Below are 57,671 nucleotides of genomic sequence, written 5' to 3'. Positions count from 1 at the left end.
TATTACACTTGAAGAAGCAAGAGCGAATCGAGTTGAGATTGATTGGCAAGCTTATACACCGCCAGCACCTAAAAAACCGGGAGTCCATATTTTTGATGATGTGGACATTGCCACACTGAAAGATTACATCGACTGGACGCCATTTTTTATGACGTGGTCATTGATGGGGAAATATCCTGCAATTCTTGATCATGAAGAAGTTGGTGAAGAAGCGAAGCGCTTGTATCAAGACGCGAATGAGTTACTTGATCGGGTAGAACGAGAAGGATTGCTCAAAGTTCGTGGTATGTGTGCACTTTTCCCTGCAAATAGTGTTGATGATGACATTGAAGTGTATTCAGATGAATCACGCACTGAAGTCTTAGATATCTTGCATAACTTACGTCAACAGACGGCTAAACCGAAAGGGTTTAACTACTGCCTGTCAGATTACATTGCACCAAAATCGAGTGGTAAAGCGGATTGGATTGGTGGTTTTGCGGTGACTGGAGGGATTGGGGAGCGTGAATTGGCTGACGATTATAAAGCTAAAGGCGATGATTATAATGCCATTATGATTCAAGCTGTGGCTGACCGTTTAGCTGAAGCTTTCGCTGAATATTTGCATGAGAAAGTACGTAAGGATATTTGGGGTTATGCGGTTGATGAGAATTTATCAAATGATGAATTGATCCGTGAAAAATACCAAGGCATCCGACCTGCTCCTGGTTATCCAGCATGTCCTGAACATACAGAAAAAGGGACATTATGGACGTTGATGAATGTAGAAGAAGCGATTGGTATGTCATTGACGTCTAGCTATGCAATGTGGCCGGGCGCGTCGGTTTCGGGAATGTATTTCTCACATCCTGATTCTCGCTATTTTGCGATTGCGCAGATCCAACAAGATCAAGTGGAAAGCTATGCCGATCGTAAAGGGTGGGATAAGTTGGAAGCCGAAAAATGGCTTGGGCCTAATATCAATTAGAAAAGTGTCTTAATAAAATGCCCGCTGATCATCAGCGGGCATTTTTGTTCGTGGTCGTATTAATTATGACTCTTCGAATAACTCTTGATGGAGTTTTTGAATGGCGCTTTTGGCAACCGACTCGTGGAGTAAGAAGCAAAGATTATGCGGGCTGGCACCGTAACAAATCATGCGTAAATTAAAGTCTTCCAGCGTGCTGAATACCTGTTTCGCGTATCCTTTACTTTCACTCATGTTATTACCAATAAGGGCAACAAGGCAGAGGTTGTGCTCTACATCGACGGTGCACAGTGCTTCAAGTTCTTGTTTTACAATGCTTGGTAATTGAGGTGCTCCGCCTGCGGTATCGGTTTGATCAAGAGTGAGAGAGACACTTACTTCAGATGTGGTGATTAAATCAACAGAGATTTTATGCTTAGCTAGAATCTGGAAAACATCGGCCAGAAAGCCGTAAGCATGAAACATGTTTGGGCTGCGCAGTGTCACCATGGTTTGATTGCAGCGTAACGCGAGAGCCCTAAAAAGAGGTGCGCTGGCGACCTCTTGACGAATCCATGTCCCTCCTTTCTCTGGTTCTTTTGAGGATCCAACAAAAACGGGGATCTGGTGTCGCAATGCAGGTAATAAAGTTGAAGGGTGGAGGATCTTGGCCCCAAAATTGGCCATTTCAGAGGCTTCACTAAAACTAATTTCTGGAATTGGGGAGGCTTTTTGCGCAATACGAGGATCTGTAGTGTAGATACCTGGGACATCTGTCCAAATTTCTAAACCTGATGCTGAAACTGCTTCAGCAATAAGTGCGGCACTATAATCACTGCCTCCTCTTCCAAGTGTAGTAGTTTGGCCGTTTGAGTCAGATCCAATGAAGCCTTGAGTGACAACAACATGTTCTTGGCAAAGAGGAGAGAGCTTCTCACTTGCAAGTGAGGAAATGATGTCTAATTGAGGTTCTGCTTTTCCAAACGCACTATCAGTTTTTAGTATTTCGCGAATATCAAACCTTACCGCATGAATTCCACGCTCTCGCATTAGTTGAGTCAAAATGTGCGTCGACATTAACTCGCCACAAGCGACAAGATTATCGGTGAGTCTCGCGGAAGGCTGAGATGCCGATTCTTCAGCCAAACTTGCAACATCATTCAATATGGTATCGATTGATGGTTTAATCGACTGAGCGTCAGTTAATTGATTAAGTATTGCTTTGTGAATCTTATCAATCTTATTAATCAACTCTTGGCGACGTGTTGATTCGGTAACGCCATTCGCTAATTCAACTAATAGATTCGTCACGCCAGAACACGCACTGCTGACGATGAGTTTAGTGTTTGGGTTGTTTTCTACAACTGCAGCACAACGGCTCATTGCTTCAAAGTTAGCGACACTTGTCCCGCCAAATTTTGCAACGTTAAAAGAACCAGCTACATTCAATGTGCTCACGATATATCTCCCACGACTTCCTGATAAATAATTACGGATTGGTAATCCAACATCCAATGTTTGAAGAGAGAATTGAGCAGAGGCAATAATAGAATAGAACACCTCAGAAGCTCCTCATCAGATAGAACTGATGACAGTCGAAGGGATTCAGCCCGTTCAACCGACAACTCAAAGCCACAACTTTGAATTACCTCGGCATTGCTCCCCATGAATGGTTTGTATTGGAGTTGAGGCTCCACAAAACATCTGCCTGGGCAATGCTCCTCTTCTGCTAGATAGCTTAGACATTGAACGTTTTTAGGGAAGAAAAGTCAATTACTATGCATAAAATAAATTTAACATTTTTGTGACACTGGTTTGACCTCATACTTGAGTCGAATTGTTGTTCGCTGAAAATTCGATTAACCTATTCACTCATATAGCCATTCGCAAGGAGCGTTTATGCCAATTCAAAGTTTTTTTCCACCACATCGAACATTGATGGGGCCGGGACCATCGGATATCTCACCGCAGGTCTTACAAGCGCTTAGTCGTCCAACTGTTGGTCATCTTGACCCACTTTTTATTCAAATGATGGATGAACTTAAACAACTACTAAAGTATGCCTTTCAGACTGAAAATGAGTTCACTATTGCTGTTTCAGCTCCAGGCAGTGCGGGCATGGAAGCTTGCTTTGTTAACCTCATTGAGCCAGGCGATAAAGTGATTGTTTGCCGCAATGGAGTGTTTGGCGAACGAATGCGTGAAAATGTGATCCGTTGTGGTGGTGAAGTAGTCCTAGTGGACGATGAATGGGGTAAACCCGTCTCCATTGGTAAAGTTGAGCAGGCATTAGTTGAAAACCCGGATACGAAGATCCTCGCTTTTGTCCATGCAGAAACGTCCACAGGAGCATTGAGTGATGCTCAAGCGTTAGGTAAGTTAGCAAAAGATTACGGTGCTTTAACGATTGTCGATGCTGTTACCTCTTTAGGTGGCGTGCCTTTGCTGGTGGATGAATGGCAGTTAGACGCGGTTTATTCAGGAAGCCAAAAGTGTCTGTCTTGTGTTCCTGGCCTATCCCCTCTGACTTTCTCTGCTAAAGCCATTGAAAAAATTGAATCGAGATCAACGCCGATTCAGAGTTGGTTTCTTGATCAAAGTTTAGTGTTGGGCTATTGGAGCGGAGAAGGAAAACGTAGCTATCACCACACTGCACCTGTCAATAGTTTGTATGCACTGCATGAAGCGTTAGTGTTACTCCAAAATGAAGGGCTTGAACAGGCTTGGAAGCGTCATAAACAGATGCATGAAAAACTGAAAAGTGGCCTTGAGCGACTGGGTTTCACCTTTGTGGTTGATGAAGCGAGCAGATTACCTCAGCTTAATGCCGTGTTTATCCCAGAAGGTATTGATGAAGCGGCGGTTCGAGGGCATTTATTGAATGAGTATAACCTTGAGATTGGTGCTGGCCTTGGCGCTTTGGCGGGTAAAGCTTGGCGAATTGGTTTGATGGGTTATGCAGCACGCAATGAAAATGTGTCGTTATGCTTACGAGCGTTAGAAGAGTCGCTGACTTAAGCTGTATTGAGTTAGTGCGATTTAAAATGGCGAGCTATTAACTCGCCATTTTTGTGTCTATTGTTTCGCTGCAGGAGATTGAGAGACGGCTGACGATGGCGGAGTGTATTGAACCTTCGAGAAGTCTTTATTTGGAAACAAGAAACGAGCTTCGGCCCTGACTTGCTCAGCTCTACTTGGGTCGCTAAGCCCCTGATAAGCCAAAATAAGATTGCTGTAGAAAGCTGGACGCGGCTTGGTTTTAATAATATCTAAAGACCAAGATACATATGGTTTTATCAAAGCTGAATCTTCTGTGTATAACCCAATATTGAGATAAGTGCTGTAAACATCCCAATCAAAACGGTCCTTCCAAACTACGGGGTTTGTGACTTGCTTTAAAATATCAGGATCTTTGGGAGCTGAACGTTCAAATTGAGTCAGTATGTAGTTAGTGTGCAAAGCACTGAGCATATAAAAACTGGTCAGAATTGGGATAACCAAGCTCAAGACTCTGAATAATGTTTTACTGATTACTGAAAAGGACTGAGTTTTATATTTGGATACGCGTTGATCAACCCAAAAAATGAGAATAATGAAAATCAGCCAATGCGCGGCTGAATGGTAAAACGGATATTCGAGCTGGGAGTGCAATACAATGGGAATAAATAGTGCGAACAGTGCCAGCCTTGTGCCTCGTTTTGCCGTATAAATTCGTGACAACACAAGCATTGCGGCAAGTAAAATACCAATAACTGGAACAACGCCACCTTCGACACCCCATAATAATAGTTCATTATGAGGGTGATCCATCGCTGGCAGACCAGGAGTATAACCTTTATTTAATTGATGCTGCCTTGCGGTATACAAAATATATTGAGATTCAAACTTACCATAGCCGTAACCAGTGAATGGCTTCTCTATCACCATATCGAGTGCTTGTGGAAACGTATAAGTTCTTGGTGTTTCTAAATCTGCTTTCGCGGTGACAAAATCGTCCGTGCCTTCCGATTGAATGAGCATTACACCGAGAGCGAGACCAATCAATACGGATATGCACCAACCAACGCAGCGTTTTAATGTGGAGAAGCGGTAAAGGTAGGGCAGAATACATATCGTTCCGAAAATTGCGCCTAACCAACCAGTTCTTGACGCCAGCGCAATGAGTAGAGGAACGGTTAAAGCAGGAACAATATAAAGCAGAGCGACTTCATTCAGTTTTTTGTTGTACTTGTGCGGCTGCGTAGTAATAAGGTAACCAGATAGAATCAGCCCTGTAGCCAGAAAACTGGCCATAACATTAGGTTGTTGGAAAATACCATATGGACGATTCGATAGAGTGTTATAACCAAAGATATTCCCCGGTTCTAACAGAAGGTATTGGTATAACCCAAAAATAGATTGGATCACGATAGCAAGAACGATAAGCCAGAGCAGTCGCTGTTTATGACGATTACTAAACATGAATTGCTGTAAGATCACAAAAAATATGAAGCCAGCCCAAAGGCCAAGTAAGCGATTACTAACACTTTCAATATTCGCATTGAGATAAAAGATAGGCACGGTTAGCAGAATGCAGCAAACAAACAAGCCAATGGTTAGCTTTGAATACCTTAGGACTCGATTGGTCGCAAGTTGATAGAGCCCAATAGCGACGCTGAAACTAAACGCCATCCATGTAGTCGGGTTGAAAGAGAGTGCTAACCCCGAACCGCCAGGATTTGGCATGAAAAAGTGCATTGCCAATAAGAAAACGACACCTAGGGAGAGTGTGAAGATACGGTTCAAAGGAGCATTGACCATTTTCGTTTCTAATTGTGTTCCGCCTACATGCAATGTGGCCATAATGCTTTTATTCCAATCAATAAGAAGAAACCAACCGTCGCTTACTTATTATTAAGATAAGCGACTATTGCTCTTACTTTACCGTTTTTTTCTATTTCAACATAGGCTTAAGAAAGCGTGCAGTGTGTGAACCTTCGACTAGGGCGACATTTTCAGGCGTGCCTTCTGCAACAATTTCTCCACCGCCTTGGCCGCCTTCAGGTCCAAGATCGACAACCCAGTCAGCAGTTTTTACCACATCTAAGTTATGCTCAATGACAACTACCGTATTACCTCGATCTCTAAGGCGATGTAAAACGGTCAATAGTTGTTGAATATCATGAAAATGAAGGCCTGTTGTTGGCTCATCAAGAATATAGAGTGTTTTGCCTGTATCTCGTTTAGAAAGTTCACGAGCTAGCTTGATACGCTGTGCTTCACCGCCAGACAGTGTCGTTGCCGCTTGGCCTAATCGAATGTAAGACAAACCAACATCCATCAGTGTTTGCAGTTTACGAGCAATAACGGGTACGGGTTCAAAGAACTCGCGTGAATCTTCAACAGTCATATTGAGCACTTCATCGATGCTCTTTCCTTTATATCTAACTTCTAGAGTTTCTCGGTTGTAGCGTTTACCACTGCATATATCACAAGGAACATAGACATCAGGTAAAAAGTGCATCTCGACTTTGATAACACCATCGCCCTGACATGCTTCGCAGCGACCGCCTCGGACATTAAAACTGAATCGTCCGGGCTTATATCCTCGGGAACGTGATTCTTGAGTCCCTGCAAACAGTTCTCGAATTGGGGTAAAGATCCCCGTATAAGTCGCAGGATTAGATCGAGGTGTTCTTCCTATCGGGCTTTGATCAATATCGATGACTTTGTCGAAGTGTTCCAGCCCTACTATTTTCTTATAAGGCGATGGAACCGCCGTTGTTGCGCCATTTAATTGCGTGTGAGCGATTTTAAAGAAAGTATCATTGATTAGCGTTGATTTACCTGATCCTGAAACACCAGTAATACAAGTGAATAAGCCAACTGGGATGGAGAGATCTACAGATTTTAGATTGTTCCCCGTAGCCCCTAAAAGTTGAACGGTTTTCTTAGGATCCATTGGTGTTCTTTCTACTGGTATAGGGATCTCTTTAACACCGCTGAGATATTGGCCTGTGAGAGAATTTGGGTTGGCAATGATCTCATCCATCGTGCCTTCTGCAACCACTTGTCCACCATGAACACCAGCTCCAGGGCCGATATCAATGACATGATCAGCGCATCTAATTGCATCTTCATCATGCTCAACCACAATCACGGTATTACCTAGATCTCGTAAGTGAACCAGAGTTTTTAACAGACGTTCATTGTCTCGTTGATGTAGTCCAATAGAAGGCTCATCGAGAACATACATGACGCCCATTAATCCGGCACCAATTTGACTTGCAAGACGAATACGCTGTGCTTCACCACCAGATAATGTTTCAGAGCTACGAGAAAGGTTCAGATAATTTAAACCGACATTGACTAAGAAATGCAGGCGGTCGTTGATCTCTTTCATCACCTTATCTGCAATTTGAGCTCGTTGACCAGTGAGTGAAAGGTTTTGGAAAAAGTCCATCGCTTCGCTGATACTCATCTCAACGATTTCTGGCAGGGGAGTATCATTTAAGAATACATTACGCGCTTCAACTCTTAAGCGAGTGCCATGACAGCTTGAGCATGACTTGGTGGAGATGTATTTCGCGAGATCTTCACGAACCGAGTTGGATTCAGTATCGCGATATCGGCGCTCAAGTGTATTGAGTATGCCTTCAAAAGGATGGCGTTTTACTCGAATATCGCCTCGATCGTTGATGTACTTAAACTCGACTTCAGTGCGACCGGAACCTGACAAAATAATATCGCGAGTTTTCTTTGGCAGGCTTTTAAATGGAGCAAAGAGATCAAAGCCAAAGTGTTCTGCGAGAGAGTTCAGCATTTGGAAGTAGTAATAGTTTTTCTGATCCCAACCTTTTATCGCACCTTCGGCAATACTTAAGCTGTCATCTAAGATCACCCTGCTAGGATCAAAATATTGTTGTACGCCTAATCCGTCACAAGTCGCACATGCCCCTGCGGGGTTATTAAAAGAGAATAAGCGGGGTTCAAGCTCTTGCATGCTATAACCGCATTGAGAACAGGCAAAGTTAGCAGAGAAAACAATATCTTCTTGAGTATCGTCATCCATCCAAGACACGGCAACAATACCGCCAGAAAGCTCCAATGCTGTTTCGAAAGATTCCGCTAAACGTTGCTTAAGATCATCACGAACTTTAAAGCGATCAACGACCACTTCAATGGTGTGCTTTTTATGGAGTTCCAGCGTTGGAGGATCGGTAAGATCACAAGTTTCACCATCGATACGAGCACGAATAAATCCTTGAGCAGCTAAGTTTTCCAATGTTTTTACATGCTCGCCTTTTCGCTCCTTTATGATAGGTGCAAGCAGCATCATTTTTGAACCTGATGGAAGCTCCAATACTTTGTCGACCATTTGACTGATGGTCTGTGCCGCTAGTGGTGTTTTATGTTCAGGGCAGCGAGGCTCACCCACACGAGCGTATAGAAGACGTAAGTAATCATAAACTTCGGTAATGGTACCGACAGTTGAACGAGGATTATGGCTGGTGGATTTTTGCTCGATAGAGATGGCTGGAGATAAACCCTCAATATGATCGACATCCGGCTTCTCCATCAAAGAGAGAAACTGGCGAGCATACGCAGACAAAGATTCTACATAGCGCCGCTGGCCTTCCGCATACAAGGTATCAAAAGCGAGTGACGATTTACCCGATCCTGATAACCCAGTAATTACGATTAACTTATCTCGCGGAATAGTAAGATTAATATCTTTAAGGTTATGAGTGCGGGCGCCTCGAATTTCAATTTTGTCCATCTTGAATGCTCATGTAATACCAAGTGAAGCAAGTATTACATAGTGTGAGATTTGTGCAAAGTTTTACTGGATAAAAAAACAGTATCTAAAAACAAATAATGCGGCATAAAAGCCGCATTATTTAGAATCAAATGGAGAGGTTAATCTTCTTTTTTCGTCGAGTGTTTATCTAGCTCTACTTTTTGAATGTCTTTCTTATATTGATGTTCAAAACAGTAGTTGGTTGCTTCAATATAGCCTTCTACACTACCGCAATCAAATCGTTTACCTTTGAATTTGTAGGCAAGTACGCATCCAGCTTTCGCTTGCTTAAGTAGAGCGTCGGTGATTTGAATTTCACCGCCTTTACCTGGTTCGGTTTGCTCAATCAATTCGAAAATATCTGGAGTTAAGATGTAGCGGCCAATAATTGCTAGGTTGCTTGGTGCGGTGCCTTGTTCTGGTTTTTCAACCATATCATCAACACGGAAAAGATCATCTTTGATCATTTCACCTGAGATCACACCATACTTGTGTGTTTCATCTTCTAGCACTTCTTGGACGGCAACGATAGAGCAACGGAACTGCTTATATAGCGCAACCATTTGAGCTAGAACACCTTGATCTTCATTTACACATAGGTCATCAGCAAGCACGACAGCAAAAGGTTCATCGCCGACTAACTCACGGCCAGTCAGAATTGCATGTCCTAAGCCTTTCATTTCACGCTGACGGATGTAAGTGAAGTTTGCAGATTCGATCGTCTCACGAATATTAATTAACAGCTCTTCTTTGTTAGTGCCGCTAATCTGATGCTCTAATTCATAGTTTTTATCAAAATGATCCATGATCGAGTGCTTGCCACGTCCTGTAACAATACACATCCCCGTCATTCCTGCTTGTATTGCTTCTTCAACGCCATACTCAATGAGTGGTTTATTGACCACTGGCATCATCTCTTTAGGCATTGATTTTGTTGCAGGTAAAAAACGAGTGCCGTAACCCGCTGCCGGAAATAGGCATTTCTTGATCATGGTAAAACCCTTTATCTGTAAGATTATATATTTTGGCCAACTGTAGCATGAATTGATATCTGAAATATGACGCTATCTAGAATTTGCTAACTCATAAGTGAGAATCTTTAGCATGATAAAAGATTTTGGTTGGCCCAGGCTATAGCTTGGACTCTATTTCTAACCGAGAGCTTTTTAAATATTTGATAAACGTGTGACTTTACGGTGTATTCACTAATAAAAAGGTCATCTGCAATTTGAGTATTTGATGAACCAGACTGTAAGCAACGTAGAATTTGAAGCTCTCTTAACGTTAGATCGACAGAGACTGGAGTGGTGTGAGAATGAACCATATGGCGATAGTAGTGTAGAAGTTGACTGCTCACTTTTCTTGGTAACCAATTTTGACCATTGATAATTTCGCCAAGACCTTGGGCTATTATTTTAGGGTCATCATTTTTATAGAATACGCCCTTAAGGCTGCCAAAAGTGAGCAGTTCATCGGTTGTTAAGCGTTTCTCAACATTAATCAAAATAGTTTCGAAATTCTTGTTGGTTAGTGGTAAACCCTGAACTTGTTGGGTAATTTGACGATGGGTTTGATAATCCAATAATAGAATCTTATGTTTATGGCTTTGAAAAGCTTCCATAAGCTCAATGGGGGAGATTCGTGGGATCGTCAACCTCAACTTCTGTGCTATGAGGTCAACATCTGGATGAATAAGTGTTGGCTCAAGGCATAGGAAGTAGATCGTTCTGGTGTAGCTGGTATTTTTCATAGGGAGCCTCCTGTTGACTTGTTTAAACAGTGGCACTTTTGATTTATGTGTTCTATTGCTTATATTCTGGTTTGCGTTAGGCTTCAAATTGATAAGTAACTAAGCGATTTGTTAGCAGGCAAAAAAGTAAGATTGCTCCGAAACTCAGCGACTTGATGGAGGCAAAATCAAATCAAACCGGGAAGTTTAAGCTTTGAGATTTGTCCTAGGGGTAAAGCGTGTTATTCTTGTGGGCTGAATTTTTAATACGTATGAATCTAGACGGAGCAAAACATGGCCAGCCGTGGAGTAAACAAAGTAATCTTAGTGGGCAACCTAGGTAATGACCCTGAAATTCGTTATATGCCAAATGGTAGTGCAGTAGCGAATATCACCATTGCAACGTCTGAATCATGGCGTGATAAAGCAACAGGCGAGCCGCGTGAAAAAACAGAATGGCACCGTGTTGCATTATTTGGAAAGCTTGCGGAAGTAGCAGGTGAGTACTTACGTAAAGGCTCACAGGTTTACATTGAAGGTCAATTACAGACTCGTAAATGGCAAGATCAAAGTGGACAAGACCGCTACACAACAGAAGTAGTTGTACAGGGCTTTAACGGCGTAATGCAAATGCTTGGTGGCCGTGGTCAAGGTGGCGCTCCTGCACAAGGTGGTCAGCAACAACAAGGTGGATGGGGACAGCCTCAGCAACCTCAACAACAGGCACCGCAGCAGCAAGCTCCACAAGCACAACAGCAACGTGCACCGCAGCAAGCACCACAACAAGCTCAGCCTCAGTACAATGAGCCACCAATGGATTTCGATGACGACATTCCGTTCTAAACAGAACGGACGCTAAATCGTATTAGATAAAGTGGGTTCACCTGCATTTATGAAATAAAAAACCGCGCATGTCGCGGTTTTTTTCATTTTCTAGAGAGTTAGCGAATTCTGTTTCTAATTCATCGTTTACAATATTATTAAGATAATTATTTGTGTGGATTGATAATAAGTGAATAAAACAGGGATTCTGTATTCATGAGGTATACCCCTACTCTCAAGTTAAGTACTCGCTTAGTTGCTTTTGTGACGGTCATTGTGATCAGCGCAATGTTCATCCTGTTTATTGGTGGCACATTATCATTTAAACGTATTGGTCAAGATTATCTTAATCACTACCTTGAAGGTATTGTTGAGGTTGTAGATAAAGAGATGGAATCACCCGATGCTGCATATTCAATGCAGGGGTGGATGCCCAAAATGTTACAAGCATCTAATATTGTCGAGATGCAACTCTCCTCTTCTGCTGGTGTTGTTTACCGCTTTCGGGATACCTCCCCACAAGTCGCCGCCGATCGCCTCCATGAGCGTACATTTCAGTTGAAACGAAGCCCCGGTTATAGCATTACCTTTAAAGCGCTTCCTCCGTATCTTGGTCATAGTTATTCATTTGAAGCGATGTGGTCGATTACCTTAGCGGTGGGATTAGTTATATTTTGTCTGATCCGTGGCGTTCATTGGCTGAAAGCGCAGTTAGTAGGATCAGAGTTATTAGAAGAGAGAGGGCGAATGATCCTTGCAGGTCGTGTTGAAGAGCACGCAAAAGGTGATCATAAAGAGTGGCCTTATACTGCAAGCGAGGCTCTGGATGTTTTAATTGAAGAGTTGCAAGATGCTCGGCAAGAGCGCAGTCGTTTTGATACCTTTATTCGAACTCAAACCTTCTTAGACAAACTAACTGGAACGGCAAATAGAGTACTTTTTGACAGTAAGTTAGAATCAGCACTGCACGAGAGTGGCGCTCGTGGCGGGGTGCTACTCATTCGCATCGAGGAGTGGGAGCAGGTACTTGAAGAGAACGAAAAAGAGGTATGTGATAATTTTATTATTGACGTCGGTAACGTACTTTCAAATATTGTCCAGCGTTTCCCTGATGTTATATTTTCTCGTTATTACGATGCTGATTTTGCCATATTAATTCCGCAAAAAGGTCTGAAAGAGATCTCCGTTGTCGCATCGCAGTGTATTCGTCAGCTAGAAAAAATCACACCACCAGAGCCATTAGAAACTGAAAACTGGTGCCATATTGGCGTGTCTATGTACGTCGACGGTGAGCGACATAGCCAGATTATGGATGAAGCGGAAACCGCATTAAAAGGTGCTCAACTGCAACGAATTAATAACTGGAGTCGCTTTAAAAAGCAAACTCAGGTTGAAGAAGAGAGAGGAAGTGTTCGTTGGAGAACCCTGTTTGACAAAGCTTTGTTGCCTGAAAATCTTCATTTATTTAAGCAAGCTTGCTTTTTAAAATCAGATTCCGGTAAGCAGGAGTTGCTGCATCATGAAATTTATTCCCGTATCACCGATCCTGAAAAAGGGATAATTAAGACCTCTCGTTTTATTGCTGCAATCGAATTAGTGGGCTATGAACAGCAAATGGATCAAGCAGTTATTACCTCAATAGTCAATTTTTTGAAAGCGTCAAAGGACCCAGTATGCTACTCTATTAACCTGAATGTAGTTCCATTTTCAAATAAACAGTATTTCAAGTGGTTTAGATATGAGCTATTACAACTCCCGACAGAGTTACGAAGTTCATTGAGTTTTGAGTTTGCAGAAGGTCGGCTCGTAAAGCATTTAGATTATATGAGACCAGTTGTTAAAATGTTATCTGGTTTAGGGTGTAAAATCATCGTCGGCCAAGCGGGTCGAACGATTGTAAGCACTCACTATATTAAAGATCTCAATGTCGATTACCTTAAACTACATCGAAGCCTTATCAAGAAAATAGATCAAAGACATGAAAACCAACTCTTCGTTAGAAGTATGATTGGCGCTTGTGCTGACACCAATGCTCAAGTTATTGCCGTTGGCGTCGAAAATAAACAAGAGTGGCAAACATTAGGTGAGCTAGGTGTGCATGGATTACAAGGACGCTATGTTGGTGTTGAAGAGTCTTTAATGCCCGCTAAAAGCGTTAAAAATGACACGACAGTTAAACCTGGTAGACGAAATCGTTGGCGACAGAAGTAACAGTATTCGATATGAAATTAAAGTCCCTATTAGAAAAATTTAGACCTGCTGCAGTTAATGAAAATCAGCTCTTTGCTGTCATTCAACCTGATGCAATTTATTTCTCAGCAGGCTCAAGCTCTGCCGCATCAGCGATCATCCCAATTGAAGGTTCAAATTGGGAAGGGGCATTTGAAAAAGCGCTTAAGCAAGTTGAGTTATCTGATGCCCCATTGAATGTGGTACTTAATGCGAATCACTATCAAACCTATCAAATAGAAAAACCAGAACTTCCTAAAGAAGAATGGCCTGTTGCACTGCCATTTTTATTGAAAGAGCTTATCACTGAGCGAGTTACCGATATTGTAACGGATGCCATTGCTCTACCGACTGGCAACAAAGTGCAAGCTTATGTGTTGTCTAAAAAGTTACTGGACCGCTTGCTTGCATTGATTAACGCAGCAGGAGGAACACTCAATGCAGTACTCCCTGAAGATGAATTATGGGGACACTCTGCGGGTGAGCTAGAAAACTTCATGCTTTTGCAGCGAAGTAAAAAAGGCAACTTTAAGATAGGTGCTTTTGTTAATCAGACGGTCTGTTTCCAGCGAACGATTCGAAGTGTGGCTCCGCCATTAACGGGAGCGGCTTCTAGCTCACTTCAGCTTGACGGTTTAGCTTTAGAGTTACAGCGTTCGATTGACTACTTGTCATCACAGCTGAAAGGTACTCAGCTCCATCAGTTAAAAGTATGTTGTGATGATGAAGATGAGGAGGAGCTTGCTCGAGAACTTAATGATCGTTTAAGTGCTAAGGTTTCTCGCCTTATTGAGGGAGAACAAGAGCTATCTGGCCAAATCATTGAGCGCATTGCAACTCAGCTAAAAGGGTTCTCTGTAAACCTTTATCCAACTCACCTCAAGCCGAAAAAAGAGTATTTCAGCCTTGCTAACGTTGTCGGAACTTGGTGTGTTATCTCCGCTATTATGCTTGGAACATATGGCTACTATCGCTATGAAATCTCAACGTTGGAAGTTGAACTCGCTCAACAGCAGCAGCAAGCCGCGCAACTCAATCAACAAACCACTGAGCTTAAGAAAAAGCTTGAGCGTCATGTGCCGACACCCGAAAAAATCGCGGCTATTAATCGTTTAAAAGCTGAAATTTCTGCGAAACAAAGTTCTCTATCTGCGGTTGGAGAGTATGACCAATCGCAACAAGTTGGATACTCAGGAGTGATGAGCGCACTGGCAACATTAGGTCGCCGAGATATATCACTAAGTCATATTACCATTAATGCTAACACCTTAGATTTAAAAGGTGTCGCGAGAAATGCCAGCGTGATTCCAAACTGGATCAGTCAGTTCAAACATGAATTGAATTTGGTTGGACGTACCTTTGATAAACTTAAAATTGGTAGAAACGAACAAGATATTGTGACATTTGAATTGCATACTCGTGGAGGCACTAAATAGTGAAGCAACAATGGCTACTCCTAAACGATAAATTCATGGCGTTAAGCTCGCGTGAAAAGTGGTTGATTTTACTGTGTGGCGCGGTGGGTTTCTTCTTTGTGTTTCTGACTTTCCTAGTGGAACCTAGCCTCCAAGATTATAATAATTCAAAAAATCAGCTACGCCAGATAAAGCAAAACAATCAACTTGCTGAGAGTGAGTTAATGGTTTTAACCGCGAAATTAAGTAAAGATCCGGATCAAGAGATTGATAAAGAATATCAAAGCTTAATTGTTCAAAGTCAGGAGCTCTCTCTTCAATTATCTGAAATTATAGAAAGCTTAGTTGCGCCAACCCAAATGTCTCATTTATTGGAAAGTGTTTTAGTGAGTGGTAAAGATCTTAAGCTAATCTCGCTGGAATCACTAAATGCTGAACCAATTGTCAAAAATAACGATCAAAGTGAAGGCCATTACTCTGGCTACTTTGTACATCCTGTTCGGATAGAACTGACAGGAAACTATTTTGCGATAGAAAAGTATCTAAATGCTCTAGAAAACTTACCCGTAAAATATTACTGGAGACACTTTAACTACTCTGTAGAGAAGTACCCAGAAGCTCGTTTGATCTTAGAAGTTTACACATTGGGGACTAGGCAGGAGTTTATCGGTGGTTAAATCTATCATTGTATGTCTTATGGGCATTTCATTATCTGCTTTTGCTGCTCAAGATCCAACGGCTCCACTTGGTTGGATGGCACCAGCAGATAAGGTTGTTAAGAAAAAGAGGGTGCTCACATATCGTTTACCGACACTTCAAAGTATTGTGTGTAAAGATGAGGCTCCATGCTATGCCATCCTTAATGATCAAGTGGTCACTCAAGGAAATACAATTCGTGGTTACCGAGTGAAGCAGGTAAATGCAGAAGATGTCACTCTTCAACGTGGTAGCAAAACTTGGAAGTTAGAACTTTTCTCTCTAAATATTAAGCACTAAATATGAATCAGAACAAAAAAGGTTTGAGTGAGAATATGCGAAAAATCGTATTAGGAATTGTAGTGGCATCATTGGCTGGCTGTTCAATGGGGCATAGAGATCCTGTTGAAGTGAAACAAGCGCTGAATGAAGCGATTAATGAATCTAATAGTCGCAATTTGCAAGAGTTGCCTGATTCTGTTCAAGATGACCTCATGCCTGATCTGAATAACTCAGTGTTAGCGATTGGCGGACCAGTAAAACGTTTCCGAATTCAAGCTGATAATGTTGATGCCAAGGCCTTTTTTACTAGTTTAGTTAAGGGTACAGAGTTTAGTGCTGCTATTCACCCTAGCGTTAATGGCCGAATTACGGTAAACCTGACCGATGTCACACTGGATGAAGTGTTAAACGTTGTTCGCGATATGTATGGCTATGATGTTGAAAAGCAAGGCAAGGTACTTCAAGTATTTCCTGCAGGCCTGCGTTCAGTGACGATCCCTGTGGATTACTTGCAAATGAAACGTGCGGGTAGTTCATTAACTTCAATAAAAACAGGTTCAATTACTGAGAATGGCTCAAGTTCTTCTGGCAGTTCTTCTGATTCATCAAGCTCAGATTCATCAAATTCAAGCTCAACAACAAGTGGTGGAACTGAAATTGAAACCACAAGTGAAAGCGATTTCTGGCCTCAGTTGGAAAAAGCCGTAGCTCAATTAATCGGTTCAGGTGACGGGCAAAGCGTGGTTGTTACACCGCAAGCCAGTGTGATCACCGTTCGCGCTTACCCTGATGAAATTCGAGAAGTAAGACAGTTCCTAAATATTTCACAACAGCGTTTGCACCGTCAGGTTATTCTGGAAACTAAAGTTCTAGAAGTCACGTTAAGTGATGGATATCAGCAAGGTATCAATTGGAATAAGATGTTCTCTTCAAACGGGACAAATTACAGTATTGGTACCGGAACGATTACTAAGAATGCGGCCGGTTCAATTGTTCCTGGTGCTTTACCTGGTTTAGATTCTATTGGTTCTTTGTTAGGTGGGCAGTCAAACATTGTCGTTTCTAGCGGTAGCTTCGAAGCTGTATTGAGCTTTATGGACACTCAGGGTGATTTGAATGTGCTTTCTAGCCCGCGAGTCACGGCGGCTAATAATCAAAAAGCGGTGATCAAAGTCGGTACCGATCAATACTATGTGACCGAACTTTCGAGTAATGCGGGCAGTGGTGAGAACTCTCAGGCAGTACCTGAAGTCACGTTGACGCCATTCTTTTCTGGCATATCTTTAGATGTAACGCCGCAGATTGATGATAAAGGCAATGTGCTACTGCATGTACACCCCGCGGTTATAGATGTGGAAGAGGAAAATAAAGTGCTTAACCTCGGTGGCGACTTTAACGATATTCTTCTGCCGCTAGCAAAAAGTTCAATTCGTGAGTCAGATTCAGTGATCCGTGCTCGTGATGGTGATGTTGTGGTTATCGGCGGTTTAATGAAATCAGCCACTGTCGATCAAGTCTCGCAAGTTCCATTCTTAGGTGATATTCCAGCTCTTGGTCACCTATTTCGCAACACATCAAAAATTTCTAGAAAAACAGAGTTAGTGATCTTATTGAAACCGACAGTCGTCGGTGTTAATTCTTGGCAGAAAGAGCTAGAGCGTTCACGCGATTTACTTCAAGAATGGTTCCCTGACGAAGAATAACCTCTGTGTGGAGATATTATGTATCAGGCGCACTTTGGTTTTAGTTGTCAGCCATTTAGCCTAACCCCAAATACTGACCTGTTTTATGGTTTAGCGCCTCACTATGAGGCGATTCAAACTGTAATATCGGCAGTCCAGATGGGGGAAGGTGTCATTAAGGTGACAGGTGAAGTCGGAACGGGAAAAACCATGGTTTGCCGCATGCTAGTCAATCATTTGCAAGAGCATGTGGCATTAATTTATTTACCTAATCCTATTCTGACTGGTAGTGAATTGCGTCAAGCGGTCGCAAAAGAGTTAGGGCTAGAGAAAGTGCCTGATGCCACTATCGTTGATGAAATCCAAACTAAATTGATAGATATTCACTCCAGCGGTCGTCGCGCGGTTGCGATTATAGATGAAGCTCAAGCACTGACTGATGAAACTCTTGAAACATTACGTTTGTTTGGCAATTTAGAAACCGAACAGAAAAAGCTACTGCAGTTGATCTTACTTGGACAACCTGAATTCGATGACCGATTATCTCAACACCACCTGAGGCAGTTTAGGCAGCGAATTTCGTTCAGTGCAAAACTTCGACCTCTTTCGCTTGATGAAACGGTCGCTTATATCGATCATCGTTTAGAAAAGTCATCAGGCAGTACATCGCTATTTAGCTTAAATCAAAAAAAAGCGGTTTGGCACTCTACTGGTGGTATTCCAAGATTAATTAATCAAATCTGCCATAAAGCGCTCATCTTGGCTTGTTGCGATCAAAGTAGTTCAACACAGAACCACCACCTATTTTCGGCGATGCATGACACCTTCGATGTGCTTAAGCCTAAGTTTAAAAACCCATTGATTTGGGGCTGGAGTAAATCATGAGTGCAATGAACAATGCGCTGTCAGAGTTAGCGAATAAAGACCAATCACTATCGGCTCCTATTGAGAAGGCTCAAGTCAATAAAGTGAAGTCGAGATCGCCTGTTGTTTGGGTTGCGTTAGGCTTCTCTCTAAGCTTAGCGGTCGGTGGATGGGCGGTATCTCAGCAATCCGATATGATTGTGACTTCCGAAAATACGGTTAATCTGCGTGACGACTCTAAATCAGGGAAAGAGAGTGATATTCGCACATTAGCTGAAAAAAAAGTGGCTGATAAAAAAGAGTCTGATTTCACGCCTGTGACGCCAGAAAAAACGATTCAAGCTGTGACCATTTTCGAACCCGTCAATGACGAGAAAAAGAAATCGGTGAGCGTTTCATCTCAAAAGCCTATTCATGTCGCAAAAATTAATCAGCCTCAATCAGTAGAGAGTCAGTCGGCAAAGGTTCAGCTGGTAAATAGCCAAATAGCTGAGCGTAAGTCATCTCAACCGACTCGTGCTGTTAAAGCTAATGAGTCAACGAAAGAAACCAATGTGAAAACCGCCCCAACATCGGCAATGGTAGTGGAGCAAGTTGAGCTTACTCCTGAAGCTTTGGCTCAAAATGCGCTGAGTCGTGCTAAAAAATCGCTAGACAGTAACGATATGAATGGGGCTTTGAGTAACTATTCCGAAGTATTGCGCTATACGCCAAAAAATGAAGTTGCTCGTCAAAAATTAGCGGCCTTATATTACGGTAAAGGTGATGCGCGTAAAGCGTATGATACACTTCAGTATGGGATAAAATTGTCACCGGATAGCGAAGATCTACGTCTAGGGCTGAGTAAGTTGCTGATTAAAGAGAAACAGCCTGACGTGGCATTAAGCCCGCTGATTCATTTACCACCAAACCCTAGTATTCGCTATCTTGCAATGCGCGCAGCGTTAGGGCAAAAGTCTAAGCAAAGTGAAGTTACTTTAGAAAGCTATCAACAGCTTGTCGGCCTTGACCCTGAAAATGGTCGCTGGTGGTTAGGCTTGGCGATTCAACAAGAGCGCAATATGGATTTTGACTCAGCGTTTAATTCATATCAACAAGCATTATCCCTTATTGGAATTTCAAAACAGTCTCAAAATTTTGTTCGTGATCGCATGAAAGTTCTGCGCACAATACAGGAGTCAACAAGTGCAAATTAAGTTAAGAAAAAGACTCGGTGACTTACTCGTTGAAGAGGGGATCATTACCGAGCAACAAGTTGAGCAAGCTCTGTCAGCGCAGCGAAGCACAGGTCAAAAGCTGGGTGATACATTAATCGAACTTGGTTTCTTATCTGAACAGCAGATGTTGATGTTCCTATCGCAGCAGCTTGATTTACCGCTCATTGATTTGAGTCGAGCCGCGGTTGATATTGATGCAGTTCAACTGCTACCAGAAGTGCATGCCCGACGATTACGTGCACTTGTTATTGGCCGAAACCAAGATACTTTACGGATTGCGATGAGTGATCCTGCGGATTTGTTTGCCCAAGAATCACTATTAGACCAACTTGGTCAGTATGGGCTGGAATTTGTCATAGCACCTGAAAGGCAGTTAGTAGAAGGCTTTGATCGCTACTATCGCCGAACAAAAGATATCGCATCCTTTGCCGAACAACTTCAAGCTGAGCACCAAGTTAATGAAGCCTTTGATTTTGATATCGGAGATGAAGACAGTGATGAAGTTACGGTTGTTAAACTAATTAACTCGCTGTTTGAAGATGCGATTCAAGTTGGGGCGTCAGATATACACATTGAGCCAGACTCTAACGTACTGCGCCTGCGTCAACGTATTGATGGTGTGCTCCATGAAACTTTATTAAATGAAGTGAATATCGCATCAGCGTTGGTGCTTCGTTTAAAACTGATGGCGAACTTAGATATTTCGGAGAAACGATTACCACAAGATGGCCGTTTTAATATCCGAGTGAAAGGCCAATCGGTAGATATCCGTATGTCGACGATGCCCGTTCAGTATGGTGAATCAGTGGTAATGCGTTTGCTTAACCAAACCTCTGGTTTACGTAAGTTAGAGGAGTCTGGTTTACCGGCCGATCTTCTGGCTCGTTTGCGGGATCAACTGCGTCGGCCACATGGCATGATTTTAGTAACAGGCCCTACGGGTTCAGGTAAAACGACAACGTTATATGGCGCACTGTCTGAGCTGAATGTTCCAGGCAAGAAAATCATTACAGCTGAAGACCCGGTTGAATATCGTCTTCCGAGAATCAACCAAGTTCAAGTGAACAGTAAGATCAATTTGAACTTCTCTACCGTACTTCGAACTTTTTTACGTCAAGATCCCGATATCATTCTAATTGGTGAGATGCGTGACCACGAGACGGTTGAAATTGGTCTGCGAGCGGCTTTAACAGGTCACTTAGTGCTGAGTACGCTCCATACCAATGATGCGATTGATAGCGCCTTACGTATGATGGATATGGGGGCTCCGGGTTACCTTGTTGCCAGTGCGGTTCGTGCTGTTGTTGCACAACGTTTGATCAGAAAAGTGTGCCCAGACTGCAAAGTAGACGACCAAATTGATGAGGCAAGAAAGCAGTGGCTCAGTGTCCGTTTTCCTAACCAAGTTGAACAAACGTTTACCAAAGGTCGTGGCTGTCAAAACTGTAACCTAACAGGCTACCGTGGTCGTATTGGTGTTTTTGAAATGCTTGAGTTAGAGCAACATATGATGGATAGCTTACGCTCAAGCGATGCGGTTGCTTTCTCTAAAGCGGCACGAGCTTCTAAAAACTATAAACCTTTACTCGCCTCTGCAATGGAGTTGGCGATAGAAGGTACAGTCAGCCTTGATGAAGTCATGAACCTTGGTGAAGGTGACGCATCAGGTATGGCTGATGCTATCTTGATTTAGGAAAAAATATGGCTACATATCGTTATCAAGGTCGAAACTTAGATGGTAGTAAAGCCTCAGGTAAAGTTGACGCATCAACAGAAGAGCTTGCGGCGGATGTTTTGATGAATAAAGGGGTCATCCCTACATCGATCCAACCAGCTAAAGAGGGGGGCGGCTCCCTTAATGTTGATCTCTCTGTGCTTATGGGAAAACCGGTTCCATTAGAAGTTTTAGTGATCTTTTGTCGTCAGCTGTATAGCTTAACCAAAGCAGGGGTTCCACTCCTACGTTCCATGAAGGGGCTAAGCCAAAACTGTTCCAATAAACAGTTACAAGATGCGCTTGAAGAGGTGACCGCAGAACTGACCAATGGGCGTGGTTTATCGGCTTCAATGCAGATGCACCCGAAAGTGTTTAGTTCACTGTTTGTCTCTATGGTTAACGTTGGTGAGAATACCGGTCGTTTAGACCAAGCTTTGCTTCAACTTGCGGGCTATTACGAGCAAGAAGTAGAGACTCGGAAAAGAATTAAAACAGCGATGCGTTATCCAACGTTTGTTATTAGTTTCATTATGGTAGCGCTGTTTATATTGAACGTGAAAGTGATCCCACAATTTACCAGCATGTTCAGTAAATTCGGTGTTGAACTGCCTTTGCCGACGCGAATTCTTATCGGCATGTCCGACTTTTTTGTGAACTATTGGGGGGCGATGATTGGTCTGCTGCTTGGAATGATCTTTGCTTTTAAAACTTGGGTGAATACCGATAGTGGCCGAGAGCGATGGGACCGAATGCGCTTAAAAACCCCTGTCGTTGGTGGTGTGATTAATCGGGCACAACTGTCTCGTTTTTCACGTACCTTCGCCTTGATGTTGCAAGCAGGTGTGCCTCTAAATCAATCTTTAGCCTTAGCGGCAGAAGCCTTGGGTAATAGGTATTTAGAGCTCAGAATTCTAGAAATGAAAGCAGCAATTGAAGCGGGTAGTACCATCTCTTCGACAGCCATTAATTCCGGGATTTTTACACCACTGGTTATTCAAATGGTGAGCGTAGGCGAAGAAACGGGTCGTATTGATGAGCTATTGTTAGAAGTAGCAGATTTTTATGATCGCGAAGTTGATTATGATTTAAAAACATTAACCGCCAGAATCGAACCTATTCTCTTAGTGGTTGTTGCTGGCATGGTGTTAGTGCTTGCTCTTGGTATCTTCCTGCCAATGTGGGGAATGCTTGACGTGGTGAAAGGTTAGCATGACCAATAATGAACAACGGTCTCGATTTGTGATTTGGCTACTGGCCATTATCATTATCGTGATGAGTTTTTTGATTGCTTGGAAGCCTGTAGAAGAAGAAGCAGAAAATACCGCTCTATTTTTGGCAAGTAAACGAATACTCGAAAGGGCGAATTATTATAAACAAGAGTGGCTACTAAAAGGGCAACTCGAAAGGTTAACCATTAATCGTCATGAGCTTACGTTTAGCGAGTCTGGTTGGGTATTGCCTATTCAGAATGGAAAACTTGATTGTGCTTATTGGTTAGACTTGCTTTATCCGGAACAACAATTGCTTGGGATAGATGACGCAGAAAGTAATATTTATAAAGAACAGAATGGTTACCGCTGCCAATATCGCTATGTGAGTAACATGAGTATTATCCTACAGCTAAAAAATGAACGCTTTAGTGTGAATGTCGAATTTTTGTCATTATGATTTTTTGACTCCAAGCCGATGTTCATCCTTAATTGAACGATGTATAATATGCAATACCGATAACAGAAGTGAGTTAAAAATGTACAAGAAACAGACGGGTTTCTCTTTAGTTGAATTAGTGGTTGTTATTGTTGTTGTCGGTTTGCTAGCTGCCGCAGCTTTACCTCGTTTTCTCGATGTGACAGATGAAGCAAAAAAAGCCAGCATTGAGGGCATTGCGGGCGGCTTTGCCACTGGTGTCCTTTCTGCTCGTGCGCAATGGGAAGCGGAAGCTCGCCCATCTGCAACCATTGGCAATGAACGCTATAATACTGTTGATTATGACGGCGTTGATTTTTGGCTAACACGTTCAAAAAGCAACAGCGGAGTGAGTACCGATTTTCGTGATGGATACCCTTATGGTATTAACACTGATTCTAGTTCTTACCCAACAAGCGTGGATGATCAAGCTTGTGTCGATTTAATGGAAAATCTTTTGCAGAATCCGCCAAAGGTAGCGAAATCAAGCACCGCGGCTGATGATTCAAACAATAAATACTCAGCAAAGGCTGATAATACGAATTCGACGTGCACTTACACCCAATTAGAGGGCAGTACAGCGCACAATTTTATGTACGAAATTAAAACTGGTCGTGTGACCGTAACTTTGCAGTAGCCCTGCAACTTTAACCAACATAGAGAGAAGTAACTATGAAAAAACAAGGCGGTTTCACCCTAATTGAATTAGTGGTTGTAATTGTAATTCTAGGCATTTTAGCGGTAACCGCTGCGCCACGTTTCTTGAACCTACAAGATGATGCTCGTAACTCTTCTTTGGAAGGCTTAAAAGGTGCAATGGCTGGTGCTTCTGGTATTGTTTATGGTAAATCTGCAATTGAAGGTGAAGAGCGCATTGCTGATGCTGATATTGTCGAAAATGGAGTAACGATTCAGACTGTTTTTGGCTATCCTGAAGCGACAGCCGTTGGTATTGGCGCAGCCCTTGATTTTGATGGGTTCAATGTTTTGACCAACACTACACCTGTAGCGGACACTATTGATTATGGTTTTACAGGGTACACTGTTAGTTGTGTTCGTTATACTCAGGCTACATCATCAGCTCAAGCGACATCTCGAGTTATTGATGGTACATCAGGAACAGCCTGTGCAATGCCTTAAATAACTGATAGCTTTTATTATCGACCAGTCTAGAGCCTAGGCTGGTCTTTTTTTTTGCCCCCTCATAATTCGACACAAAGTGCTGTATAACGCTCACATCTTTATCGCTTTCCTATATACTAGTCAGTAAGTTACTTCAAAAGGCTGAGTTATGCGTGGGAATCGATTGGGGTTTACATTGATTGAACTTATCGTGGTGATTATTCTGATCGGGATAGTTTCCTCTTATGCCGCCAGTCGTTATATCGGGGTCGGCAGCTTTTCTACTTATGCCGCGCAAGAACAAGCCATTTCAATTATTCGTCAATTGCAGGTTTATCGCATGCAATCGAATATCAGCCCCGTAACCACGAGTTTTCAACTTACCGCCAGTGATGGCTGTATTGGCTCGACTGAAGGGTGCGCTGCTGCAAGCTCACCAGAAAAAGCCAATGAACGAGGTGACGTTATGCGTATTGATGGCGTTACTGTCACTTCAACCACTTCCCCTATTGATTTTGATCTGCTTGGAAATCCGTTAAATGCTGCAAGTGCAGGAGTCTCAATTAACCTAACAAACGGCAGTGAAACCACCTCCGTATGTATTAATAGCCAAGGTTATGTGAGAAGAGGGGCGTGTTTATGAGTGTTATGCTTAAGTCTCATCAACGCGGAATGACGCTCATTGAGAGCATTATTGCCATTGTGATCCTTGGCATTGCAATGGTGAGTTTAACCAGCCTGTTATTTCCTAACATTCGTGATTCAGCCGCCCCTCACTATCAAACTCGTGCGATTGCGTTAGGGCAAAGCTTTATGAGTCAAATCCTCGCCCGTAATTTTGATCATAATAGTGATTATGACGGGGGCGTTCGCCGTTGTGATGGTTTTGGTAGTGAAGGATTAACATGTACAACAACATTGGGGAGTGATACTGGCGAAACAAATGCTGGAAACTTCAATGATGTTGATGACTACATTGGATGCTGGTATACCGATAACACTCAAGCCGACTGTATCTCGTCTACAACACATCCATTAGCTGATGTTTTTGGTAGTTCAGTGAATAGTGATTACCCTAATTTTCGCGTTGAAGTCGATGTCTTCTATGACGCCAATATGGATGGTAATAACGATGGCGGTATTGGTGCTTTAAAACGAATAGAGATATCCGTAACCGCTGGGCAGTATGGCAGTTATCCACTCGTTGCCTATAAGGGGAACTACTGATGAAAAATCGTGGTTTTACTCTTATCGAAATGGTATTGACGATGGTGGTCGGTGGGATCATTGTACTTGGCATTGCTGGCTTTGTTGAGTTAGGCACCAAAGGTTATGCCGACTCGATTGATCGCCAAAGAATGCAAACTCAAGCTCAATTTGTGATTGAAAAGCTTTCTCGAGAATTTCGTCATGCAGTGCCAAACTCGTTTGAAGTTCCTGTCGCGGCAGCTGACCTAAAATGCCTCTCTTTTTACCCGATTAAATATTCAGGGTTTTATGCCAAAATTGGCGATGATATTCAGTTTCTAATTGGTAATTCTGACCTTGCAGCAAACCATACCTTAGCTGAAAATTTGCGTCTAGCAATCAACCCTACTCGTAGAGCGGACCTGTTTGGCGAAAATACGTCTATTGATGTCTCAGGCCAAACCGCGACAGAGAACATCTATACTCTAGCGGGTGCGACAGCTACATTGCACAGCTCTTCAATTAGTAATCGCTTCTATATTGTTGATACCAATGAGCGTGTAAATTACTGCATGTCACTCACCGGACGTTCTATTGTTCGTAATGGTGTTCAAGTGGCTGATAATGTCAATTTTTCTAGCGGATTTAAATATAAAGAGCCGACATTACAACGTGGCGGGTTAGTTTATATCGATTTATTGTTCGAACAAGATGGTGAGCAGAGTGCTTACAAACAAGATGTGCAGGTGCTCAATGTCCCATAAAAAATCAAGACAGTCAGGTAGCGTATTAGTGGTCGCTATTTTTGTGATCGTTGTGATGGGTTTTCTCGCCTCGTCACTGACGCGCGTGAATTGGTCCAACAGTGATAATCAAACCCGTGAGCATCTCGGCACCCAAGCGTGGTTGTTGGCTCATTCGGCTAATGAATGGGCGCTAACTCAGTTATATCCGATTCCAGAGATAGCTACCTCTTCTGCTTTTCAAGCAATGTGCACTACAACGGTTAGTGGCAGTTCACCTAGTTTGTCAGTAGATATGCCATGTTCCGCTCCTCGCTTAACTTGTGGGGGCAAAGGGGAGCTGGATGGTCAAACCTTTTATCGGGTAGAAGCGACGGCGGTGTGTGGTAGCGGAAAATTACAAGTTCAGCGTTCGCAAGAAGTTTGGGTTAAGGAGTAGCTATATGCGACAGTATTTGAAAACCTTATTTGCTGTTTCAGTCAGCCTATTTTCATCGAGTGTTTTTGCTGGGTTCACAGCAGAAAATTGCACTAACGGATCTTCTCAGTCTACAGGCGATTTTGGGATCTACGCGCAAATTGGTGGCAACAACCCTAGGGAGTTAATTACCGCTTCGAAACCTTCAGGTGCAACTCTATCCGTCTCCTTATGGAGTAATTTGTTATCAAATAGTGCTTTAATTACCGATGGTCTAACAATTGACTCTCCTGAGCTTAACCCGGAAAAACTACATAATATATGGCTAACTTATGATGCCAACCATCCTCGTGGTGGTAATAATAAGACGGGGGTGCTGACATATCATTATGAGGAGAGTGGGGTATGGAAGGTTGTTAGTTCTATTTATGCAAACCTCCAAGGTTTAAATGATACACACTTAAAAATAGAAGGTAGCGAGACTAAAAGTATTACTTGTTCTAATGATCTCACTGAGCCCGATATTCCAACTACGGGTCCAATCAACACTAGCCCGAAATTTGAATTTGGCACAATTGACTCATCAGCCTGTACGATCAACTCTTTGACTGGAACCGATCATGATCACAATGGCGATGGCAGCAATGACCACGATAATGCGACAGTGACCTGCGTACTGACATTTGATAAAACTTATACAGGTGAAACGCCATTGGTTTTTGTGATGCCAACGATTGATGCATCCTTGTCAAATAAAGGAACAGAAACCAAAAAGAAAACCACAGAGTATCCATCTACTCTTCGAGTGCATGATGTCACAAATTCTCAAGCTGTTATCTCTCAAAAAATAGCGCCCCATCGGAAAGCAAGTTCATCGGTCAATTTTGTCCCTGCGCCAATGCAGAGTATAGATTATTTTGTAATTGAGCCCGGGGTTCTCGATTTAAGTAATGGTTCGCGAATCGTTGCAGGTAGCGTCAATACGAATACGGCTTGTGGTAAAAAGAACGGTTGTAATAAACAGCTAATTAACTATACCGACTTTGGAGCCCCCAACCCTTTTTCGGGGAGCGCGTCAGAGGCCCCCGGAGTATTGGTTGAGATCCAAACTCAAAATAACAAATTAGCGGATGGTGAGCCTCGCTGGATAACTGGAGCTGCGGATAACGTTTCTAAAAATTCGTTTAATTTGTTTCTTGAGCGTTCGGAAGTTGGGGCAAATATTGATATTTCCAGTGATGAAAAAGTGGCGTTTGTTGCGGGTCTTGGTCAAGGCTATGTCTCAGGGTTAAAGTTTTGGTTAGGGAGTGCGACGACGTTAAATACCACAGGGTTTACTGAAAAAGTGGTGCAACCCATCGTTGATGGCTGTGCAATTTATACGAATTTTCCAGACACCACTTCTTTTGACTCGGTACCAACATTAGTGGGAACTAAAAACTCACGCGATGGTAATGACGGTGGGTGGTTACGCCGATGTGACGTAAAAAAAGATAAAGTTGCCTTTATTGTTGAAGAAGATATGGAAGATGTAGAACGAAGGCATAAGCAAGAAGTCGCTTCATTCTTCATGTTTGAGAAGCCACCAGCTCAAGCGGTATGTAATCTATTTCCTTCTCCAGCCCAAACATGGAATGGCAATTCATCGGCGTCTCTATTGCTAGATAATGCAACTAAAATTATCGGGTCTCCAGTAACGAGCGGTAACCGAAATGTTGGTTTTTATCAGGCGGATATTACCGGAACCAACCAGGGCATAGCTTGTGATGGAAAGGCCTGCGTTGGCTCATCAGGGCTTATGGTCGAAAAACCAGAGTTAGAGAGCTTTCAAATACCAACTGACCCCGCTTTGAATGATATTTCATTGTGGGATGAACCTTCACCTCGCGTCTTTGAAAATAATGAAGTCATTGGCTCACTCGCTGTTGGTCGTGGCTCAAAAGCCATTTTTAAATCCGGTGTCTATTGGGTTAAAAAAATCGATATCAATAATGGTGGGGTGATAGAAATACCGGATGGGGAAGAGGTACTTATTCATGTACAGCAACTCAATTTAAGTAGCCGAATTGAAAGGGATGCAAGTCCGAGTAAATTTGAAGAGACAGGTTCGGGCTCACTACAGGTATTTGTGCACTCATATACAGGTAGTCAGGTCGACTTTAACTCCCGCACTGAATTTACAGGGCTGCTATATAGTGAAGTTGCAGTATCATTAAGTAACGAAGCGACGGTGAATGGTGCGGTTACTGCACGGTCTATCGACATGCATAATGACGCTCAAATTATTGCCACGGACAATAAGTGCTTCAAACCGTTTGATGACTACAAAGTCACAATGACGCCAGAGACAGATATTGCGCTAATGTGTGATGATGTGCCCGTGTTTACCATTAACACGACCAACAATGATGAAACCGAAAGCCTCCCTGTCACCGTTGAGGTTGATCCAAATGCTAATCGATTTAATGTGACGGCAGAGCCTGGTTTTGGTTCTGGCAGATACCCAAACTTCACATCAAACAGTTCTGGCGTTCTTAAATTAAAAGTGACACCGAAAAATACGAGTAATATTAGCTTGTCGACGAATTATAACTTAAGCGTGACGATGGACGACGATACGAGTCAGAGCGTTAAAAGTCAGTTTAAGTTCGTACCATTTAAGTTTGAAGTACCAGACCAAACGGTTATCGCGGGTAAAGATAATGACGTGACTACGACAGTTCTTGCTTGCAGTGATACTGGTAAAACTAAAGTTGAAACGTATAGCGGGACACCAAGCATTAGCTATGAAGTCAAAAAACCGGATCCAACGTTAGCTAAGAAAGGTGTGTTGACTTATGCGCCAGTCTTTACTTCAGGAGATAAAGGGGCTCGGGAAGATACGCTTAAAATATCGGAATCTGGAGAGTTCTTGGTCACGCTGACAGATGATAAATTTGACTGTACCGGATTATCAGGTTGCCCAATCGATGGCGGTGGCAAATTGACGGGTAGCTTTACTATTAAATCGCGCCCTTGGAAGATTGCGATTTGTGATGTTAAAGCGTCTCTTGCTGGTGGAACTACAAAAAATAACCCAGGCGCGACAATTGAAGCGAACGGTGCATTTATTCCGTCTGGCGATCTATTTAATGCGTCTCTCAAGCCTGTCGTCTATTCCGATAGCAGCGGTGTTGATGAATGTACACTAGCGACAACATTTAACTATTTTACGGATACAAAAGGGCACTCCGCGCCATATGCGGCCTCTTTTGAGGTTGCCTATCCGAGTGGTGGAGTATTAGCTAACTTAGCGGCGCCTTTAATTGGCGAGTTTGCATCTACAGATAAAAATAGCACGAATGACCGAATGAAGACTCTGGAACTGCGTTGGAACGAAGTTGGCACATTGAAGATGAAGTCTAATGCACATTATCAGTCTACATCTTTAGTGGAAGACGAAGAGAGTATTGGCCGCTTCTATCCCGATTACTTCAATATCACTCAATCGACTTGGACTGCTCCTGATCAGCAAGGTGGGTCTACTTATATGGGGCAACCTTTCCAGTCAGTCGCTTTTGAGGTTAAAGCCTATAACAGTACTGGCGATGAAACGAAGAACTACGGTAGTTTCGATGAAGTATTGAAAGCCAGTTTTTACCTTCGAGGAGATAAATCTGATCGGGTGAGTATTTTAGACTCAGAGCTAGACGCCAGTCATTGGGGTAATAAAACAGGTATATGGAGTCGCTCATGGACTGATGCTAAGTGGAATCGAATTGGAGCGGGAGCCAAAATTACCACACCAGATGGTCCATACAATTCAACATGGGTAGGAGATGTGAAGACCATCACTGAACTTAGTCTGTCATTAGACAGCTCAGGAGATGGAAACAGCAATCATACAGATCCAACGTTATTTAAGGTTACAGGTACAGATGGGACGATATCTAAAGCGGCCAGTCAGTTGTTAGCAGCACAACCCGATGTGCGTTATGGCCGGATGAGATTGCAAGATGTAGGTGGAAATCAGGGTTACTCGGTAAGGGTTCCACTCAGCATTGAATATTGGCGAGCAGGGAGCTTTGTTCTCAATGCTAAAGATAGCAATAGTCGTTTCGATACGAGTAATAATATGCAGTGTAACCATATTGAATGGTCTGAGATTACCCCTGCAGTCAGTGATGCTAAGTTAGCGAATACACTAAACCCTGTTTCTGATGATGGTAGTGTAGATAAGGGGGAGTCATTAAGTATCTACGCGAGGCAAGCGACCAGTCGCCGAGAGCAAGTCCGTTTGTTCTTGCGTCAAGGTAATATAGCGAATCCTGATGGTGTAACTTGCAGTTGGTCTACGGGTATTCAACCTTGGTTAATTTACAATTGGCGAAATAAAGGTGATGAAGATCCATCTGCCGTTGTTACTTTCGGCATCAATCGTGGTAATGACCGGATTATTTTCCGCAATGAACCTGGGTTGACTAACTAATAAAGGGGGTTTAGGTAGGATAAAAGTTTAGATTTACCTATCTAAGTTAGGAATCTGTAAGAAAATGCGGGTTTCTGTCCATGTTTATACTTCAATGCCTTGCTGTGATGGCAAGGCATTGGTACATTTAGTGCAATTTTTGTCTTCTAATTCTTGCAGGATGAGCGAAGAATATGTTTAAAAAACTTCGTGGCATGTTTTCAAACGACCTATCTATCGATTTAGGTACTGCCAACACACTTATATACGTTAAAGGCCAAGGCATCGTTCTCGATGAACCTTCAGTAGTTGCAATTCGTCAAGACCGTTCAGGATCAGCAAAGAGTGTTGCAGCTGTCGGCCATGAAGCGAAGCAAATGCTAGGTCGTACACCCGGTAATATTTCAGCAATTCGTCCGATGAAAGATGGTGTGATCGCCGACTTCTACGTAACTGAAAAAATGCTACAACACTTCATTAAACAAGTTCACGATAATAGCGTGCTTAAACCAAGCCCACGCGTTTTGGTTTGTGTACCTTGTGGTTCTACTCAGGTTGAGCGTCGTGCTATTCGTGAGTCAGCACTTGGTGCGGGCGCTCGTGAGGTTTACCTGATTGATGAACCAATGGCCGCAGCGATTGGTGCTGGTCTTCGAGTATCTGAAGCAACAGGTTCGATGGTTATCGATATCGGTGGCGGTACAACAGAAGTCGCGGTAATTTCACTGAATGGTGTGGTGTACTCATCATCTGTTCGTATTGGTGGTGACCGTTTCGATGAAGCGATCATTAACTATGTTCGTCGTAACTACGGCAGCTTAATTGGTGAAGCAACGGCAGAACGCATCAAGCATGAAATTGGTTCAGCGTATCCTGGTGATGATGTTGAAGAGATTGAAGTGCGTGGTCGTAACCTTGCTGAAGGTGTTCCTCGTAGCTTTACACTTAACTCAAATGAAATCCTTGAAGCACTGCAAGAGCCACTATCCGGCATTGTTTCAGCTGTGATGGTTGCGTTAGAGCAATGCCCACCTGAGCTGGCTTCTGATATCTCTGAAAATGGCATGGTTCTAACAGGTGGCGGTGCGCTACTGAAAGACCTTGATCGCTTATTAACAGAAGAGACTGGGATCCCAGTTGTCGTTGCAGAAGAGCCATTAACATGTGTTGCTCTTGGTGGCGGTAAAGCTCTAGAAATGATCGACATGCATGGTGGCGATCTGTTCAGCGAAGAATAACGGTTTAGTGCTAGGTTCTAGAAATGTTCTAGTGCCTAGGACCTAGATTCTAGGACCAAATATAAATGAAGCCAATTTTTGGTAGAGGCCCATCTCTACAACTGCGCTTGTTTTTTGCTGTAATTCTATCAGCCAGCCTTATGCTGGCTGATAGTCGTTTAGACACATTCTCAAGTGTCCGCTACTTCCTCAATAGCCTTGTTGCCCCTATTCAATATACAGCTAACTTACCGCGTGTCATGTTTGATGGTTTCTATGAGCGTTTGAATACTCGTCAAGGTTTGATCGAGAATAGTTACGCAATGAAGCGAGAGGTTTTGCGCCTCAAAAGTGACTTGATCTTATTGGATCAATATAAAGAAGAAAATCAGCGATTACGGAAATTATTGGGTTCTCCTTTCGTTCGAGATGAGCGCAAGGTGGTAACCGAAGTGATGGCTGTTGATACGTCTCCTTACCGACATCAAGTCGTGATCGATAAAGGTCGGATTGATGGTGTATATGAAGGGCAACCTGTTCTGAATGAAAAAGGTGTTGTCGGTCAAGTGACGTTTGTTGCCGCTCATAATAGCCGTGTATTACTACTGACTGATGCAAATAATGCCATCCCTGTTCAAGTGGTACGTAATGACATCCGAGTGATCGCTTCTGGAAACGGGAAAGTAGACCAAATTCAGCTTGAATATATACCCACCAGTACTGACATTCAGAATGGTGATTTTCTGGTGACTTCAGGTTTAGGTGGTGTTTATCCTGAAGGGTATCCTGTTGCCTATGTGACATCTGTCGAACACGATATGCGTCGTGAGTTTGCGGCCATTACCGCCGAGCCTGTAGTTGAATTTGATCGCTTAAGGTATTTACTCTTGATTTGGCCGAATGAAGAGCGCCGTCTTCAAGTTCAGCAATCTGCCCCAGAAAGTATGGCAAAGGAGCTGGTTAAGCATCAAGATGAAGCCGCAATAGCGAAAGATGAAGCAAAGAAAGATGATGTAAAAGTAGAGGCTAAAAATGGCGAATAGTGTATTAAGAAGCAAAATCGTGATTGGTACCTCTTTCATCTTTGCGTTAGTGCTACAAACTATTCCATGGCCTGGGCTCCTCGATTTATTACGCCCATCTTGGTTATTACTCGTGACGTGTTATTGGGTGCTCGCATTGCCACATAGAGTCAATGTTGGTACCGCATTAGTTTTAGGGCTACTTTGGGACTTATTGATTGGATCAACTCTAGGTATCCGAGGGATGATGATGTCGCTCATCATCTACATCATTGCATTGAACTTTCTTGTCATTAGGAATATGGCATTGTGGCAACAGGCCATAATCATCGGTTTATTAACGATTCTAATGCAAGTATTGATCTTCTTTGGTGAATATTTGATCCAAGATGTCGTGTTTAACCCATTATCTCTGTGGGCAGGTATGATTAACTGTATACTTTGGCCATGGATGTTTTTACTAATGAGACGAATTCGTCGTCAGTGGCATGTGAGATAGTCTAATGCACAATGAAATAAACCTAGTACTGGCATCAGGCTCTCCAAGACGTAAAGAGCTACTTGAGCAACTTGGCTATCAGTTCAGCATTGTGAATGCGGACATAAAAGAAGAGAAGCAAGCTCATGAAAGCCCATACGAATATGTTCTTCGTTTGTCTCAAGATAAAGCTCGGGCAGGGTTAAGTTTATCTGCACCGGACTCAATCGTGATTGGTTCTGATACTGTGGTTGTTTGTAATAATCAAGTATTAGAAAAGCCAGTTGATTATTCTGATTCTAGATCCATGTTGCTAAAACTATCGGCTAATCGCCATCAAGTGATGACAGCGGTTAGCGTGGTAACAGACACTAAACAATCGTCAGTAGTGGTGACTACTGATGTATGGTTCAAGCCCCTAACTGAATACGAAATAGAACAATATTGGTTGTCAGGGGAACCATGCGATAAAGCTGGAAGTTACGGAATACAAGGTTTAGGGGGGCGATTTGTCACCCGTATAGAAGGAAGTTATTACGCCGTTGTCGGTTTACCTTTATTTGAAACAGACCAGCTCTTGCACGAATTCTTATAAATTACATTGAGGTGCGCTTCATGAGTGCTGAGTTGCTATTAAATGTGACCCCGAGTGAAACTCGAGTGGCCATGATAGAAGGTGGAGTTCTTCAAGAAGTCCATGTCGAACGCGATGCTCGTCGTGGGATTGTTGGAAACATATATAAAGGCAAAGTAAGCCGTGTTCTGCCAGGAATGCAGGCTGCTTTTGTTGATATCGGCCTTGAAAAGGCGGCGTTTTTGCACGCTTCAGATATTGTTCCGCATACTGAATGCGTCGCTGAAAATGAAAAAAAACAGTTCCAAGTTCGTGATATTTCTGAATTAGTTCGCCAAGGCCAAGATATCGTTGTTCAGGTGGTGAAAGACCCACTTGGTACTAAAGGTGCTCGTCTTACTACCGATATTACCTTACCTTCTCGTTACCTTGTCTTTATGCCGGGGGCGAGCCATGTTGGCGTATCTCAGCGTATTGAAAGTGAATCAGAGCGTGGTCGATTGAAAAAAGTCGTATCACGCTATTGTGATGAGCACGGTGGTTTCATTATCCGCACCGCTGCGGAAGGGGCTGATGCGAAAGAACTGTCTCAAGACGCTGCGTTTTTGAAACGTTTATGGCAGAAGATCATTGAACGTAAATCAAAATATAAAACTCGTACTACACTTTATGGAGAGCTTGGTTTAGCACAACGAATCTTACGTGATTTTGTTGGCACTGAACTGGACAAAATTCAAGTCGATTCTCGTCAAGAGTTTGAATACTTGAAAGAATTCACTTCTGAGTATGTGCCTGAACTAACATCGAAATTAGAGCTGTATGAAGGTGACAAGCCTATTTTTGATATGCATGACACTGAGAATGAAATTCAGCGTTCACTGGACCGAAAAGTGGAACTTAAATCCGGCGGTTATTTGATTATCGATCAAACTGAAGCGATGACTACCGTCGATATTAATACGGGGGCATTTGTTGGTCGTCGAAACTTAGAAGAAACGATTTTCAATACTAACGTTGAAGCGACTCAAGCTATTGCTCGTCAATTGCGTCTGCGTAACCTTGGTGGGATCATTATTATTGATTTTATCGATATGATGTCAGAAGAGCACCGTAAGCGAGTATTGAATTCATTAGAGTTGGCATTAAGTAAAGATCGCGTTAAAACCAATATAAACGGCTTTACTCAACTTGGTTTGGTTGAAATGACTCGTAAACGAACTCGAGAAAGCATTGAGCATATTCTTTGTTCGAGTTGTCCTACTTGTGAAGGTCGCGGTTCAGTGAAAACTGTCGAGACTGTCTGCTTTGAAATTTTACGTGAAATAACGCGAGTAAATCGTGCTTATGATGCAGATAAATTTGTGGTTTATGCTTCACCTGCCGTCGCAGAAACGTTGGAAGGTGACGAGTCACACGCTTTGGCTGAGTTGGAAGTCTTCATTGGTAAGCAAGTCCGCATTCAAGCTGAGTCACTGTATATTCAAGAACAATTCGATGTTGTTATGATGTAATGAGAGTTTTGTGAGTTCAACTTTTACACGCTTATGGCGAATTTTATTGTGGTTATTAGTAACAGTGTTAGTGGTTCTTGCTATCACTGTTACGGCCTTGCGCATTACGTTACCTCAGCTAAATCAGCATAAATCTGAGATAGAAGCTTGGGTGAGTAAAGGATCTGGTTTTGAATTCACCCTTTCTGGTGTTAGCGGCTTTTGGCGTAACACGCATCCCTCCATTTCCTTAAAAAATATAGATGCCAATTTAGCCGGGCAAGAGAATCATCTCTCTGTTGAGGAAGTCGAAATAGAATTCGATCTTATTCAATCGATGATTCACCTTAAACCAGTTATCGCCGATCTCACGTTGAATGGGTTGAACTTAGATATTCGCTCGATCAGTTTGGTTCAGCAAGAGGGTAACAATCTTCCTAGCGACTCGGCCAAAGCGCCGCAGTCCAATGTGATACAAAAACTGGATTCGTTGCTGCTACGCCAATTAGAAGATTTCACCGTGGCGAACTCTTTGGTGCAGTACCAAGCGGTTTCAGGTGAAGAGCGTCAGCTTGATATTAGTCACCTGAAATGGCGTAACCAAGGTAAAAACCACAAAGTGGAAGGCGAAGTGAGCCTCGCGGACTCAAGTCTTAACTCATTGTTGGTAAGTGCTAACTTTATTGATCATGGATCGCTGCAAGTTGTCTCAGGGGAGTTCTATGTCAGTGCTGAAAACGTATTAGTGACTCCATGGTTAACCCGTTATCTACAAACAGAAACGGGCATTGATCAAGGCAAAGTGAGCTTAAATAGTTGGATAACATTACATCGCAGTAAACCCGTAGATGCTTATGTTGAAGTACTTCCGTCAGAACTGTCATGGACGGAAGGTTCAAAGCACGAACTAATTATTGAATCTGGCATATTTAAATTGTCTCCGTTGAAAAAAGGTTGGCAAGTTAATGGGCACTCACTTCAACTTAGAACTGACGACACGCCATGGCCTGAACTGGATATTGCATTTGAGTGGCAACCCGAACAGTGGCGACTTAATGTTTCACAGCTTGATATTGCCACGCTAAGTCCTATGGCTAAATTGCTCCCTGATTCTACAGAAATGACGCAATTGCTAGATAAGCTTTCGCCACGCGGTCGAATTGAAGATATCCGTATTGCACAAGGGCAAGACGCCGACTCTTTAACCTATTCAGCTTCATTAGTTGATGGTGCGATTAAGCAGTGGGAACTTCTTCCTGGTGTTAACTATGCGAATGCCACCATTGCAGGTTCGAAAACTCAAGCGACAGCCAAACTACAAATTATCGATGATGAACTCCCTTATGGGGACGTATTTCAAGCGCCACTAGTGATCAAGCAAGGTGCGGTTGATGTGGTGTGGCAACGCCTAGATGACGGCTGGAGTTTATGGGCAGATAAAGTCACCGCAGCGACTCCGGATTTACAAGTACTAGGTGCTTTCCGTCTGGATTTTCCGAATAACGCTAGTCCATTTCTCTCTTTTTATGCGGAAGCAGATGTGTATAACGCAGGACAAACATGGCGTTATTTACCGACTCTTGCACTTGGACAAGACCTTACAGATTATCTCTCTGCTGCGGTTCAGGCAGGGAAAGCCCATACTGCGAAATTGTTGTGGTATGGAGAGTTGGGCAATTATCCATATCAAAAAAACGATGGCATCTTTCAAGCTTGGGTTGGTCTCGAAGATGCGAAGTTTAGTTTTGATACCGCTTGGCCGCTTGTGACTAATTTGCAGTTGGACCTTCTGTTTGAAAATGCGGCAATGCACTTAGATTCACGTTCTGCAAAATTGATGGGAGTCAACGCGCAACGTATTACAGGGCGTATCCCAAATTTAGGAGAAGGCGGGCATATCGAAATTGAAGCGAAAGTCAGTGCTTCAGGAAATGCAGTACGGGATTACATGACAGCCTCGCCATTGGTTGACTCTGTTGGTGCTGCTCTTACCGCGATTCAAGTGAGTGGTAAGGTATCGTCCGAATTTAAGCTAAATATTCCATTTGATGAAGGCAAAGATACACGAGCATGGGGCTTTGCTGATTTAAACAATAATCACGTAGAAATGGCTGCGCCACCAATGACTCTGGAAAAAGTCACGGGGCGAATTAAATTTGATGATGATGTAATTATGGCTTCTGGACTGGGCGGTGAGATCTTAGATCAACCGGTATCCATTGATTTTACCGGTGAGAATGCAGGCCAAGGCTATGCCGTAAAATTGGATGCGGTAGGGGATTGGGATGTGAAGCCACTGACGCCATACCTTGGACAACGATGGTTAAAGCGATTGAGTGGCCACGCACCTTGGGAGCTTGGGGTAGACCTTCAACTTAATGATGTTGGATTTACTTATCAGCTAGATTTGCAATCAAACCTAACTTCTTTAGAGAGCCAGTACCCATATCCGTTAGCAAAATCTGCCGGAGATAAGGGTAAAGCTAGTTTACAAGCGTCAGGTAACCAAGAGTCCATAACCGCTCGTTTGCAATTGCCTAATACTAAGTACCAAGCAGAAATCGATATCACTCATGATACACCAGTACTCACCGCCACTAACTTAGTGCTCGGGAATGGCGGCTTTAAAATTAGCCCTGTCGTTGGGCACCACGTTCTTGTTCGTACTGATACGTTTGATTTGGATGAGTGGATTTCTGTGGCTGATGAGCCTGTCGTCGGTGCAAAATCAGTGGTTGATACCATGAATACCCCGATTATTCCGTTGCCTAAACGTTTGAAAGTACAAAGCCAAGCTTTAACATTTGCAGGCCTTGAATGGCATGATGTGGACTTTAGTGCTCGTAAAAAAAACCTCGGTTGGCAGATGGATGTTGAGAGCCAAGAAATTGAAGGTCGAGTGAATTATCTTGAACCTTACGATCTGAGTGTATCCCTCGATAGACTGCACATCTATGTTCCTGCTATTGATAAAGTATTAGAAGAAAAAACGCCGGAAGAAGAAAAAGCAAAACAACTGAGGCCTTTAATCTCAGAGTTTGAACGGAAATTCCATAAAGCGATGCCGAACTTAACCTTAGTGATCAATGATTTTTGGCTGCAAGGTTATAACGTAGGTAAAGTAAACGTTGATCTCCAACGCCAAAATGATCGGCTTGAATGGAAAAAGGTTCAAGTGATCAGTGGAACGAATGAACTGAACATTGATGGCTGGTGGACACTCAAAGATGAGGTGAGTCACTCCAGTACAAATATCCATATTAAAGGCGAAAATAATAGCGATTTGATGGAGCGATTCGGTGTTGATACCGGGATTCAAAAAGCTCCATTTGATATCACCACTCAAGCGGAATGGGATGGTTCACCTTGGTCAATGCAAGTGAATACCTTGTCAGGCAATCTTGATCTGACCTTTGGCGAAGGGGTGATTTCTGATGTGGGTGGTGCTGCTCGCCTACTCGGTCTATTTAGCCTTGATTCAATCATCCGTAAGATGAAACTCGATTTTAGTGACGTATTTGATAAAGGAATGGCATTTACGAGCATCACTGGTAGCGGGAAAATCCAAGATGGTGTGTTTGTTACCAATGACATTAATATGGATGCGGTCGCGGGTGAGATGAATATTAAGGGCCTTGCGAATTTGAACACTCAGTTGGTTGATGCTGAAGTAGAATTCACGCCCGATATTACCTCAGGTATTCCGGTACTGACCGCTTTCGCTGTGACGCCCCAAACCGCGCTTTATGTACTTGCGATCACCACGGTAATCTCACCCGTTGTTGAGGTAATCACTCAAGTAAATTATGAAGTGAAGGGACCGCTTGATTCACCTGTGGTAAAAGAGCTTTCACGGAGCAAAGGCGAATTTAAGCTACCAGAGAAGCTGTTGGAAAAATTAAAATAGAGACTGAAATATAGGTTTGAATAGCAAAAGGAATCGCTATGAGTAACGTTGGAATCATTCAAATGACATCAGGGGCGGATCCTTGGGTTAACTTGCAGCATATAGAAGATCAGCTAAACAAGTTCGCTCAAGAGAAGGTTACTTGGGTCCTGACACCAGAAAATTCGATTATTTTTGGTAGCAAAGAGGATTACCATCGTTATGCTGAGCCACTGAATCAAGGACCGATTCAGGAGAAACTGCAATCACTAGCTCGACGATTTAAGCTATGGCTAGTGATTGGAAGCATGCCGATTCGAACGGAAAAAGGTATCACCACCACGACTTTAGTGTTCGATGATTTTGGTACGCTGGTGACACATTACGATAAACTGCATATGTTTGACGTGGATGTTGCCGATAAGCACCAATGTTATCGAGAATCTGAGACCTTTACTCCTGGTGATAGAGTGGTCACGCATGAGGCACCATTTGGGTGTTTAGGTTTGAGTATTTGTTATGATGTGCGTTTTTCACATCTATACTCAGAATTGAGGCGGAAAGGTGCTCAAATAATTGTCGTTCCTGCTGCATTCACAGCCGTGACGGGTAATGCCCACTGGGAGGTGTTACTTAGAAGCAGAGCGATTGAAAATCAGTGTTGGATAGTGGCTGCCGGGCAAGGTGGAGTTCATCCTTGCGGTCGAGAAACGTGGGGGCACTCTATGGTGATAGATCCGTGGGGTAGAGTCACTCGTCAACTCGACCAACATGCGCAGAACTTAGTGGTTGAGATCGATCTATCTCAAATAGAATCGATTAGGCAACGAATGCCAATCCTCCAACACTCGCGTTTTAGTAATCAATTTTATTAGGATAATAAGAACCAAATATGACCATTAATCGTCTTGAAGAAGCACTACTTAACCCTACTGGTTTAACTGAGCAAGATATTGCAGACACCCTTGCGAGTATTGCGACTCGTCAAATTGATTACGCAGATATTTACTTTCAATCAAGCTGGCATGAATCTCTAGTACTAGAAGACAGCATCATCAAAGATGGTTCTTTTAACATTGATTGTGGTGTAGGTGTTCGCGCAGTCTCTGGAGAAAAAACGGGTTTCGCATACTCGGACCAAATTCAGCTTGATGGCTTAAAGCAGAGTGCCATTGCGGCACGTGGTATTGCTCAACAAGGTCAAAATGGTCAGGTTCAAGCATTTAAGCGTAGCTCAAACCAAGCGTATTACGGCGCAACGAACCCATTAGAGTGTTGGCAGAAGCAGCAAAAAACAGAGCTATTACAAGCGTTAGATGCGTATATCCGTACTAAAGAACCGATGGTTCAAGAGGTTTCAATTAGTTTGAGTGGTGTGCACGAGCAGATGCTAGTTGCCGCAACGGATGGGACTTATGCGGGTGATATTCGCCCACTAGTTCGTTTGTCTATCAGCGTGTTGGCGCAAAAAGGTGATCGTCGCGAGCGTGGTAGCTCAGGCGGTGGTGGCCGCTTTGGTTATGATTTCTTCTTAGGTGATGAAAACGGAACTCAGATCGCTTATCAATATGCTGATGAAGCGATTCGTCAAGCGCTAGTGAACCTTGAAGCGATTGCCGCACCAGCAGGCGCAATGCCAGTGGTATTAGGTTCTGGTTGGCCAGGTGTCTTGTTACATGAAGCGGTGGGTCACGGACTAGAAGGTGACTTTAACCGTAAAGAATCATCGGTATTCTCTGGTAAAGTTGGCGAACAGGTCACGTCAAAGCTTTGCACGATTGTGGATGATGGCACGCTGAAAGATCTTCGTGGATCACTCAATGTGGATGATGAAGGTGTCAATGGCCAATACAATACACTGATTGAAAACGGCGTACTCAAAGGCTACATGCAAGATAAATTGAACGCTCGCTTAATGGGTGTTGCACCAACAGGTAACGGACGTCGTGAGTCTTATGCTCATCTACCAATGCCGCGCATGACAAACACATACATGTTGCCGGGTGAGCACAGCCCAGAAGAGATCATCTCGACAGTGAAGCGAGGCATTTACGCTCCGAACTTTGGTGGTGGTCAAGTGGATATCACTTCAGGTAAATTTGTTTTCTCTGCATCAGAAGCTTACATGATTGAAGACGGTAAAATTACTCACCCAGTCAAAGGTGCGACGCTTATTGGTTCTGGTATTGAAGCAATGCAGCAAGTCTCTATGGTTGGTAATGATCTGAGCTTAGATCGCGGTGTAGGTGTTTGTGGTAAAGCAGGTCAAAGTGTACCTGTCGGTGTCGGTCAGCCAACATTGAAACTGGATTCATTGACCGTTGGTGGTACCGAGTAAGATTTAGCTAAACAGTAAACACCATAAATGATGATAATGAGCGCCTAGGTAACTAGGCGCTCATTTTTGTAAATGCGTAAGAAAATAGACAGAAAAAGAGTCAAGATAATGAGTGTTTGGGCGTGACCTAAATCACAGCATCAAGTAAGATTAGCGACCTTTTTCTGTTCCTATAACATTCGTACTGAATTATTGAATGTTGCCTTTAAAATGGGCAACAGAAAGAAGATTTATAGCTAAAATTAATAGACCAAATTCCATTTAATAGATGAGGTAGTCAATTCATGACATTTGCTTTGGGGCAACGCTGGATTAGCGATACGGAAAGCGATTTAGGTTTAGGTACCGTCGTAGCATTGGATGCTCGTACAGTGACATTAATGTTTGCCGCTTCAGAAGAGAACCGTTTGTACGCACGAACTGAAGCACCCGTAACCCGAGTAACATTTAACGTTGGAGATGTTGTCGAAAGCCAAGAAGGTTGGTCTCTCAATGTTGAACAAGTCATCGAAGACAAAGGATTGTTTACCTATATCGGTAAGCGCGAAGATAATGGCGAAGAAGAGATCGCACTGCGCGAAATTTTCTTAAGTAACCAAATTCGCTTTAACAAGCCTCAAGATAAACTGTTTGCTGGTCAGATTGATCGTATGGATAACTTTGTTCTGCGCTACCGAGCGTTGAGCAATCAGTTTGAACAGCACAAGAGCCCAATGCGCGGCCTGTGTGGTATGCGTGCAGGTCTGATCCCTCATCAACTTTACATCGCACACGAAGTGGGTCGTCGTCATGCTCCTCGTGTATTGCTGGCTGATGAAGTGGGCTTAGGTAAAACCATCGAAGCGGGTATGATCATTCACCAACAAGTGTTGTCTGGTCGTGCTGAACGTATTCTTATTGTTGTTCCAGAAACATTGCAGCATCAGTGGCTCGTTGAAATGATGCGTCGTTTTAACCTGCACTTCTCTATCTTTGATGAAGAGCGCTGCATTGAAGCCTTTGCTGAATCAGACAACCCATTTGATACCCAGCAATATGTTCTTTGCTCATTAGACTTCCTACGTAAGAGTCGTAAGCGTTATGAGCAAGCATTAGAAGGTGAGTGGGATCTATTAGTCGTGGATGAAGCGCATCACTTAGAGTGGAGCGAAGACAAACCGAGTCGCCAATATCAAGTGGTTGAAGGGCTTGCTGATCGCACTCCAGGCGTACTGCTATTAACCGCGACGCCGGAACAACTCGGTCGAGAAAGCCATTTTGCTCGTCTACGCTTGCTTGATCCTGATCGTTTTTATGATTATCAAACCTTTGTCACCGAAGAAGATCAATACGCACCAGTTGCCGATTCAGTAACGGCACTGTTTTCGGGTATCAAATTAGAAAATAGCGCGAAGAATCAGATTACAGAACTGCTATCAGAGCAAGATGTAGAACCTCTGTTCCGTATTATCGAAAGTGACAGTGACGAAGAAGAGAAAGCCGCAGCACGCCAAGAGTTGATTGACAACTTAATGGATCGCCACGGTACGGGGCGAGTACTGTTCCGTAACACTCGTGCGGCAATTAAAGGCTTCCCAGAGCGTAATGTTCACTTGCTACCAATGGATATTCCATCTCAGTACACCACATCAATGCGCGTATCTGGCATGATCGGTGGCAAAATGCCTCCTGAAGCTCGTGCAATGAAAATGCTCTACCCTGAAGAGATCTTCCAAGAATTTGAAGGGGAAGATGCATCTTGGTGGCAGTTCGATTCTCGCGTTAACTGGTTATTAGAGAAAGTTAAAGAGAAGCGCAGTGAGAAGGTGTTAGTCATTGCTTCTCGTGCAAGTACGGCATTACAACTTGAGCAAGCACTACGCGAACGTGAAGGCATTAGAGCGACTGTTTTCCATGAAGGCATGTCAATCATCGAACGTGACAAAGCGGCTGCATATTTCGCTCAAGAAGAGGGTGGCGCCCAAGTTCTGATCTGTAGTGAAATCGGTTCTGAAGGTCGTAACTTCCAGTTTGCTAACCAATTGGTGATGTTTGATCTTCCATTTAATCCCGATCTGTTAGAGCAGCGCATTGGCCGTTTAGATCGTATTGGCCAGGAGCGCGATATCGATATTTATGTGCCTTACCTAAAAGGGACTTCTCAAGCGATTCTTGCGCGTTGGTTTGATGAAGGCCTTGGTGCATTTTCTGAAACGTGCCCGACAGGACGCGCGGTATACGACAAATACGCAGCGACATTGATCGATATGCTAGCGACAGGTAACACTGAGCAGTTAGATGAAATCATTGATGAGTCGGCGAAGATGAACAAAGAGTTGAAATCTCAGCTAGAACAAGGTCGTGACCGTCTACTTGAGATGCACTCGAATGGTGGCGAGAAAGCGCAAGAGATCGTCAATAAGATCGCGTCAACCGATGGCGATACTGGCTTGATCACTTTTGCTTTGAGCTTATTCGATACCATCGGCCTAAACCAAGATGATAAAGGTGAAAACGCACTGGTTGTGACGCCATCTGAACATATGATGGTGCCGAGCTACCCTGGGCTGCCTTATGAAGGCGCGACGATCACGTTTGATCGTGAAACCGCATTGTCTCGTGAAGATATGAACTTTATCAGCTGGGAACACCCAATGATTCAAGGTGGTATCGATCTATTGATGAGTGAAGGTGTCGGTACGTCAGCGGTCTCTTTACTGAAGAATAAAGCGTTGCCTGTTGGTACGATCTTGCTAGAGCTTATCTATCTTGTTGATGCTCAAGCACCAAAACGCAGTGGCATCAGTCGCTTCTTACCGCCAACGCCAATCCGTTTAATGATGGATGCACGTGGTAATGACCTGTCTGCACAAGTCGAATTTGAAAGCTTTAACCGTCAACTTAGCCCAGTAAACCGCCATTTAGGCAGCAAGCTGGTGGCATCGGTTCAAAATGATGTCTATAAGCTTATTTCATTAGGGGAAGCTCAAGTTGTAGAGCGTGTAGAAGCGATCCGTGAGCAGGCTCAGCAAGATATGCAGTCTAACCTTAATGGTGAGCTAGAGCGTTTACAGGCACTTAAAGCGGTAAACCCAAATATCCGAGATGAAGAGCTTGAAGCGATTGAAACGCAAATTCAAGAGTTAACGGGATACATTGGTAAAGCCCAAGTGCAGCTCGATTCATTACGCATGATAGTGGTAAGCCACAACTAATATTGTTTATTCTTGAGGGTGATATTGAGCGACCAATGAGCCTGATAAAGAGATAGCATGATAGAGCTCGATTTAGTTTTTAGACTAAATCGAGTTTTTCTTTTTTACTAAATGAGATGTCACAATGGCGATGATTGAATACACTCCCCCGACAGAACCTTGGATTGATATTGTGTATCAAGATAATGATATTCTGGTCGCCAATAAGCCATCGGGATTGCTTTCCGTACCCGGTAGGGCGCCTGAGCATTATGATAGTATGTGGAGCCGTTTAGTCGCTGAATACCCAGAGATACAGGTGGTGCATCGACTCGATATGTCGACATCGGGTTTAATGCTTTTCGCCATGCATAAAGAAGCTGAGCGTTCATTGAAGAAACAGTTTCAATACCGCTTAACTCACAAAATATATTACGCACGTGTATGGGGATTAGTCGAAGAGGAACAAGGCGAGATTGATCTTCCGCTCATCTGTGACTGGCCGAATAGACCAAGGCAGAAGGTTTGTTATGAGAATGGAAAGCCATCGAAAACGCGCTACCAAGTGGCCAAGCGCGAAGAGAAAACGACCTTATTGAGGTTACTTCCTATCACTGGTCGTTCACATCAATTACGTGTTCATGCGATGGAAATCGGGCATTCAATTGTCGGCGATGAGTTTTACTCGTCAGGTGAGGCGCTAACTTTCTCTGATAGATTAGCGCTGCATGCTTGTGAGCTGAGTTTTTATCATCCCGCCACCGAAAAATTGTTTACGGCGTTTGTGCCATGCGATTTCTATCCAGAGGTTGAGCCTCAAGTTCTGCAACATTTTGAAGCAAGTGAGTGCTTACCAGACTACAAAACCTTGCCTAAAAATTAAAAAAACGGCCATTCATTGAATGGCCGTTTTCTATAGAAATCTGAATCGATCTTATATCGATAGAGATCATGTTACGAGTTCTGCGGTTTTACCACTAACACATTGATAGGTGAGTTTTGCACGACTTTACTCGCCACCGATCCTAGTACGACTTTGTCCATTCTTGACCGTTTATGGCTTGGCATAATGATTAAGTCGGCACCAAGTTTTGCTGCATACTCAAGGATGGTTGAGTATGGTTTTCCTTCAGCAACATGAACTTTGTAGATAACTTCATCATCGATATGTTGATCAGCAAAAGCTTTCAGCTGGCTTTTAACATCTAGCTTCATCTTGTGAGCCGCATCTTTAGGGAAGTAAGTCGCGACCATAGACATATGAATGCCAGGTAAAACATTCAATAGGTGAACTTCAGCGTTAGAGTGTTTCGCATGCCAAACCGCTAACTCAACGGCTTTATCTGAAAAGCCTTTATCATTTAAATCGACAGGAACAAGGATTTGTTTATACATTATTTATTCTCTTTAAATTGTGCAGCTAACGCTAATCGCTAGCTGCCGCCAATATCCTTTCCAGTAAGAAAGCCGATAGTACCACTTTCTCTATTAAGCGCTTAGTACATCCTTACGAGCGCGTCTACGTTGGTTTAAGCCTAGTCCAATAAGAAGAAGTAGGGCTGGAACAAAAACCCACTCTTTCATCGGTCTATCTGCATCTTGAATAATGGATTTAATCTCCCAATCGAAATCAATACCAGAAGACTCCGCAGGGCTACCAAACTCAACCATATCAACAATCATTTTGCCATCAACCTGATTTAGCATTAGGCCCATGGACGAAATTCGCTCTTCTGCGCTTACCGCGTAATCATCAAATGGTAGGCGAACCGTTTTCTCAGAGTAGTCGCCTTCAAGGTTTTCACCAGCAACTCTCAGCTCAAGTGATTGTCCTACATTTAGTTTTTCAGTAATTTGAGCTATCTCAACTCCTGGCGAAAGAACTTTTGCAGGGTAAACCATGTCCCACCAAAAACCAGGACGGAAGAAGGTGAACGTTAGTGCTAATAATAGGACGGTTTCCCACCATTTATTACGTGTAAACCACCAACCTTGTGTTGCGGCCGAGAAAATCAACATTGCAACGACAGATGAGAAGATGGTTAACGCTAAATGCCACCATGTATCAATGCCCATCAAGAGGAGTTGCGTATTAAACACGAACATAAATGGAAGAATGGCCGTTCTAATATCGTAGGTAAAACCTTGAATACCGGTTCGAATTGGGTCTGATTTTGCAATCGCAGCAGCCGCGAACGCAGCTAAACCTACAGGTGGCGTATCATCGGCTAATATCCCGAAATAGAACACAAATAGGTGGACCGCAATGAGTGGAATGATCAGCCCGTGAGCGGCACCTAAAGTCACAATTACTGGCGCCATCAAAGTAGACACAACGATGTAGTTTGCCGTGGTAGGCAACCCCATGCCCAGCACTAAGCTAATAACCGCAGTAAATAGCAGCATTAAAATGATGCTTCCGCCAGAGATGAACTCAACAAAATCGGTCATGACTAAGCCGATACCAGTCAGCGTTACAACACCGACAACCGTACCCGCAGCGGCAGTTGCGACACCAATACCGATCATATTACGAGCACCAGAGACTAAGCTTTCGAGTAGATCGATGAATCCGGCTTTTACTTGCTCATTGATATCACCCGTTTTAGACATTAGAGCAATTAATGGACGTTGAGTGATCAAGATGAAAATCATGAACACGGTTGCCCAGAATGCAGATAACCCAGGAGAAAAACGCTCAACGGTTAAACACCAGACTAGAACAACAATAGGTAACAGAAAGTGCAAACCAGATTTCACAGTTGGGCCGGGATCGGGTACTTCAGTTAGCTCAGCATTAATATCCATGCCACCTTCCGCTGCATACTTTGCGGATACGCGGATCAGAGCCACATACGAGAGTAATAAAGCAACGGTCACAATCGGGGTTGCTGCCGCGCCAAATACATCTTTCGTCCAACCGACGCCGTAGTAAACCGCAGCACTTATTACACATAAACCAAGGATGGTTCCGGTGAAAGAGAGCAAGCTTTGGATAATTGTTGGTGTGTGGCGACGAGGTAACCCGGTCATGCCGGCTTTACAGGCTTCTAAGTGAACAATGTAGATAAGCGCAATGTAAGAAATTAGTGCTGGAAGTAGAGCTGCTTTGATCACTTCTACGTAAGAAATACCCACGTATTCCACCATTAAGAATGCTGCTGCACCCATGATTGGTGGTGTTAATTGCCCGTTTGTGGATGCGGCAACTTCAACTGCTCCCGCTTTCTCGCCAGAAAACCCGACACGTTTCATTAATGGGATCGTAAACGTACCAGTGGTGACTACGTTTGCAATTGAAGAGCCAGAAACAAGACCGGATAAACCAGAAGCGACAACGGCCGCTTTTGCTGGTCCGCCACGCATATGACCAAGCAGTGAGAAGGCCACTTTAATGAAGTATGCACCTGCACCCGCTCGCTCTAGCATCGCGCCAAAAAGAACGAATAGGAATACAAAAGAGGTTGAAACACCGAGCGCTACGCCAAATACACCTTCAGTGGTTAGCCATAGGTGAGACATTGCTTTATTCAAGCTTGCCCCTTTATGAGCGATAACATCTGGCATGTGAGGGCCGCCAAATGTGTACAGTAGGAATACAGCTGCTACCACCATTAACGGTGGACCTAAAGCTCGACGAGTGGCTTCTAAAAGTAGAACCATTCCTGTAACGGCAGCAACGATATCAAAAGTCGTCGGTGCGCCTGAACGGTCGGCTAATTCGCTATAAAAAAGGTAGATATAAGCCGCTGAAAAACTACCTGCTAGGGCTAGTAACCAATCGACCGCGGGAATGCTATCTCGCGGTGAATTTTTCATTGCAGGGTAGGCGGTGAACGCCAAGAAAATAGCAAAAGTGAGATGGATCGAGCGTGCTTGAGTGTCATTAAGCACGGCAAAATCAAAAATAAATGGCAGTGGCGATGCGTACCAAAGTTGGAATAGCGACCAACAGAGTGGTACAAACCATAAAATTCTCCCAGAAAGACCGCTCGGATTACGCGCTCCGGTGTCGGATTGGGCCACCATTTCTTGCACATCTGGAGACGGTGTGTTTGTCTGCGTCATGTACTTTATCCTTATTTCTTGATGGTCTAGACTCATCGTTCTTCGACTTAGAGTTCTATTGAGCACCTATCAGTGTAGTAAATAGATGAAAACTTGCTCTGAGTATCGACTTGTCTTGGGTTATTACGAAGGTTGGTTTTTCAAATTTAGAAAACCAAAAGTGGTTATGTTTTGCCGTTATAGTAATTGGGATTGAATTGGCAAAAACATCTCAGCATTCATCATGCGGAGTAAACAAATAAGGAGGCTGGAGCCTCCTTATATTAGACAATAGTTTGAAACAATTATTTCAAAAGACCGACTTCTTTGTAGTATTTAACTGCACCTGGGTGAAGAGGGATAGATAGACCTGCTTTAACCATATCTTCTTTCTTCAGGTTTGCAAACGCAGGGTGAAGGCGTTTGAAAGTGCTAAAGTTTTCAAATACTGCTTTTGCAACATTGTAAGCAACTTCATCAGGAACGTCCGTCGTTGTTACCATCGTAGCGGCAACACCAAAACTGTTTACGTCATCTTCTGTACCGCGATACATACCTGCAGGTACATTGCTGTAGGCGTAGTAAGGGTTGTCAGCAACAATCTTGTCAATTTGAGGACCCGTAGCTGGAACTAGCTTCGCATCACAAGATGTTGTTGCTTCTTTGATTGATCCGTTCGGGTGGCCAACCATGTAGATGAATGCGTCAATTTTATTATCACATAGAGCTTGTGAACGCTCAGAACCTTTAAGTTCAGACGCTAGTTTGAAGCTGTCGTTTGTCCAGCCCATCGCATCCATGACAACGCCCATTGTTGCGCGATCACCAGAACCTGGGTTACCGATGTTTACACGCTTACCTTTTAGATCAGCAACGCCTTCGATACCAGCATCTGAACGAGCAATGATGTTGAATGGTTCTGTGTGAAGAGAGAACATTGCACGCAGTTTTTTGTACGGACCTTGTTCTGCAAATTTACTTGTACCGTTGTAGCCGTGGAACTGCCAGTCAGACTGAACAACACCAAAATCAAGCTCACCCGCACGCATAGTGTTAACGTTGTAAATTGAGCCACCAGTAGATTCTACTGAACAACGAATGTTGTGCTCTTTACGACCTTTGTTCACTAATTTACAAATAGCACCGCCAGTAGGGTAGTAAACACCAGTTACTGAACCTGTACCAATTGTGATGAACTCTTGTGCGTTAACTGCACCAGCACCAATTACTGCAGCTGCAATAGCGCTGACTTTAACAAGTTTGTTAAATGCCATGAATTTTCCTTCCTTATTCATTGTTAGTCCTGAAACAAGTGTAGCTGCTTCTGGAGTTTCCTATCTAAAAACGGCACCTTTTTCAATCCATCGGTTGAAAAAGAGGCTGAATAATAGCAAAAAATTGGTAGATAATTACAAGAATGTTAAAAGTTATAGCTAAATAGTCTAAGTGTATAACAAGAAAATAGCAGAAATGCGATGTTGAAATTCGATGAAAATCAATAACTTGAATTTAGCATGAGACTAGGAGATGAATAGCGTAAGATGTGATCTAGGTCACAGCGAAAGAGTCTCACAGTGACCTATATAAGAATCAAATAGTTAGCCTGCGTAATCAAACAGATCGCATACTGAGTCGAATAATTGCTCAGTGGTAACGTTGAGAGTTGGAGTAATGAAAATAGTATCATCTCCAGCTACGACACCTAAAATGCCTTCTGACTTACCTAAAGAATCAAGTAAACGTGCGATAAGTTGAGCGGCACCTGGTCCGGTATGAATAACAACAATCGCATTGTTATGATCAATATCGAGAACAAGTTCACGTAAGGAGCTTGATACCGTAGGGACACCCAACTCAGCAGGTAAGCAGTACACCATTTCCATTTTGGCATTGCGTGTACGAACTGCTCCAAACTTGGTAAGCATCCGAGATACTTTCGATTGGTTGATACTCTCAAAACCTTCATGTTTTAGAGCGTCTACGATCTCACCTTGTGAGCCAAATTTCTCTTCTTTTAGTAAGGCTTTGAAAGCTCGAACTAAGTTATCTTGTTTTTCTGTATTGCGCATAGTTCTGTCTTATATCCCGCTGAGAAAACACATATATCCACAGCCGCGCATTCTGACATAGATATGAGGGATTAACCAAACTATCCCTGAAATCTGTTATTAATATCACTGTAAAACCTTTATAAAATGCTTCTTTCCGTTCGGTGGTATTCCGTTGTGACATTATTAATTTAAGTTCATAATCTCGTTCTTCTGTGTAGCACGTTTTTATTGCCTATATATTGGTTTGAGCGAGGTCGCAAAGCTGAAGTTAATTGATTGTAATCAGTATGTGATTACTATAATTTTCTATTCATCCAATATACAAAAAACCTACAAATATATTTATAAGAGATCCATTCTCAAGGAGAACTATAATGAAAGTTGCTGTTATTGGTGCCGCTGGTGGCATCGGTCAAGCTCTAGCCCTACTACTTAAGAACCGTCTTCCTGCTGGTTCAGATCTAGCCCTTTACGATATCGCTCCGGTTACACCTGGTGTTGCTGCTGATCTTAGTCATATTCCAACTCCTGTATCGATCAAAGGTTATGCTGGCGAAGATCCAACTCCTGCTCTTGAAGGGGCTGATGTTGTATTGATCTCTGCAGGTATCGCTCGTAAACCTGGGATGGATCGTGCGGATCTTTTTAATGTCAATGCCGGTATCGTTAAGTCTCTGACTGAAAAAATTGCACAAGTTTGTCCAAAAGCTTGTGTTGGTATCATTACAAACCCTGTAAACACTACGGTGCCTATTGCCGCTGAAGTGCTTAAAAAAGCGGGTGTTTATGATAAGCGCCGTTTATTTGGTATCACGACTCTTGATGTGATCCGTTCAGAAACTTTTGTTGCAGCACTGAAAGATAAAGATCCAGGCGATGTTCGTGTTCCTGTTATCGGTGGCCACTCTGGCGTAACGATCCTTCCTCTTCTTTCTCAAGTAGAAGGTGTGGAATTTAGCGATGAAGAAGTGGCTGCACTGACAAAACGTATCCAGAATGCGGGTACTGAAGTTGTGGAAGCTAAAGCGGGTGGTGGTAGTGCGACACTTTCAATGGGACAAGCGGCTTGTCGTTTTGGTCTTGCTCTTGTTAAAGGCTTGCAAGGTGAAGAGAATGTCATCGAATGCGCTTATGTTGAAGGTGAAGGCGAACATGCTCCATTCTTCGCACAACCCGTTAAGCTAGGTAAAGAGGGTGCAGAAGCAATCTTAAGCTACGGTGAGCTGAGTGAGTTTGAAAAAGCAGCACTAGACGGCATGCTAGAAACGTTAAATGGTGACATTGCGACAGGTGTTGAATTCGCTAAATAGCACCAAAAGACAGCTTTCTATACTTTCTATATTGGAAGGCAGTTATTGAATTGAAGTCGGCCTATGGTCGGCTTTTTTATTTTGTGTACGCTAAAAATAAAAAAGCCTATATGATCTCACTGGTGAGAGGTCATATAGGCTTTTTTGTATTTCGAATGACAAAGGAGCGTTTGGCTGTACCTCTTAACTGAACTTACTTGGTTCGATTCACGGCTAAATGAGCAAGGGTAATTAACGCCTGCTTATATTCAGACTCAGGTAGAATCGAGAGTTCAAGAATCGCTTTGTCTGCTTCTTCATGTGCTTTATCAGTGGTGTATTCCAAAGCGCCGGTTTGCTTCATTGTTTCTAGAATTGCATCTAGCTTATCTATGCCATTGGATTGCTCGATAGCTTCTTTAATCATTTCAGCTTGCTCTGGGTTTCCGTGGCGCATTGCGTAAAGCAAAGGAAGAGTAGGTTTGCCTTCTGCAAGGTCATCCCCCACATTTTTTCCCATATCTTCGCCATCAGAGGTGTAATCCATCACATCGTCAATCAGTTGGAATGCAGTGCCTAGGTATTTACCGTAGTTTTGCAAGGCGACTTCAATTTCAGTAGAAGAATCAGTCAAAATGGCCCCAATCTGAGTCGCGGCTTCAAAGAGGCGCGCGGTTTTAGAGTAGATGACCTGCATGTAACTCTCTTCAGTGGTATTGGGATCGTTACAGTTCATTAATTGCAGAACTTCACCTTCTGCAATGACATTCACCGCTTCACTCATGAGCCCAAGGATCTTTAATGATCCTAGCCCTGTCATCATCTGGAATGAACGGGTATAGATAAAGTCACCGACTAAAACACTAGCAGCATTACCAAAGGCGGCATTAGCGGTTGCTTTGCCACGTCGCATGTCAGATTCATCAACAACATCGTCATGCAGCAAGGTTGCTGTATGGATGAATTCAATAAATGCGGCCGCTGTCGTGTGCGCTTCTCCCTGATATCCCAAGGCTTTTGCCGATAGTATCGCAAGCAGTGGGCGTAGGCGTTTGCCACCGCCACTCACAATATAAAAGCCTAATTGGTTGATTAAACTTACATCAGAATTGAGTTGAGCTTGAATTGTTTCATTCACTTTTGCCATATCATCGGCAGTAAGCGTTTGGATAGCTTTAAAATCCATTATATACCCGGCTGAGGTTAGACCCTGTAAGGTTTATTTGTTCTATTTAATTTACGAATAGTACACTAAAAAACGTTGATTAATACATCACTAAAGGGCATGATTGCCGCACTTTTCTTTGGCGATTAGCTTTTCGCCAATTATTTTAAAATATGGCTTGTCATAGACGTATGGTTCACGTAGAATCTGCGCCCTATTGATTAGTTTAGCGCACACCCGAGTTGTTCAAATAACAACCATAGGCTGTGCGGAAAAAGCGGAGTAAAATATGTACGCTGTTTTCCAATCTGGTGGTAAACAACACCGAGTAAGCGAAGGTCAAACCCTTCGTTTAGAGAAATTAGACGTTGAAACTGGCGCAACAGTTGAATTTGATAAAGTTCTACTAATTGCAAACGGTGAAGAAATCTCAGTTGGCGCACCTCTAGTAGAGGGCGGTAAAATTACTGCTGAAGTAGTACAACACGGTCGTGGCGATAAAGTTAAAATCGTTAAGTTCCGTCGTCGTAAGCACTCTCGTAAGCAGCAAGGCCACCGTCAGTGGTTCACTGAAGTGAAAATCACTGGCATCAACGCTTAAGTATTAGGAGAGTTCTACAATGGCACACAAAAAAGCTGGCGGTTCTACTAATAACGGCCGCGATTCAGAAAGCAAACGTCTTGGTGTTAAGCGTTTTGGTGGTGAATCTGTTCTTGCAGGTAACATCATCGTTCGTCAACGTGGTACTAAGTTCCACGCTGGCACAAACGTTGGCATCGGTAAAGACCATACTCTTTTCGCTCTTACTGAAGGTAAAGTGAAATTTGAAGTTAAAGGTCCTAAAAACCGTAAATTCGTAAGCATCGATTCTGAGTAATTCTTAGTTTCAAGCTGAATTCAAAAGCCCTGCCTTTAGGCGGGGTTTTTTATTTATAGAGAGAACAAAAAGTAAGATCACTGTTCATAATGATGAGCTTATCTTCCTTTTTGTTCCTTTCGCAGGTGAACAATAGTTTTGAGGTGATCGATCTATTGATTCTCGGATCTGCTAGAATTTATATCATGCTTAGTTGGATGATATTGCAACGCACAAAATGCGGAGTAAAAGATGAAATTTGTTGATGAATCGACAGTAAAAGTAGAAGCGGGCGACGGCGGTAGCGGCGTTGTTAGTTTTTGGCGTGAAAAATTTGTTGCTAAAGGCGGCCCTGATGGCGGCGATGGCGGTGATGGCGGCGATGTTTATATCCAAGCTGACGAGAACCTAAATACTCTTGTTGACTACCGTTTCGAACGTTTCCATAAGGCTGAGCGTGGCACTAATGGTAGCGGCGGTAACTGTACTGGTAAGCGTGGTAAAGACAAAGTATTACGCGTACCTGTTGGTACTCGTGCTGTTGATATCCACACCAATGAAGTGGTGGGTGAAGTTGCTGAACACGGCAAAAAAATCATGGTTGCTAAAGGCGGCTGGCACGGTCTAGGTAACACTCGCTTTAAGTCGTCAGTGAACCGAGCTCCTCGTCAGAAGACTTTAGGTACTAAAGGTGAAGTTCGAGAACTGCGATTAGAGCTATTGCTACTGGCTGATGTTGGTATGCTAGGTTTGCCTAACGCAGGTAAATCAACCTTTATTCGTTCTGTATCAGCAGCGAAACCAAAAGTTGCCGATTACCCATTTACTACGTTAATTCCAAGCTTGGGTGTGGTGAGTGTCGTTCCTGAGCGTAGCTTTGTTGTTGCCGATATCCCGGGTCTAATTGAAGGCGCTGCTGACGGTGCCGGTTTGGGTATTCGTTTCTTGAAGCACCTTGAACGTTGCCGCGTTCTTCTGCACATGATCGACATCATGCCAATTGATCAATCAGATCCTATTCAGAATGCACTGACGATCATTGATGAGCTAGAGCAATACAGTGAAAAAGTGGCAGAAAAACCTCGCTGGTTAGTGTTCAACAAAGTTGACTTAATGCCTGAAGAAGAAGCTGACAAGATCATTCAAAGTGTTCTTGATGCTCTTGGTTGGGAAGATGAGTACTTCAAGATTTCAGCAGTAAACAAGCAAGGCACTAAAGAGCTGTGCTTCAAGTTGTCTACCTTCATGGAAAATCTACCTAAAGAAGCATTAGTGCTAAGTGAAGACGAAAAAGTTGACTTCATGTGGGATGATTACCATAAAGATGCGATGAGCGGTAAAGACGTCGTAACGGAAGATGATTGGGATGATGAAGATTGGGATGACGAAGAAGATGACGGCCATGTTGTCTACGTTCGTGACTAACTTCAGCTAGTTGACTAAAACCGCAATGTGAATTGCGGTTTTTTTGTATCTATATCATATCCCGTAAGCTATTTTTCATGCAGACTACTGCTCTTATTGAATAATTGGCCAAATGGAAGGATTCATGGCATCAAAACAGAGAGCAACGTCGCGATTGATTGCTCAAGCAGGGCAAATGTTGTTGGCTCACGGAGCTGAAAGCGCATTAGTTGGTGACATTATGCGTCGAATTGGACTCGCAAGTGGAATGGATGAAGTGGAAGTCGCGCTTTCCGCTAACTCACTTGTGGTAACAACTATGATGGATGATCACTGCATCACAACAACCCGAAGTTGTCCTGATCGTGGGATCAACATGCGAGCGGTCACTCAGATCCAAAGGATCTGCATTATGCTTGAAAAAGGCATTGTAGATTACTCCCTTGCTCAGAAAAAACTGAATGAGATAAGTCCCGAGCGTTATAACCGCTGGCTTGTCGTACTCATGATTGGTTTATCTTGCGCTTCATTTAGTCATTTGGCCGGTGGTGACTGGTCTGTTTTTGCGATGACATTTCTTGCTTCTTCCTCTGGAATGATTGTTCGTCAAGAGATCGGGCATCGACACTTTAACCCTCTAATGAACTTTGCCGCGACGGCTTTTGTGACCAGTGCTATTTCAGCCCAAGCGGTGTTGTATAACATTGGTAATTTGCCTGAGATTGTCATGGCTTCTTCTGTATTAATGCTTGTTCCCGGTTTTCCGCTGATTAATGCTGTTGCCGATATGCTTAAAGGGCATATTAATATGGGCATTGCACGATTTGTTATGGCGAGCTTATTAACCTTAGCCACAAGTTTAGGCATTGTTGCAGCAATGAGTTTAACCGGAGTGTGGGGGTGGGTTGGATAATGGATTATCAATTGATGGATTTACTTCTCGGGCTGCTGAACGATATGTTTTTTGCCGCTATTCCTGCCGTTGGCTTTGCACTGGTGTTTAATGTGCCGCAGAAAGCATTAATTTACTGTGCGCTTGGTGGCTCTATTGGTCACGGAAGTCGCTATTTAATGATGCAGTTCGGTATTCCTATTGAGTGGGCCACCTTTTTCGCAGCCACCATTGTCGGCATGGTAGGTGTCCATTGGTCGCACAAATTTTTAGCTCATCCTAAGGTGTTTACCGTTGCGGCTTTGATTCCTATGGTTCCAGGAGTCTTCGCATTTAAAGCGATGATTGCTATGGTTGAAATTAATCATATGGGGTACACCCCAGAACTCGTCGCCACTTTAATGGAAAACTTTTTGAAGGCGATGTTCATTATCGCAGGTCTTGCGATTGGATTAGCGGTACCAGGGTTGCTATTCTATCGTCGCAGACCCATTGTGTAGCCTATCGCTAACCATGAACTCACTAAAATAGGATTATGATGATCATCAGTATGATTGCCGCTATGGCTAATGAACGTGTTATTGGAAAAGATAATCAGATGCCATGGCACTTGCCTGCTGATTTTGCTTGGTTCAAACGCAGTACTTTAGGTAAGCCTATTGTGATGGGGCGAAAAACCTATGATTCTATTGGTCGCCCTTTGCCAGGCCGTAAAAATATTGTGATCAGCCGAGATCCTGACTTAAAGATTGATGGTGTTGTGACCGTGACATCTATGGAAGCGGCGAAAGAAGCGGCCGGTGAT

At 43.2% G+C, this 57,671-nt stretch carries 47 protein-coding genes and 1 riboswitch (2 of these 48 only partly in view); of the genes, 37 read left to right on the top strand and 10 right to left on the bottom strand.

The window, feature by feature from the left end; genetic code table 11:
* Positions 1–967 carry the final stretch of a methionine synthase gene (gene metH / locus FCV43_RS05360; protein WP_136994214.1) on the top strand. The gene continues 2,711 nt to the left of window position 1, outside the view, so only the last 967 of its 3,678 coding nucleotides appear in the window; its start codon lies beyond the left edge, outside the window; it ends in the stop codon at positions 965–967.
* Positions 968–1,030: 63 nt separating this feature from the next.
* Here metH and lysC read toward each other — a convergent pair whose 3' ends face one another.
* Positions 1,031–2,404, bottom strand: coding sequence for a lysine-sensitive aspartokinase 3 (gene lysC / locus FCV43_RS05355; protein WP_136994219.1), 1,374 nt, complete (start codon positions 2,402–2,404; stop codon positions 1,031–1,033).
* Positions 2,405–2,503: 99 nt separating this feature from the next.
* Positions 2,504–2,680, bottom strand: a riboswitch (Lysine riboswitch).
* A 165-nt stretch (positions 2,681–2,845) separates the two neighbouring features.
* Here lysC and FCV43_RS05350 point away from each other — a divergent pair.
* Positions 2,846–3,964: a pyridoxal-phosphate-dependent aminotransferase family protein gene (locus tag FCV43_RS05350; RefSeq protein WP_113799626.1), complete on the top strand. Its 1,119-nt coding sequence runs from the start codon at positions 2,846–2,848 to the stop codon at positions 3,962–3,964.
* Between the two features lie 57 nt (positions 3,965–4,021).
* On the opposite strand, the gene FCV43_RS05345 is transcribed toward FCV43_RS05350, so the two are convergent.
* The 4 genes from FCV43_RS05345 to FCV43_RS05330 form a co-directional block, all read right to left on the bottom strand.
* Positions 4,022–5,788, bottom strand: coding sequence for a PglL family O-oligosaccharyltransferase (locus FCV43_RS05345; protein ID WP_136994213.1), 1,767 nt, complete (start codon positions 5,786–5,788; stop codon positions 4,022–4,024).
* Between the two features lie 91 nt (positions 5,789–5,879).
* Positions 5,880–8,705, bottom strand: coding sequence for an excinuclease ABC subunit UvrA (gene uvrA / locus FCV43_RS05340; protein ID WP_017052830.1), 2,826 nt, complete (start codon positions 8,703–8,705; stop codon positions 5,880–5,882).
* A 140-nt stretch (positions 8,706–8,845) separates the two neighbouring features.
* Positions 8,846–9,718 (bottom strand): UTP--glucose-1-phosphate uridylyltransferase GalU, encoded by an 873-nt coding sequence (gene galU, locus FCV43_RS05335; protein ID WP_136994212.1) that lies wholly within the window; start codon positions 9,716–9,718, stop codon positions 8,846–8,848.
* 107 nt (positions 9,719–9,825) lie between these two features.
* Complete coding sequence (locus tag FCV43_RS05330) at positions 9,826–10,476, bottom strand: LuxR C-terminal-related transcriptional regulator (protein WP_136994211.1); 651 nt, start codon at positions 10,474–10,476, stop codon at positions 9,826–9,828.
* Between the two features lie 273 nt (positions 10,477–10,749).
* Here FCV43_RS05330 and FCV43_RS05325 point away from each other — a divergent pair, with 273 nt between their 5' ends.
* The 28 genes from FCV43_RS05325 (at position 10,750) to FCV43_RS05190 (ending at position 46,044) form a co-directional block, all read left to right on the top strand.
* Positions 10,750–11,298, top strand: a complete 549-nt coding sequence (locus FCV43_RS05325) for a single-stranded DNA-binding protein (RefSeq protein ID WP_017051191.1) — start codon at positions 10,750–10,752, stop codon at positions 11,296–11,298.
* Positions 11,299–11,493: 195 nt separating this feature from the next.
* Positions 11,494–13,488 carry an RNase E specificity factor CsrD gene (gene csrD, locus FCV43_RS05320; protein WP_113799615.1) on the top strand — a complete coding sequence of 665 codons (1,995 nt, stop codon included), beginning with the start codon at positions 11,494–11,496 and terminating at the stop codon, positions 13,486–13,488.
* An 11-nt stretch (positions 13,489–13,499) separates the two neighbouring features.
* The gene (locus FCV43_RS05315; RefSeq protein WP_136994210.1) at positions 13,500–14,942 is read left to right on the top strand and encodes an MSHA biogenesis protein MshI; all 1,443 of its coding nucleotides are present in this window, start codon (positions 13,500–13,502) and stop codon (positions 14,940–14,942) included.
* 35 nt (positions 14,943–14,977) lie between these two features.
* On the top strand, positions 14,978–15,598 hold the full coding sequence (pilO, locus tag FCV43_RS05310; RefSeq protein ID WP_136994218.1) for a type 4a pilus biogenesis protein PilO: 621 nt from the start codon (positions 14,978–14,980) through the stop codon (positions 15,596–15,598).
* On the top strand, positions 15,591–15,917 hold the full coding sequence (locus FCV43_RS05305; RefSeq protein WP_113799608.1) for an MSHA biogenesis protein MshK: 327 nt from the start codon (positions 15,591–15,593) through the stop codon (positions 15,915–15,917). Before pilO ends, FCV43_RS05305 begins: the two co-directional genes overlap by 8 nt.
* A gap of 35 nt (positions 15,918–15,952) precedes the next feature.
* A complete protein-coding gene (gene mshL / locus FCV43_RS05300) occupies positions 15,953–17,602 on the top strand; it encodes a pilus (MSHA type) biogenesis protein MshL (protein ID WP_136994217.1) in 1,650 nt (549 codons plus the stop codon).
* 18 nt (positions 17,603–17,620) lie between these two features.
* Positions 17,621–18,466: an ExeA family protein gene (locus tag FCV43_RS05295; protein ID WP_017051185.1), complete on the top strand. Its 846-nt coding sequence runs from the start codon at positions 17,621–17,623 to the stop codon at positions 18,464–18,466.
* On the top strand, positions 18,463–19,641 hold the full coding sequence (locus FCV43_RS05290) for a tetratricopeptide repeat protein (RefSeq protein ID WP_136994209.1): 1,179 nt from the start codon (positions 18,463–18,465) through the stop codon (positions 19,639–19,641). Before FCV43_RS05295 ends, FCV43_RS05290 begins: the two co-directional genes overlap by 4 nt.
* Entirely contained in the window at positions 19,631–21,355 is a 1,725-nt protein-coding gene (locus tag FCV43_RS05285) for a GspE/PulE family protein (RefSeq protein WP_017051183.1), read from the top strand. The genes FCV43_RS05290 and FCV43_RS05285 overlap by 11 nt, the downstream gene beginning before the upstream one ends.
* 8 nt (positions 21,356–21,363) lie before the next feature.
* Complete coding sequence (locus FCV43_RS05280; protein ID WP_017051182.1) at positions 21,364–22,587, top strand: type II secretion system F family protein; 1,224 nt, start codon at positions 21,364–21,366, stop codon at positions 22,585–22,587.
* A 1-nt stretch (position 22,588) separates the two neighbouring features.
* The gene (locus FCV43_RS05275; protein WP_136994208.1) at positions 22,589–23,047 is read left to right on the top strand and encodes an MSHA biogenesis protein MshF; all 459 of its coding nucleotides are present in this window, start codon (positions 22,589–22,591) and stop codon (positions 23,045–23,047) included.
* 79 nt (positions 23,048–23,126) lie between these two features.
* The gene (locus tag FCV43_RS05270; RefSeq protein ID WP_136994207.1) at positions 23,127–23,702 is read left to right on the top strand and encodes a prepilin-type N-terminal cleavage/methylation domain-containing protein; all 576 of its coding nucleotides are present in this window, start codon (positions 23,127–23,129) and stop codon (positions 23,700–23,702) included.
* A 35-nt stretch (positions 23,703–23,737) separates the two neighbouring features.
* The gene (locus FCV43_RS05265; RefSeq protein ID WP_136994206.1) at positions 23,738–24,205 is read left to right on the top strand and encodes a type II secretion system protein; all 468 of its coding nucleotides are present in this window, start codon (positions 23,738–23,740) and stop codon (positions 24,203–24,205) included.
* A 151-nt stretch (positions 24,206–24,356) separates the two neighbouring features.
* The gene (locus FCV43_RS05260; protein WP_136994205.1) at positions 24,357–24,830 is read left to right on the top strand and encodes a prepilin-type N-terminal cleavage/methylation domain-containing protein; all 474 of its coding nucleotides are present in this window, start codon (positions 24,357–24,359) and stop codon (positions 24,828–24,830) included.
* Entirely contained in the window at positions 24,827–25,414 is a 588-nt protein-coding gene (locus FCV43_RS05255; protein WP_136994204.1) for a type IV pilus modification PilV family protein, read from the top strand. The genes FCV43_RS05260 and FCV43_RS05255 overlap by 4 nt, the downstream gene beginning before the upstream one ends.
* The gene (locus FCV43_RS05250) at positions 25,414–26,139 is read left to right on the top strand and encodes a PilW family protein (protein WP_017051176.1); all 726 of its coding nucleotides are present in this window, start codon (positions 25,414–25,416) and stop codon (positions 26,137–26,139) included. The genes FCV43_RS05255 and FCV43_RS05250 overlap by 1 nt, the downstream gene beginning before the upstream one ends.
* Complete coding sequence (locus FCV43_RS05245; protein ID WP_136994203.1) at positions 26,129–26,557, top strand: MSHA biogenesis protein MshP; 429 nt, start codon at positions 26,129–26,131, stop codon at positions 26,555–26,557. Before FCV43_RS05250 ends, FCV43_RS05245 begins: the two co-directional genes overlap by 11 nt.
* Before the next feature lie 4 nt (positions 26,558–26,561).
* Positions 26,562–31,004, top strand: coding sequence for a DUF6701 domain-containing protein (locus tag FCV43_RS05240; protein ID WP_136994202.1), 4,443 nt, complete (start codon positions 26,562–26,564; stop codon positions 31,002–31,004).
* 173 nt (positions 31,005–31,177) lie between these two features.
* Positions 31,178–32,221 (top strand): rod shape-determining protein, encoded by a 1,044-nt coding sequence (locus FCV43_RS05235; RefSeq protein WP_017051173.1) that lies wholly within the window; start codon positions 31,178–31,180, stop codon positions 32,219–32,221.
* 65 nt (positions 32,222–32,286) lie between these two features.
* Positions 32,287–33,243 (top strand): rod shape-determining protein MreC, encoded by a 957-nt coding sequence (gene mreC / locus FCV43_RS05230; RefSeq protein ID WP_136994201.1) that lies wholly within the window; start codon positions 32,287–32,289, stop codon positions 33,241–33,243.
* Positions 33,233–33,721, top strand: coding sequence for a rod shape-determining protein MreD (gene mreD / locus FCV43_RS05225; RefSeq protein ID WP_017051171.1), 489 nt, complete (start codon positions 33,233–33,235; stop codon positions 33,719–33,721). Before mreC ends, mreD begins: the two co-directional genes overlap by 11 nt.
* Positions 33,722–33,725: 4 nt before the next feature.
* Positions 33,726–34,295: a Maf family protein gene (locus FCV43_RS05220; RefSeq protein WP_017051170.1), complete on the top strand. Its 570-nt coding sequence runs from the start codon at positions 33,726–33,728 to the stop codon at positions 34,293–34,295.
* Between the two features lie 20 nt (positions 34,296–34,315).
* Positions 34,316–35,785 carry a ribonuclease G gene (gene rng, locus FCV43_RS05215; RefSeq protein ID WP_017051169.1) on the top strand — a complete coding sequence of 490 codons (1,470 nt, stop codon included), beginning with the start codon at positions 34,316–34,318 and terminating at the stop codon, positions 35,783–35,785.
* Positions 35,786–35,795: 10 nt separating this feature from the next.
* Positions 35,796–39,671, top strand: coding sequence for a YhdP family protein (locus tag FCV43_RS05210; RefSeq protein WP_136994200.1), 3,876 nt, complete (start codon positions 35,796–35,798; stop codon positions 39,669–39,671).
* Positions 39,672–39,709: 38 nt separating this feature from the next.
* A complete protein-coding gene (locus FCV43_RS05205; protein ID WP_136994199.1) occupies positions 39,710–40,525 on the top strand; it encodes a carbon-nitrogen hydrolase family protein in 816 nt (271 codons plus the stop codon).
* A gap of 17 nt (positions 40,526–40,542) precedes the next feature.
* A complete protein-coding gene (gene tldD / locus FCV43_RS05200) occupies positions 40,543–41,988 on the top strand; it encodes a metalloprotease TldD (RefSeq protein ID WP_017051166.1) in 1,446 nt (481 codons plus the stop codon).
* Between the two features lie 284 nt (positions 41,989–42,272).
* The gene (gene rapA, locus FCV43_RS05195) at positions 42,273–45,182 is read left to right on the top strand and encodes an RNA polymerase-associated protein RapA (RefSeq protein WP_017051165.1); all 2,910 of its coding nucleotides are present in this window, start codon (positions 42,273–42,275) and stop codon (positions 45,180–45,182) included.
* Between the two features lie 124 nt (positions 45,183–45,306).
* Positions 45,307–46,044: a pseudouridine synthase gene (locus tag FCV43_RS05190; RefSeq protein WP_136994198.1), complete on the top strand. Its 738-nt coding sequence runs from the start codon at positions 45,307–45,309 to the stop codon at positions 46,042–46,044.
* 71 nt (positions 46,045–46,115) lie between these two features.
* Here the strand turns inward: FCV43_RS05190 and FCV43_RS05185 are convergent, their stop codons facing one another.
* The 4 genes from FCV43_RS05185 to argR all read right to left on the bottom strand — a co-directional run bounded on the left by FCV43_RS05185 (position 46,116) and on the right by argR (position 51,277).
* On the bottom strand, positions 46,116–46,556 hold the full coding sequence (locus tag FCV43_RS05185) for a universal stress protein (RefSeq protein ID WP_136994197.1): 441 nt from the start codon (positions 46,554–46,556) through the stop codon (positions 46,116–46,118).
* Between the two features lie 93 nt (positions 46,557–46,649).
* Positions 46,650–49,229 (bottom strand): TRAP transporter permease, encoded by a 2,580-nt coding sequence (locus tag FCV43_RS05180; protein ID WP_136994196.1) that lies wholly within the window; start codon positions 49,227–49,229, stop codon positions 46,650–46,652.
* Between the two features lie 284 nt (positions 49,230–49,513).
* Positions 49,514–50,482, bottom strand: a complete 969-nt coding sequence (locus tag FCV43_RS05175; protein WP_017051161.1) for a TAXI family TRAP transporter solute-binding subunit — start codon at positions 50,480–50,482, stop codon at positions 49,514–49,516.
* Between the two features lie 324 nt (positions 50,483–50,806).
* Positions 50,807–51,277, bottom strand: a complete 471-nt coding sequence (argR, locus tag FCV43_RS05165; RefSeq protein WP_017051160.1) for a transcriptional regulator ArgR — start codon at positions 51,275–51,277, stop codon at positions 50,807–50,809.
* A 356-nt stretch (positions 51,278–51,633) separates the two neighbouring features.
* Here argR and mdh point away from each other — a divergent pair, with 356 nt between their 5' ends.
* Entirely contained in the window at positions 51,634–52,569 is a 936-nt protein-coding gene (mdh, locus tag FCV43_RS05160; RefSeq protein WP_017051159.1) for a malate dehydrogenase, read from the top strand.
* A gap of 193 nt (positions 52,570–52,762) precedes the next feature.
* On the opposite strand, the gene ispB is transcribed toward mdh, so the two are convergent.
* A complete protein-coding gene (gene ispB / locus FCV43_RS05155) occupies positions 52,763–53,734 on the bottom strand; it encodes an octaprenyl diphosphate synthase (protein WP_017051158.1) in 972 nt (323 codons plus the stop codon).
* 268 nt (positions 53,735–54,002) lie between these two features.
* Between ispB and rplU the strand changes: the two genes are divergently transcribed.
* The 6 genes from rplU to folA form a co-directional block, all read left to right on the top strand.
* Entirely contained in the window at positions 54,003–54,314 is a 312-nt protein-coding gene (rplU, locus tag FCV43_RS05150; protein WP_017051157.1) for a 50S ribosomal protein L21, read from the top strand.
* A 19-nt stretch (positions 54,315–54,333) separates the two neighbouring features.
* Positions 54,334–54,591 carry a 50S ribosomal protein L27 gene (gene rpmA, locus FCV43_RS05145; protein ID WP_017051156.1) on the top strand — a complete coding sequence of 86 codons (258 nt, stop codon included), beginning with the start codon at positions 54,334–54,336 and terminating at the stop codon, positions 54,589–54,591.
* A 231-nt stretch (positions 54,592–54,822) separates the two neighbouring features.
* Positions 54,823–55,995, top strand: a complete 1,173-nt coding sequence (gene cgtA, locus FCV43_RS05140) for an Obg family GTPase CgtA (RefSeq protein ID WP_017051155.1) — start codon at positions 54,823–54,825, stop codon at positions 55,993–55,995.
* A 124-nt stretch (positions 55,996–56,119) separates the two neighbouring features.
* Positions 56,120–56,887: a threonine/serine exporter family protein gene (locus FCV43_RS05135; protein ID WP_017051154.1), complete on the top strand. Its 768-nt coding sequence runs from the start codon at positions 56,120–56,122 to the stop codon at positions 56,885–56,887.
* Complete coding sequence (locus FCV43_RS05130) at positions 56,887–57,366, top strand: threonine/serine exporter family protein (protein ID WP_017051153.1); 480 nt, start codon at positions 56,887–56,889, stop codon at positions 57,364–57,366. The genes FCV43_RS05135 and FCV43_RS05130 overlap by 1 nt, the downstream gene beginning before the upstream one ends.
* 38 nt (positions 57,367–57,404) lie before the next feature.
* Positions 57,405–57,671 carry the 5' portion of a type 3 dihydrofolate reductase gene (gene folA / locus FCV43_RS05125; RefSeq protein WP_136994195.1) on the top strand. It continues 219 nt past the right edge of the window, so only the first 267 of its 486 coding nucleotides appear in the window; it begins with the start codon at positions 57,405–57,407; its stop codon lies off the right edge, out of view.

The organism is Vibrio genomosp. F6, assembly GCF_005146325.1.
GTDB lineage: Bacteria > Pseudomonadota > Gammaproteobacteria > Enterobacterales > Vibrionaceae > Vibrio > Vibrio cortegadensis.
This window is presented reverse-complemented; position numbering and strand designations above follow the sequence as displayed.

Coding starts and splice junctions, on each gene's coding strand:
- FCV43_RS05350 (WP_113799626.1), top strand. CDS start 2,846: ATGCCAATTCAAAGTTTTTTTCCACCACATCGAACATTGATGGGGCCG.
- FCV43_RS05345 (WP_136994213.1), bottom strand. CDS start 5,788: ATGGCCACATTGCATGTAGGCGGAACACAATTAGAAACGAAAATGGTC.
- uvrA (WP_017052830.1), bottom strand. CDS start 8,705: ATGGACAAAATTGAAATTCGAGGCGCCCGCACTCATAACCTTAAAGAT.
- galU (WP_136994212.1), bottom strand. CDS start 9,718: ATGATCAAGAAATGCCTATTTCCGGCAGCGGGTTACGGCACTCGTTTT.
- FCV43_RS05330 (WP_136994211.1), bottom strand. CDS start 10,476: ATGAAAAATACCAGCTACACCAGAACGATCTACTTCCTATGCCTTGAG.
- FCV43_RS05325 (WP_017051191.1), top strand. CDS start 10,750: ATGGCCAGCCGTGGAGTAAACAAAGTAATCTTAGTGGGCAACCTAGGT.
- csrD (WP_113799615.1), top strand. CDS start 11,494: ATGAGGTATACCCCTACTCTCAAGTTAAGTACTCGCTTAGTTGCTTTT.
- FCV43_RS05315 (WP_136994210.1), top strand. CDS start 13,500: ATGAAATTAAAGTCCCTATTAGAAAAATTTAGACCTGCTGCAGTTAAT.
- pilO (WP_136994218.1), top strand. CDS start 14,978: ATGGCGTTAAGCTCGCGTGAAAAGTGGTTGATTTTACTGTGTGGCGCG.
- mshL (WP_136994217.1), top strand. CDS start 15,953: ATGCGAAAAATCGTATTAGGAATTGTAGTGGCATCATTGGCTGGCTGT.
- FCV43_RS05295 (WP_017051185.1), top strand. CDS start 17,621: ATGTATCAGGCGCACTTTGGTTTTAGTTGTCAGCCATTTAGCCTAACC.
- FCV43_RS05290 (WP_136994209.1), top strand. CDS start 18,463: ATGAGTGCAATGAACAATGCGCTGTCAGAGTTAGCGAATAAAGACCAA.
- FCV43_RS05280 (WP_017051182.1), top strand. CDS start 21,364: ATGGCTACATATCGTTATCAAGGTCGAAACTTAGATGGTAGTAAAGCC.
- FCV43_RS05275 (WP_136994208.1), top strand. CDS start 22,589: ATGACCAATAATGAACAACGGTCTCGATTTGTGATTTGGCTACTGGCC.
- FCV43_RS05270 (WP_136994207.1), top strand. CDS start 23,127: ATGTACAAGAAACAGACGGGTTTCTCTTTAGTTGAATTAGTGGTTGTT.
- FCV43_RS05265 (WP_136994206.1), top strand. CDS start 23,738: ATGAAAAAACAAGGCGGTTTCACCCTAATTGAATTAGTGGTTGTAATT.
- FCV43_RS05260 (WP_136994205.1), top strand. CDS start 24,357: ATGCGTGGGAATCGATTGGGGTTTACATTGATTGAACTTATCGTGGTG.
- FCV43_RS05255 (WP_136994204.1), top strand. CDS start 24,827: ATGAGTGTTATGCTTAAGTCTCATCAACGCGGAATGACGCTCATTGAG.
- FCV43_RS05250 (WP_017051176.1), top strand. CDS start 25,414: ATGAAAAATCGTGGTTTTACTCTTATCGAAATGGTATTGACGATGGTG.
- FCV43_RS05245 (WP_136994203.1), top strand. CDS start 26,129: ATGTCCCATAAAAAATCAAGACAGTCAGGTAGCGTATTAGTGGTCGCT.
- FCV43_RS05240 (WP_136994202.1), top strand. CDS start 26,562: ATGCGACAGTATTTGAAAACCTTATTTGCTGTTTCAGTCAGCCTATTT.
- FCV43_RS05235 (WP_017051173.1), top strand. CDS start 31,178: ATGTTTAAAAAACTTCGTGGCATGTTTTCAAACGACCTATCTATCGAT.
- mreC (WP_136994201.1), top strand. CDS start 32,287: ATGAAGCCAATTTTTGGTAGAGGCCCATCTCTACAACTGCGCTTGTTT.
- mreD (WP_017051171.1), top strand. CDS start 33,233: ATGGCGAATAGTGTATTAAGAAGCAAAATCGTGATTGGTACCTCTTTC.
- FCV43_RS05220 (WP_017051170.1), top strand. CDS start 33,726: ATGCACAATGAAATAAACCTAGTACTGGCATCAGGCTCTCCAAGACGT.
- rng (WP_017051169.1), top strand. CDS start 34,316: ATGAGTGCTGAGTTGCTATTAAATGTGACCCCGAGTGAAACTCGAGTG.
- FCV43_RS05205 (WP_136994199.1), top strand. CDS start 39,710: ATGAGTAACGTTGGAATCATTCAAATGACATCAGGGGCGGATCCTTGG.
- tldD (WP_017051166.1), top strand. CDS start 40,543: ATGACCATTAATCGTCTTGAAGAAGCACTACTTAACCCTACTGGTTTA.
- rapA (WP_017051165.1), top strand. CDS start 42,273: ATGACATTTGCTTTGGGGCAACGCTGGATTAGCGATACGGAAAGCGAT.
- FCV43_RS05190 (WP_136994198.1), top strand. CDS start 45,307: ATGGCGATGATTGAATACACTCCCCCGACAGAACCTTGGATTGATATT.
- FCV43_RS05185 (WP_136994197.1), bottom strand. CDS start 46,556: ATGTATAAACAAATCCTTGTTCCTGTCGATTTAAATGATAAAGGCTTT.
- FCV43_RS05180 (WP_136994196.1), bottom strand. CDS start 49,229: ATGACGCAGACAAACACACCGTCTCCAGATGTGCAAGAAATGGTGGCC.
- FCV43_RS05175 (WP_017051161.1), bottom strand. CDS start 50,482: ATGGCATTTAACAAACTTGTTAAAGTCAGCGCTATTGCAGCTGCAGTA.
- argR (WP_017051160.1), bottom strand. CDS start 51,277: ATGCGCAATACAGAAAAACAAGATAACTTAGTTCGAGCTTTCAAAGCC.
- mdh (WP_017051159.1), top strand. CDS start 51,634: ATGAAAGTTGCTGTTATTGGTGCCGCTGGTGGCATCGGTCAAGCTCTA.
- ispB (WP_017051158.1), bottom strand. CDS start 53,734: ATGGATTTTAAAGCTATCCAAACGCTTACTGCCGATGATATGGCAAAA.
- rplU (WP_017051157.1), top strand. CDS start 54,003: ATGTACGCTGTTTTCCAATCTGGTGGTAAACAACACCGAGTAAGCGAA.
- rpmA (WP_017051156.1), top strand. CDS start 54,334: ATGGCACACAAAAAAGCTGGCGGTTCTACTAATAACGGCCGCGATTCA.
- cgtA (WP_017051155.1), top strand. CDS start 54,823: ATGAAATTTGTTGATGAATCGACAGTAAAAGTAGAAGCGGGCGACGGC.
- FCV43_RS05135 (WP_017051154.1), top strand. CDS start 56,120: ATGGCATCAAAACAGAGAGCAACGTCGCGATTGATTGCTCAAGCAGGG.
- FCV43_RS05130 (WP_017051153.1), top strand. CDS start 56,887: ATGGATTATCAATTGATGGATTTACTTCTCGGGCTGCTGAACGATATG.